Origin of the sequence: Rhodoblastus sp. (genome assembly GCF_019449565.1) — a bacterium.
Lineage (GTDB): Bacteria > Pseudomonadota > Alphaproteobacteria > Rhizobiales > Beijerinckiaceae > Rhodoblastus.
Map to the genome: position 1 here is coordinate 1 of NZ_JAGRPM010000065.1, position 56,908 is coordinate 56,908.

Here is a 56,908-nt window from a genome sequence, read left to right on the forward strand (position 1 = left end):
ATGTTCCGGATCGTCGGGCGACGCCTTGACCAGTCTTATTGCCTCTGCCGCACGCAGAGCTTGATCTTCTGACAGGGAAGGAAGATCCATGAACAATGTGGCGAACGCGGCTCGCGCGGGCTCCCCTTCGTTCAGCGCCGCTGCGACGCCCGTCAATCTTTCGACGAGATCGGAACAATCGACCGGGCTTTTCACGACATGGGCGAAAAGTCTGTTCAATTCATCGACGGGACGCGGCATGAAACCGCTCGCTGTCTTGGTCAGAAGTCGGATCGGGCCGATGGCAGGACCGTGCCGGTCGCATGAGACGCCGCTTGCGTCTCCGGCGGGCGCAAGACAACAACACGATGTTCCAGGAAAAGCTTCAGCAATCATCAAAACGAAATCCCGTTGCGGCAACTTACGGGCAAAAAAGAACATAGCACGAACATGATGTCAAGACCGCGAACCGTCAACGAGCATCTGTGGCCTTGATCGATGGGAGTCGTTCTTGTCAGGAGAACAATCGCTTCGGCCGCGCCACAAGCCAAACGCCGCCCATTATGGTCATCGCCAATCCCGCCAACGTAATTACACTCGTTGGATGAAAGGGAATCTCTCTCCAATGTGGACCGACGATGTCGGCCGTGTCGAAAGGCTCATCGGCATAGAGGCATAGAACCAGAGCCGCGTTGTTTTGCAGCATTTCCAGCTCGATTTTGTCTGCAAGCGCGCGAACGCGGGCGCGATCGCCCTCCATGGTCAGGAGATGCATGAGAAGCGCGCGCGTCCCCGCCAGATAAGCGTGGCTGCATTCATTGAACGGGCTGCTCTCGTCATTGACGCTGCCCGGAATCATGCCCCACATGCAGGCGAAAGATTGGAGATGGATATAGCCCTGCAAACGCCTCATCGTCGGGTCGGTCGGCGTCTGCTCGGAAGCCAGCTCAAGAATCTCCGATCGATGCGCGGCTATGACGGCCATCTGGCCATGGGTCAGGGCGCTGATTGACAGCCCCTTGACAGGGCCCTCATGTGTCAAGCCTCGATGATGCGCCGAAGCGGGAGAGATCGGCGGCGCCGCTAGGAACAATCCTGCCGCCGCCATGAAGAGCTTGAAAAGAAGCGACGTTTTCATCCCTTTAGCCGCGAGGGCGGGCCGACGGGGAGTCATTTCGGCTCGGACCCGGCTCGCATCGGGCCAATGGAGGACAAGGTCCAGCGCCCTCGGTCGCCGCTGAGCCGCGTCACCGACAAGGGCGACACGTCAATGCGCCAGAAGGAGCGCGGCCCGGCCTCGATGGCATGGACGATCGCGGCGCGTATGACGGAAGCATGGGTGACGGCGACGGTCAGACCCGACTCGCCGCTTTGCGCATCCAGCCATTGCGCGACGCGAGACAGAAGATCCTGAACGGCTTCGCCGCCATGAGGGGCGGCGTCGGGAGTCTTCAGCCATTCAGCGAGGGCTTGCGGTTCTTCCGCCTGCACTTCGGCCAGCGTGCGGCCGGCCCAGCGGCCGTAATCGCATTCGCGCAGCATGGGCTCCGGCGTCGCGTCGAGTTTCATGGCTTCCGCAGTCTGCCGCGCCCGAAGGCTGGGGCTGACGAAACAGCGATCCGCATGCTGAAGATTGTGACGAAGGCCAGACAGTTTTTGACGCGTGAGATCGTCGATCTGTTCGTCGCCCGGAAATCCGGCATTGCGGTTGGCTGAGGTCGGGGCGTGGCAAAGCAGTCTTAAACGAGTGGTCATGTTTCAACCGCTCGCCGCGCCCCAGGGTTCATTCGGCGGAACGCCCTGTTCATAAGGCCGCAGGTTTCAGCCGCAATCCATTTTCGGCGATCGCGGCGCGTTCCGTCCAGGCGCCAAAGGCAAGTCCAAGGATAGCCCACATGATCATTTGCGCCCCCAAAGACGCAATTCTGAACTGCCAGAGCAAGTCCGCCGGAAAAGCTTCCGGCACTTCATTGACGCCGGGAAGCGCCAATGACACTCCGGCCATGACGGCGATATAGCTGGCGGCGGCGATCAAGGCGGCGTTCCACGCGCCAAAGCGGGGATTGAGCCGCAGGCGCAGCATTCCCGCCGCGATCATCGCCGCAAGCGAGATCAGGATCATGACGAAATACAAGCTCGTGCGGATCGCGATCGTGTCGGCAAGGCCGACCGAAGGCGGGTTGGCGGGATATTTGAGGCTCGGAACGATATAGACGGCGACAAGCCCCGCCGCCGCCAGCAAAGCCGATGTGGCCCTTGGGCCGAAATCGCCCATCCGGCCATATGCCAGAGCGAAAACGAGCGCGAAAAGGCCGCCGAAGGCTGTGCTATAGACCATGACGCCGGTCAGGAGACCGAAGCTGGCTTGCACCTCTCGACTGACCAGTTCGGGTTCGGCCTCCTCTTTCGGCAGAGCGACGCCTTTGGCCTTGGCCTCGGCCGCTTTGGCCTGAGCCTTGGCCTCGTCCATGGCCGTTTCGAAGGCGATGGCGCGATCCACCTGCGGTTCGCCGACGATTTTCAAAAAACCGAAGGACAAAAGTCCGGCGAGGAGGCCGACCAGCATCCCGCGTGTGAGCAATTTTCCAACCATGATGGCGATCCCTTCAGGGCAGCGCAAATCCCGACCCGACCGCCAAGCGGTCTCGGGCCTTCCCATGGGCTTCAATTTTCAGATCAGAAAGACCGGCGACGATCTCTCAGACGCCCCTCTGCCTCAGTGGCAGGGGAAGCCAAGAAGATGACGGCCGTCATGCACGAATTCATGCACATACATGCCCTTGAACAAGGACGCGGCGCCCTGTTCGGCTCCGATGAAATAAATCGCCAGCATCAGCAGCAAGCCGCCGAAAATCGCCCAAGGCAGAACTTCGCGGAGCGGAAGGGCGACAGCATGGGCCTGCGGCGAATAGGTAAGGGTCGACATAAAAAAAACTCCTTGGATTTCGCGTCCAGTTCGAGGCTGCGTGATCGTGAGAGGGGTCTGACTACAGCCCGGCTTCGATTGCCGGGTCATTACAGTGGCGCGACCGTGCCGGAATCTCACCGGCTTCCGCACCTCACGAAGATGCAGCTTTCAGCTATACACTTATTTCAGTTCCGCGAGCAAGTCGCGGAGGGCGTTTCAGCCGCCGGCATCGCTCTAACGCCAAGCGGGGGATTCTGACCGCTGGACTCTGGCCAATCCTCCCTTGCCGTCCCATATTGCAGGCATGGCGAAAAAACCTTCTTCCCGCGGCAAGGCCTCAAAACCTGACGTGAAGCCGCTCGGCGATCATCTTGCCGCCTTGCTGAACCCGGCCCTCGTCGGCAAGGGTTTTGAAGAGGCCGCCTCGCCTTATCTCGCCGAGCCCCTTAGCGCGGAAGAAGCCGCACGATACGGACTCGGGCAGGAACCCGAGATCACGCGCGAAAAGCCGCGCCGCCGCGCTCCCGCCCGCGAAGAATTCCAGACCGCTTCCGGCGCCACGGCGGACGTTTTGCAAGACCTGCTGGAAAAGGGCGATCCCAATCTCCGCGACGCCAAGCCCTGGACTCCGCACCGCCCGGACCGGCCCGAAAAATCCGAGGGCGGCGTCAAATTCGAACTCGTGTCGGAATATCAGCCGGAGGGCGACCAGCCGCGCGCGATCGAGGAGCTGGTGGCAGGGCTGAACGCGCAGGAGCGCGATCAGGTGCTTCTCGGCGTCACCGGCTCCGGCAAGACCTTCACCATGGCTCAGGTGATCGCCCGCACGCAGCGGCCCGCGCTGATTCTTGCGCCCAACAAGACCCTCGCCGCCCAGCTTTACGGCGAGTTCAAGAGCTTCTTCCCCAATAATGCGGTGGAATATTTCGTTTCTTATTATGATTATTACCAGCCGGAAGCCTATGTGCCGCGCACGGACACCTTCATCGAGAAGGAAAGCTCGATCAACGAGCAGATCGACCGGATGCGCCATTCCGCCACCCGCGCCTTGCTCGAACGCGACGACGTAATCATCGTCGCCTCCGTGTCCTGCATCTACGGCATTGGCTCGGTCGAGACCTATACGGCCATGACCTTCTCGATCAAGACCGGCGAGAAGCTCGACCAGCGGCAATTGCTGCAAGACCTCGTGGCGCTGCAATACAAGCGCACGCCGGATTTCGCGCGCGGCAATTTCCGCGTGCGCGGCGATACGGTGGAAGTCTTTCCGGCCCATTACGAGGACCGCGCCTGGCGCATCACCTTCTTCGGCGACGAAGTGGAATCGCTGGCCGAATTCGATCCCCTGACCGGCAAGAAGATGCAGGACCTCGAACTGGTCAAGTTCTACGCCAATTCGCATTATGTCACGCCGCGCCCGACCCTGTTGCAGGCTGCGGATTCCATCAAGAAGGAGCTGCGGCAACGGCTCGACGAGTTGCACGCCTCGGGGCGCCTGGTCGAAGCGCAGAGGCTTGAACAGCGCTGCCTGTTCGATCTCGAAATGTTGCAAGCCACCGGCTCCTGCGCCGGCATCGAGAATTATTCGCGCTATCTCACCGGCCGCCGCCCCGGCGAGCCGCCGCCGACCCTGTTCGAATATCTGCCCGATAACGCCATCGTCTTCACCGATGAAAGCCATGTCACCGTGCCGCAGATCGGCGGCATGTATCGCGGCGACTTCCGCCGCAAGGCGACGCTGGCCGAATATGGCTTCCGCCTGCCCTCCTGCCTCGACAACAGGCCGCTGCGCTTCGAGGAATGGGACGCGATGCGCCCGCAGACGGTCAATGTCTCGGCGACGCCGGGCGATTGGGAAATGAACCAGACCGGCGGCGTCTTCGTCGAGCAGGTGATCCGCCCGACCGGCCTGATCGACCCTCCGGTCGAAGTGCGCTCGGCCCGCACCCAGGTCGACGACCTGCTCGGCGAGGCGCGCGACATGGCCCTGCGCGGCTTCCGCACCCTGGTCACCGTGCTGACCAAGCGCATGGCGGAAGACCTCACCGAATATCTGCACGAGCACGGCGTGCGCGTGCGCTACATGCATTCCGATATCGACACAATCGAGCGCATCGAGATCATCCGCGACCTGCGTCTCGGCGCCTTCGACGTGCTGGTCGGCATCAACCTGCTGCGCGAAGGCCTCGACATTCCGGAATGTGCGCTGGTCGCCATTCTCGACGCCGACAAGGAAGGCTTTTTGCGCAGCGAGACGTCGCTGGTGCAGACCATCGGGCGCGCGGCGCGCAATGTGGACGGCAAGGTCATTCTCTATGCCGATCGCGTCACCGGCTCGATGGAGCGCGCCATGGGCGAGACCACGCGCCGCCGCGAAAAGCAGCTCGCCTGGAACGCCGAGCACGGCATCACCCCGGCGACCATCAAGCGCGGCATCGCCGACATTCTCGGCTCGGTCTATGAGCAGGATCATGTCAGCGTGGATGTCGGCCTCGCGGCGCCGGCCATCGGCCATAATTTCGAGGCCACAATCGCCGATCTGGAAAAGAAGATGCGCGCGGCGGCGAGCGATCTGGATTTCGAGACCGCCGCGCGGCTGCGCGACGAGATCAAGCGCCTGCAGGCGGTGGAGCTGACCGTCTCCGACGATCCGCTGGCGCGCCAGAGCGACGTGGACGCCGGTGGCGGCGCCTTCCTCGGCGCGAGCAAATATGGCGCGGCCGCCAATCTGCCTCCGTCCCGCATCCACAAGCCCACCGACGAGGATATGGGGCCGCATAATTTCGGCGGCGGCGAGGCGCGGCCCAAAGCCTCCGCAAGCTGGAAGCACAAGGGCAAGCGGCGCTGAGCATCGCTTGCTTGCGAAGCTGCGCGGGCGGATAATCCCGGAAAAACACCGGGAGGACGCCATGCTTGGACTGATGCAGCGGCGCGAGCTGCTGATTTCGTCGCTGATCGCCCATGCAGCGCGGCATCATGGCGAGGCGGAAGTCGTCTCCCGCCGCGACGACGGCCGGATCGCCCGCACCACCTATGCCGAGCTCGAAACACGCGCCCGGAAGCTTGTAAGCGTGTTGCGCGACCTCGGCGTCGCGTTCAGCGACCGCGTCGCCACTTTGGCCATGAACAGCGACCGCCATCTTGAGCTTTATTACGCCATTTCCGGCATGGGGGCGGTCTGCCACACCATCAATCCGCGCCTGTCGCAGGACGACATCGCTTATATCGTCGACCATGCCGAGGATGGCTTCATTTTCACCGATCCCGCTTTCCTGCCCATCGTCGCCGCCGTCGCGCCAAGGGTCGCGCATGTCCTGCGCGGCGTGATCGCGCTGTGCGAACCGGACGAAATCCCGGCCTGCGAACTGCCGCCGGAGATCGCCCTCTATTGCTACGAAACGCTGCTGGACCAGGCCCGCGACGCGCCCGACTGGCCCATTTTCGCCGAAGAGACGGCCTCGGCGCTCTGCTATACGTCCGGCACGACCGGCAAGCCCAAGGGCGCGCTTTATTCGCATCGCTCGACCGTACTTTACGCCATGGCCACCAATGCGCCGGATGTATTCGGGCTGCGCGCGACGGATCGCGTGCTGCCTGCCGTGCCGATGTTCCATGTCAACGCCTGGGGCCTGCCCTATGTCGCGCCCATGGCCGGCGCGTCTCTCCTCATGCCGGGGCGCCATCTCGATCCGGTCTCGCTACTCGCCCTGCTGAACGACGAGCGCGCGACCTTCTCAGTGGGCGTGCCGACCGTCTGGCTCAATCTGATCGGCCACATGCGCCAGACCGAGGAAAGCTTCGAGACGCTGCAACGGATTCTCGCCGGCGGCGCGGCCTTCCCGCGCGCGCTGATTGCGGAATTCGAGCAGCGCGGCGTCAGCGTGAGGCATGGCTGGGGCATGACCGAAAGCAGCCCGATCGTGACCGCCAATGCGCCCAAGCCGACGACCGCCGCGCTCGATGCGGAGGCCCTGCTCGATCAGCAGGCCAAACAGGGACGCGTCGTCTATGGCGCGGACGTGCGCGCCGAGAATGAGGCCGGCGAAGTTCCGCGCGACGGCGTCACCCAAGGCAATCTGGCGCTTCGCGGCCATTGGGTGGCGAATGGCTATTACCTCCTGCCTGAGACCGAGATCGCTCCCGACGCCTGGTTCCCGACCGGCGACGTCGGCGTCGTCGACGCCGAAGGCTATGTCCTGCTCACCGACCGCACCAAGGACCTGATCAAATCCGGCGGCGAGTGGATCAGCTCCATTGCGCTGGAAAATATCGCCGTCGGCCATCCCGACGTCGCGGAAGCCGCGGCCATCGCCGAGCCGGACGAGAAATGGGGCGAGCGCCCGCTGCTGGTCGTGGTCCCGCGCACCGGCCACGAGCCACAGCCCGAGGACGTGCGCGCCTTTTTCAACGGCAAGGTGCCAAACTGGTCGATCCCCGACCGCGTCATCATCGCCGAGGAACTGCCCCACGGCGCGACCGGCAAGATACTCAAGTCCGAACTGCGGCGGATTTATACGCCGCGCGAGGGGTGAGCTTTACTTCGCCGCCGTCGCGACCGGAAAAACCGTTTCCCAGCCGCCGCCGAGCGCCTTGAACAATTGCACGAGGTCGAGCCCCAGATTGGTGGTGCTTTCGGCCAGCCTTTGTTCCGCAAGCAGCGCGGTGCGCTGGGCGTTCAGGACGTTGATATATTCGGTCACGCCCTGCTTGTAGCGCGTGCGGGCGATGTCCAGCGCCCGGCCCGCATGTTCGACTTGCGCCTTGAGGCGGGCGTTGCGCTCACGCTCAAGCCTGTGCGCTGTCAGGGCATTGATAACATCATGCCAGGCTTGCAGCACCGTGCGGTGATAGAGCAAAGCCGCCTCCTGCTGCTGCGCCGTCCGCAATTCCACCGTGTTCTGGAGACGACCGGCGTTGAAGATCGGCAGCGAGACGCTGGGGCCGAAATTATATTGCAGCGAATTTGCCTGCCACATTTTCGGCAGCGTGAGCGAATCGAAGCCGACCACGCCATTGAGTTGCACGGTCGGATAGAAAGCAGCGACGGCCACGCCGATATTGGCCGTGGCTTCGTGCAATTGCGCCTCGGCCGCGCGAATGTCCGGGCGCCGCCGCGCCAGTTCCGACGGCACGCCGACCGGCGCGACCGGCGGCGTCAGCGGCAATGCGCGCGGCGAGCCGAGCTTCGCCCGCAAGGCGCCCGGCGGCTCATCGAGCAGGAAGGAGAGCGCGTTGATCAGCTCGGATTCCTTCTGCTCCAGCGCGGGCAGCTCCGCCTTCACGGATTCGATCTGGGCGGCCGCGTTTTCGGTGTCGAGCGCGCTTTGCACGCCCGAGCGCTGGCGCTCCTGCGTCACCTGCAACACGTCTTCGCTGATCTTGAGATTGTCGCGCGCGATGCCGAGTTGCACCTGGGCGCCGCGCAGGGAGAAATAGTCGCGCGCCACCTCCGCCAGGGCCGAGACGAGCGCGCCGCGCCGCTGCTCGGCGCCCGCCTGCACGGTCGCGTCGGCGGATTCAACCTGACGGCGGACATGGCCCCACAGGTCCAGCTCCCATGAGGCGTCGAAGCCAGTATAGTAATCAGTTATCGGCTGGATCGAGAAATTCTGGCCGGCCGGAACGAGCGGCGCAAACAGGCTGACGAGGCCGTTTTGGCTGAAATTCTCGCGATTGACCTTGGCGTCGCCATTGACGCTCGGCAATTGCGCCGCGGCGGCGACATTGCGCTGGAACCGGCTTTCCGCCAGCCTGATCGTCGCCGCGCGGACGTCGAGATTGGCTGCTGCGACTTGAGATTCGAGATCTGTCAGGGTTCGGTCATGGAATATCGCCCACCAGTTTGGGTCGGGCGGCGCGGTCAGCGAGCCGCTGGCGTCCGGCGCGGCAAAGGACCTTGACGGCAGGCCGGTTTCGGGCGGCGCGAATTCCGGGCCGACCGAACAGGCGGCGAGCAGCGACAGGCCCGCCAGCGCACAAAACGGGCGCAAATGCCGAAACAGGGAGCGCTTGCCGATCAATGCGCCGCTCCCGGTTTGCCATCGGATTTGCGTCCCGTCATCAGGAAGCAGAAGGGCACGACGGCAAAAGCCACAAAAGCACAAGCAACGAATGTGTCGGAATAGGCCATGATCGCGGCCTGCGTCCGGATCAGGCGATAGATCTGCCCCATGGCCATGTCATGCGCCACTGTCGCGGAATGGCCCATCGCCTTGAGGGCATTGGCGTAAGTGGCGACCAACTCGTTGAAAGGCTGATTGAACACCGTGGCGTGTTCGGTCAAATCATGTTGATGGGTCTGGGCGCGTTGGGTGATATTGGAGGTCGAAAGCGCGATGCCGACCGATCCGGCCACATTGCGGAACATGGCGAACAGCGCCACGCCATCCGGCGTGAACTCCCGAGACAAGGTCATATAGGCGACGGTGCTGATCGGCACGAACAGAAAGGCCAGGGCCGCCGTCTGGAACAGGCGCATCCCGACCAATGTGCCGAAATTGACATTCGCCGCCAGATGGCTCGAATAAAGCATCGAGAAACCCATGATGGTGAAGCCGACCGCGATGAGATTGCGCGCCGGCGTCACCTTCAGCAACCGCCCGACGAAGGGAATGAGCGCCATCACCACGAAACCGCCCGGCGACAGGATCAGGCCCGCCCAGGTTGCGTTATAATTTAGATATTGCTGCGCCAATTGCGGAATCATCACGGCGCTGGAGTAAAGAATGCCGCCCGTCGCCGCGATCATCAGGCAGCCTGTGGCGAAATTGCGGTCCTTGAACACGTCGAGATGGACAATGGGCTTGCGCGCAACGAGCAGCCAGCCGATCGCGCCCAGGATTCCAAGAAAAGCCATCAGGGCCATGAGCTGGATGAAGGGCGAGTTGAACCAGTCGTCGTCGGAGCCGCGATCCATCATCACTTCGAGACAGCCGAGTCCAATGGTGATGAGCGACAGGCCGATGAAGTCCAGGCCCCGGCTTTTGCGCTCCTTGACCCAGGGCGGGTCCTCGACCAGCGCCATGACCAACACAACCGCGACAATGCCGACCGGGATGTTGAGAAAGAAGATCCAGCGCCACGAGGCCTGATCGGTGATGAAGCCGCCGAGCGTGGGGCCGAGCACCGGCGCGACAATGGTCGCCAGGGCCGCGACTCCGAAAGCCGCGCCGCGCCGCGCGGGCGGAAAGGTGTCGATGATGATCGATTGCTGATTGGGCTGCATGCCGCCGCCAAAAAAGCCTTGGGCGAGGCGGAAGACGATCAGCTGGCCGAGGCTCGTCGCCACGCCGCACAGGAATGAGCAGACAGTGAACATGGCGATGCAGATGACGAAATAGCGCTTGCGGCCCAGAAGATCGCCGAGCCAGCCCGAAATCGTCAGGACGATGCCATTGGCGACGAGATAGGACGTCAGCGCCCAGGTCGCCTCGTCGGCGCTGGCGGAAAGACTGCCGGCGATATGGGGCAGCGCGACATTGACGATGGTGGTGTCGAGCACCTCCATGAAGGTCGCGAGGGTCACCGCGACCGCGATCAGCCAGGGATTTCCGCGCGGCTTCCATTCGCCGTGCGTGGACGCCGCCGCGTCGCTCATTTCAACGCCACCGTGGGAACGACCGAAAGGCCAAGCGGCAGCGGCCGTTCAGGATCAAGCCCGCTGTCGATCGCGATCTTTACGGGCACGCGCTGCACCACTTTCACGAAATTGCCGGTGGCGTTTTCCGGCGGGAAGGCGGTGAATTTCGTTCCGGAGCCCTGCTGTATGCTGTCCACATGGCCTTCCAGCTTCAGATCGGGGAAGGCGTCCACCTCGATATTCACCTTCTGCCCGGGACGCATCCTCTTGAGCTGGCCTTCCTTGAAATTGGCGGTCACCCAGCGCTCCGGCCCGACAATGGCGAAAAGCTGCTGGCCGGGCGCGACATAATTGCCCAACTCGACATTGCGCTTGGTGATCCAGCCGTCCTGCGGCGCGCGAAGCTCGGTCCAGGAGAGATTGAGTTCGGCCTGATCCAGCCGCGCCTGCGCCTGCTGGACCGCGCCCTGAAGCTGGCCGATCTGCTTCTCGATCTCTCCGACGCGCTGCGGCACAGGCGACGCCTGCACCACCTGCGCCTCGGCCAGCGCCACCTGCGCTTTGGCCTGCTCCATCGCCGCCTTGGCCGCGTCCACGTCCTGCGCCGAGGTGGCGAGCTTGCTGAGCGAACGCTGGCGGTCGTAATCCGCCTGGGCCTTGGCCAAAGTCGCCTTGGCGGAGGCGAGCTGCGCCTGCGCCTGCGCCAGCAGCGCGGGGAAATTCTTCTGCGCGACCTCGAAGCCATTTTGCTGCGCGGCGAGTTGCGCCTTGGCCGAAGCCAGAGCGCCGGCGGCGAGATCGCGCTCGAACTGATATTGCCGCGGGTCGATCCGCAGCAGCTCCTGGCCCTGTTTGACGAATTGATTGTCCGCCGCGTCGAGCGAAACGACATTGCCCGAGACGCGCGGCGAAATCATCATCGCCCGGCCGTCGGTATAGGCGTCGTCGGTGGATTCGATATTGCGGCCCGAGTACCAGAGGTAGGATCCGCCCAGCGCCAATGCCAGAACCACGCCGAGCCCGACCGGCTTGAGCCGCGCGGCCCGCCGATTCCGCGCCTCGTCGCGGGGATCGATCGCCGCCGGCTCCAACGATTGCGTATTCGTCACCCCGATACTCCGGCCCGCTTGCCGTTTCGGCATAAACCAAATGGCGACGCTTGTCTTGAGCCTTCGAGCCGACTTGGCGCAAAGCGAAATTGCGCTCCCGCAACGGCGTCCAGAAAAGCCGAAGCCCGGCGCAGGCCGGGCTTCGATCTTGAGCTGGAGGCTCGGCGCGGATCAGGCGTCCGAGGCCGCCGCTTTCCGGCCGCGAGACGGCAGAAGCTTCTGGACGATCCCTTCGAGCGGGTCCCCGGCCGGGCCGGAGCCGACCAGCAGGGGCAGGCCAAGAATCGCGCGCATTTTTTCGAGCGTCTTGAGGGTCTGCGGATCCATCTCGTCAGGGGAGCCGGCGATGAATTCGACGGTGGCGATCGCCCGCTGGCGGTCCTCGAAATCCGTCAGCAGGTGCGGCAGCGTCGCGATGGCCCGCTCCGGCGCGAATTCGACCACGATCGTCTGTTCGCGGATCAGGGCGTTGCGCTTTTCGGCGCCGAGCGAGGCGAAAGGCTCGTCCCTGCTGAGCACCTTCGCGGAACGCTCGAGACGATCGCGCCGAACCGCGCCGCGCGATTCCGCCATCAGGATCAACATGCGGATCACCGCGACCTCGAAGCCGCCGCGATCGATCGCCAGCAGTATCTCCTCGACCTCCGGCAAATGCGCCAGTTCGCCCGGATCAAGCCGCTTGCGCTGATAGGCGTTGGGGGCGCCGAGGCGCAGCATGGCCGGCTGGCCGTAGATCCCGAAGAAGGTCATTTCATAGGCGGCGTCGCGAATGTCGCGCCAGAAGTCGAAGGTCTGGACGACGCTGTCGGCCCAGACTTTCTCAATACCGAGGAACGGATTGCCGCTTTCCGCCGGCTGGCGCGCTTTGGCGACGTTTTCCGCCGCCTGCGCGACGAATTTCATCACCGGGTTTTCGTCCGCGAAGATGCGCCGTTGCACGCGCGACGGATGGGTCTTGCGCAGGAATTCTGCGGTCTGCCCGTTGAAGCTGGCCTGGACCATCGGGCGCACGCCCATGTCATAGATTTCGCTGGCCATTTCCGACAGGCGCGACACGGTGGCGAACATTTTCTCGTCGTCGCGCGAATCGTCGAAGCCGGCCAGATCGCTCATCTTGCGCTCGCGGAAGCTGACGAGGAAATGCGCGTCGACGCCTTCGCCCGTCTGCTCGTCAATGACCATTTCGTAAAGGCCGGGCGCGAGCGCCTCGATGGTCTTCAAGGTGGAGGTCACTTCGGCATGTTCCTTCTTCGCAATGGAAGAGGAGACGAAAATGCCGAGATGGCCGACCTTGTCATGCAGCATGTAGATGATGCGCTGGCCCCGGATGCGGATTTCATGCTCGTCGACGAAGGTGTCCACGATCCAGTTCAGCGCCTGCTCGGGCGGGGTGATGTTGTCGCCCTTCGAGGCGAAGACGATGATCGGCGAGCGGATGCTGCGCAGATCGAGCCGGCGGCCGCGTTCGATGCGCGCCTCGCCGCGCGACAGACGGTTGCCGACGAAGATCTGCTCGACGATCCAGTGGATTTCGGACTCGTTGAGATAATGGAAGCCGCCCCACCAGCGCTCGAAATCGAGGAAGCTGTGGCGCGATTTCTCGACATTGGCGAAGAGGTCGTAATATTTGCCGAAGAAATTGCGGCCCGGATTGAGCTGCTCGAAATTCGAGACGAGATTGGCGCCGTCGAAGACGCCGCCGCCGATGTCGGACAGGATCAAGGCCGGCAGGATGCCGCCGAGCAGGCCGCCGTTGTAACGCATCGGATTTTCGCCCTTGCGTCCGGACCAGGCCGCGACCGGGGCGCCATTGATCACCAGCGGACCGGTAATGTCGGGATTGGCCGCCGCGAGCACCAGCGTCGCCCATCCGCCTTGGCAATTGCCGACGACGATCGGCTTGGGCGCCTCGGGATGGCGGCGGCGGATTTCGGCGACGAATTTGGCTTCAGCGCGCATCACGTCGGCGAGCGTCTGCTCGGGCTCGGGCATCGGCCGGAACACGGCGAAATAGACCGGATGGCCGCCATGAAGGGCGACGCCGACCTGGCTGTCCTGCTTGAAGCCGCCGATGCCCGCGCCATGGCCCGCGCGCGGGTCGATGATCAGATAGGGACGCTTCCAGTCGAAAACCTCGACGCCCTCCGGCGGCTTGATCTTCAGGAGCACGTAATTGACCGGCGGGGACAAGTCCTTGCCGTCGAGCGCGACCTCGTAATCATAGATCAGGACGGGCGGGGTGCCGGCGGCCTCATGCGCGATATCATTGTTGCCGCGCTCGCGCAGGACGTCGAGCGTCAGGACATAGCGCTCGCCCGCGTCGCGGGCGTAGGCGCGCGCCTCCTTGAGCAGTTCGCCATGATTGGCGGCGTCCTGCAAGCGGTTGAGCAGCGGATTCAGCTGCTCCCAAGCGCCGCGGAGGCGCTGGCCGTGGGTCCGGGTGATCTTCTGCACATGCGCGCTGAGGATCGCGCCAAGATTCTGCGCCTGCGCCGCCTGGGTCGAGCCGTCTTCAGCCTCGCGGCGGAAGATGTTTTCGGGGCTATAGGTCGAGGTCATGGGGCATTCCTTCAGGAAATGGCGGGAACGAGCGGCTGCTTCAGGCCGAGGAGTTCCGAGGTATGGGCGGCGATCATGCGTTCTTCGTCGGTCTTCAGGACCAGCGCGACGACGGGCGAGCCCTTTTCGGAGATGACGCGTTCATTGGCCGCATTGGCCTCCGCGTCGATCTGGATGCCGATCCACTCCATGTTTTCGAGAATGGACCGGCGGACGTGGACGGCGTTCTCGCCAATGCCGCCGGTGAACACGATACAATCCAGGCCGCCAAGCATTGCGCAGAGGCCGCCGATCTCGCGGCGCACGCGCCGAACGAAATAGGCGATCGCGTCCTTGGCGGATTGTTCGCTCGAAGCTTCGAGCACGCGCATGTCATGCGAAATGCCCGACATGCCCTTGAGGCCGGAGTTCTTGTAGAGCAGGTCGGTGATCTCGGCCGCGCTCATCTTTTTCTCGGCCATCAGATAGAGCACGACGCCGGGGTCGAGCTGGCCGCAACGTGTGCCCATGGGCAGGCCATCGAGCGCCGTGAAGCCCATGGTCGAGGCGACCGATTTTCCGGCGTGAATGGCGCAGAGCGAAGCGCCATTGCCAAGATGGGCGACAATCACTTTTCCGCGCGCCAGAACCGGCTCCTCATGACGCAGGATTCGATGGATGAATTCATAGGACAGGCCGTGAAAGCCGTAGCGGCGCACGCCCTCGTCATAATATTGGCGCGGCAAGGCGAATGTATCGGCAAGATAGGGATGCCTGCGATGGAAAGCGGTGTCGAAACAGGCTACCTGCGCAGCCTTGGGGAAAGCTTCGATCGCCGCCTCTATTCCCGCGAGATTATAGGGCTGGTGCAAGGGCGCCAGCGGCTCGAAGGTGTGAAGAATGCGGAAATTCTCGGCGTCGATGAGCAAAGGCTCGGAATAGATCGGCCCGCCATGGACGACGCGGTGGCCGACGCCGACGACATTGCCGCCGTGCTCTTCCTTCTCCATCCAGTCCAGCACCGCCGTCAGCGCCACCTTGTGATCGACCGCATGATGGGATTGATCGAGCGCGAACTGCGTCTTGTCGCCATTGCTCTTCTTCGCCGTGAAGGTCGCGTTGGCGCCGATGCCGTCGATGAGGCCGAGCGCGAGCGGGATCAGCTGGCCCTCCGCGATCTCATACACCGAGAATTTGACCGAGGAGGATCCGGCGTTGATGGTCAGAATAATGTCGGCCATTTTCTTCCTTTTTCCATGCCCCCGGGGCGGCCGAGGCGGCGCGCATGGGAGAGAGCGGCTCGCGTCCGGGGCGCCGCCGTCGAATGATTGTCGCGTCAGCGCGGCCTTACTCGGCCGCGAGCGCCTTGGACTCCACCGGGCCGGCATAAGCGCGGCCGTTCTGGCGCCAATAATTATAGAGCTGCGCCAGGGCGCAGGAAACGAGACGCGCCTTGTCATTGTCGGCGCGGCTGGTGAGCATGACCGGGGCGGAGGCGCCGACGACGAGGCCGGCGGCCTCGGCATGGGCGACGAAAGTCAGTTCCTTGGCCAACATGTTGCCCGATTCCAGATTGGGCGCGATCAGCACATTAGCGTGGCCGGCGACCAGCGAGGCGATGCCCTTGGTGCGCGCCGCATCCACGTCGATGGCGTTGTCCATGGCCAGCGGGCCGTCGACGACGCCGCCTTTAATCTGGCCGCGTTCGGCCATTTTCGACAGGATCGCGGCGTCGAGGCTCGACGGAATGGCGGGATTGACCGTCTCGACCGCCGAGAGCACGCCGACCTTCGGCTCGACGCCGCAGGCGAGCGCGAGATCGATGGCGTTCTGGACGATATCGACCTTGGTCAGGAGATCCGGCGCGATATTGATCGCGGCGTCGGAGACGAACAGCAGATCATCGAGGGTGAGCGTGTCGAGCACGAAGACATGGCTGATACGGCGCCCCGTGCGCAGGCCGCCATCTTTCTTGACGACGGCGGCGAGCAGATCGTCCGAATGCAGATCGCCCTTCATCACCGCGCCGGCCTCGCCCGCGCGCACCATGGCCACGGCCTTGTCGGCGGCGGCGCGATGGTTTTTCTCCTCGATGATCCTGAAGGGCGAAAGATCCGCCTCCAGCTCCAGCGCCGCCTCGGCGATGCGCTCCGGATCGCCGATGAAGATCGGCTCGATCAGGCCCTTCTCGAACGCCAGCAGCGGGCCATTGAGCGCATTATGGCTCTCGGGGCAGACGACGACGGTCTTCAGACGCGGCAATTGCGCGGCCAAAGCCAGCAGGTGGGAGAAATGATCCTTCTTATCCATGATGAGGGCCGGCAGCTCGCGCACCGGAGTCTCGACATTGCGGATCGGCGCGTCGATCAGGGCCGTTCCCTTGCAGACGAGTTCGCCCTTGCCATTGGCGATGACGGTCTCGAAAACCACAGTCGGCTCAGCGCGCTTTTCGCGGCAGGTTACCGTCACCCGCAGGCGGTCGCCGACATGAACGCGGTTGAGAAATTCGAAATTCTGCTCCCGATAGAGCGTGCCCGGGCCGGGCAGGATATTGCCGAGAACGGCCGAAATCAGCGACCCGACCCACATGGACGGCGCGATCGGCGCGTCCGCGACCGGCGCGTCCTCGTCGGAGGGCAGCATCAGCGGATTAACATTGCCGGAGACATGGGCGAAAAGAAACAGGTCGCGGTCGGCGCAGACGCGCTCAATCGTGGCCGTGTCGCCCACCTGCAGCTGGGCCCAGGTCTTGTTGGAAATGGTTTTGGCCGTCTTCATGAATAGCCTCGCAATGGAGAAAGGTTCGGAACGCTCGCCGTACCGCCGACGCCTTCGCCGGCTTTCGCGCTCAAGCAGCCCGAACGGTACGGACCGATGGGCCGCCCCTGCAATGATTGCTGGCGGCCGACGCGCCAATGCGTGCCGCGAATCCTGATTTGCTGCACCGCAATATAAGCCATAAATGATGACAAGCCAATGAACGAAAGTCGCACTTCATATGGCGGTTTATGAATTCAGACCACGACCGTGAGATTTTTCGCAGCGCGGGTCACCCCGGTATAAAGCCAGCGCTCGCGGTTTTCGCGAAAGGCCCAGCTCTCGTCGAACAGCACGACATTGTCCCATTGCGAGCCCTGCGCCTTGTGGACGGTGAGCGCATAGCCGTAATCGAATTCGTCCGACTCCCGGCGCTGGGCATAGGACAGGCTTTCCTCGGCCCCTTCGAAAAAGGCCGGCAGCACGCCGACGCGGATCGGCTTGCCGCTCGACGCCTCTTCCGGCGTCAGGCTCATGCGATAGCGCGCCCGACGCAGGCCCGCCGCCTTGTTGACGCGGAAAATCGCGCCATTGAGCAGGCCCTTGGTCTTGTCATTGCGCAGACAAACCAATTTCTCGCCGACCTCCGGCATAGGCTCCTTGAAGCCAAGCAGCTCGCGCAGCCTCTTGTTATAGGCGCGGCGCGTCTTGTTGAGCCCGACCAGAACCTGATCGGCCCCTTTCACCAGTTCCGCGTCGATCGCCGTGCGCGACACCACCCGCATGGCGCCGTGATCGCCCAGCGCCAGCCTTTCGCCGGCCCGGATCTGCATCGACAGCCGCACGATCGGGTTGCCCGCCGCCTGCCGATGCACTTCGGTCAGCATGACGTCCGGCTCCTGCTCGGTGAAATAGCCGCCGCCCTTGACCGGGGGCAATTGCGCCGGATCGCCGAGCACCAGAACCTTCTTGCCGAAAGAGAGCAGGTCGCGTCCGAGATCCTCGTCGACCATCGAGCATTCGTCGATGACGATCAGGCTGGCCTTTGAGGCCGGGCTGTCCTCGTTCAGCACGAAGCTCGGCTCTTCCGTATCGAGATCCTTGGGCCGGTAGATCATGGAATGAATGGTGCGCGCCTCGCCGCAGCCCTTTTCGCGCAATACGAGCGCGGCCTTGCCGGTGAAGGCGCCGAATTGCACCTCGCCCTCGACATTTTCCGCGACATGGCGCGCCAAAGTGGTTTTACCCGTGCCGGCATAGCCGAACAGCCGGAACACTTGTGGCGCGCGGGAATCGGAAATCCAGTCCGCGACGGTGGAAAGCGCCTTCTCCTGCTGCGCGGACCAGTCCATGGGCAATTTCCGTTTCGTTTCGCGCCAAATCCAAGGCGAATAATGAGAACCTTTACAGAACATTTTCAGGAAAGGCGAGAGCGGCGCCGGAAAATCGCTTCGGGGCGCAACCTAAGCGTTCCTGCGGGGTTGGTTGAGCGATAAGTCCTTTGACAGGAGAACCCGATGACCGCCTATACGATCAAGCCGCTCGAAACCGCCGTCGCCCATAATACCGGCGGACGCAACGGTCATTCCGAGACCGAGGACGGCTCGGTCAGCGTCGATCTGTCCGTACGCAAGGGCATGGGCGGTCCCGGCCTGCCCGGCACGACGACGCCAGAACATCTCTTTGCCGCTGGCTATGCCGCCTGTTTCGGCGGCGCGGTGGATTTCGTCGCCTCGCAGCACAAAGTGAAAATTCCGGACGCCAAGGTGACTTGCACAGTCTCGGTCGGCCCGCGCGAGGGCGGAGGCTTCGGCATCGCCGCCGAAATGAAAGTGACGTCGAAGAGCCTGCCGACGGCGGAATTGCGCAAGATCGTCGAGGAGGCTCATGAGAACATTTGCCCCTACAGCCACGCGACCCGGGGCAATATCGCGTTTCATCTGGAGGTCGAGGGAGCCTAGTCCAGCTCCGCCGCCAGCCGCGCCCGCGCCCGCAGCTTTTCCGTCTCGCTCTTGAGCTGGCCGCAGGCCGCGAGAATATCGCGGCCGCGCGGCGTGCGCACGGGGCTCGCGTAGCCGGCGTTGAAGACGATGTCGGAGAATTTCTCGATCGTCTCCCAGCTCGAACATTCGTAAGGCGCGCCCGGCCATGGGTTGAACGGAATGAGGTTGATCTTGGCCGGAATGCCCTTGAGCAGCCGCACCAGCTCGCGCGCCTCGGCGGGAGAATCATTGACCCCCTTCAGCATCACATATTCGAACGTGATGCGACGGGCGTTGGAGGCGCTGGGATAGTCGCGGCAGGCCTGCAACAACTCCTTGATCGGATATTTCTTGTTCAGCGGCACCAGCTTGTCGCGCAGATCGTCGCGCACGGCGTGCAGCGAGATCGCCAGGGCCGCGCCCGCCTCGGCGCCAAGCCGCTCAATTTCCGGCACGACGCCCGAAGTCGAGACCGTGATGCGGCGCTTCGAAAGCGAAAGCCCGTCGCCATCGGAGAGAATATCCACAGCGTCGCGGACGTTCTCGAAATTATAGAGCGGCTCGCCCATGCCCATGAAGACAATGTTCGACACCGCGCGCACGCCCTCACCTGAGGGGATAAGGCCATTGTCCGGCGGCGTCAGGCCGGGGAAATCGCCAAGCATCTCGCGCGCGACGATGAGCTGGGAGACGATTTCCTGCGTGGTCAGGTTGCGCACCAGCTTCTGCGTGCCGGTGTGGCAGAAGGTGCAATTCAACGTGCAGCCGACCTGGCTCGACACGCAGAGCGTGCCACGGTCGCTTTCCGGAATATAGACGCATTCCACTTCCGCGCCCTTGTCCAGCCGGTCGACCGGCGGCATGCGAATCAACCATTTGCGGGTGCCGTCGGTGGAAACCTGCTCCTCGACCACTTCCGGCCGCGCCAGCGTGAAATGCTCGGCGAGCTTCTGCCGCATGGCCTTCGAGACATTCAGCATGGCGTCGAATTCGCGCGCGCCCTGGAAATAGATCCAGTGCCACAATTGCGCGACGCGCATGCGGATCTCGCGCTCAGGCGTCCCGATCTCGCGCAAGGCTTCAGCCATCCCCGCGCGGGTCAGGCCCACCAGCGAAGGCTTTTGCGCAGGCGGAATGGAGGCAAGTTCGGCCGGGGTCTGAGGCGCGGCTTCGGCGGCCAGGGTCATGGCGTCCTTGGAAGTCAATGGAGACGGAAAGTAAGACTTTTATCATAAGACGCGGGCCGGGGAAACCGATTGCGCCCGACGCGGATTTTCGCCACACAGCGGCATGGTCTTCGCTGCTTTGCCCTTCCGCCGATTCCTGGCCCTCATCCTGCTGATCGCGGCGGGAATCGTCCTGCGTCGCTATGGCCCGGCGCATGGGCTGTCGCCCTTCATGATCCGCATGGGCGCGGGCGCGCTCTGGGCGGGCGCGATCTATTTTGTCATCGCTCTGCTGCTTCGCTCCCGCCCCCGCAAGCAGATCCTGATGGTCGCGGCCGTGATTTGCGCGGGGATAGAATTTTCCAAGCTGAGCCATACGCCCGCGCTCGATATCTTCCGGCTCACGACCGTCGGCGCCTGGGTGCTGGGCCGCCTGTTCGCCTGGAGCAATTTCCTGGCCTATGCGGCGGGCCTCGCCTCCGCGCTCGGACTCGACGCCCTGCTGGCGGGGGGCTTCCGCAACCCTTTCAAAAAGACCTCACGCGGCCGGCGGCGCTGACTTCTTCGCCGGTCGCCTCGGCGGGCGTCCCTTGCGCGCCGGCGCCTGCTCGACCACGGCGCCCGAGGCGAGCGCGGCGCGATATTTCGCCAGCATGGCCGCAAAACTCTTGCCCAGGGCGGTTTCGATCTCGGGACGGCGCTCCAGCCGGCTCAGCGTCAGTCCGGCCGCCTCAATGGTCGAAAGCGCCTCGCGGCGCGGCTCACGCCGCAATTTGCCGTAAAGGGAGGCGTGCTTCGGGTTTAGCGCCAGCCGCCGCGCCTTGAGAACCCAGGGATTGCGCCACCACAAGGTTTTGGCCTGCGCCCAGGAGCCGTCGAAGATCACGACGCCCTTCAGTCCCGCGAGCGCCCGGTCCTGATCGGGCAGCGGCAGCCCCTTCTTGTCCAGCGCGACCAATTCGCGATCGGGTGGAAAATCCTTCACATGGGCCGCGCCGAGGTGAAGGACCGCCCATTGCGCCGGATCGGCCTCGCGCCCCAGAATCTTGCTCAGGCTCGGCCAGGACAGGCCGATCTTGAGCTGCGCGTCCTTCAGCGCGCGCAGCGCCAGCCGGGCGGTGCCGAGCAGGCGGTCCTGTTCTTGCGGGTGCTGGAGAACGAGTAAAGAGACACGGTTGGCGACCGGCTCGATGGAATCGCAGACGCAGAGAAATTCCGGCTTGGCGCAAAGCGGACAGAGAATGGGCTCCTCCGCCGCGGGTGCGGCCGGCGCATTCAGGTCATGTTCCGCCACGCCAGTCTCCCCATGCCCAAGACTCTGCTCAGGCCTAAATCCGCTCAAGTTAACGAGGCGATCAGCGCGTCATAGCCGGCTTTGTCAAGCAGGCCGGACAATTCGCCCGCATCCGCGATCTTGATCTTGAAGAACCAACCCTTGCCGTGCGGGTCCTCATTCACCAGCGCCGGGTTGTCGGCCAGTTCGTCATTCACCGCGACGATTTCGCCAGCGACGGGCGCATAGACCTCGCTCGCGGCCTTGACGCTCTCGACCACCGCCGCCTGCTCGCCCTGTTTGCGCGCGACGCCAATCTCCGGCAGTTCGACAAAAACCACGTCGCCAAGCTGGCCCTGGGCGAAATCGGTGATCCCGACCAGGCCGGCGTCCCCTTCGACGACAATATATTCGTGATCCTTGGTGAAAAGCGTTTCGGACATGAAGGACTCCGGCGATCAGGCTTGAGCGGGACGATAATAGCGATTGGGGACGAAAGGCGTCGCAACGACCCGCGCCGGCAGCGGCTTTCCGCGCACGATCAGGTTCACGAGCGTCTTTTCCAGCGCGAAAGCGGGCGGCAGATAGCCCATGGCGATCGGGCGGCCGAGCGAAGGCGCGAAGCCGCCCGAGGTCACGCGGCCGATCACGACTCCGTCGGCATTGGCGATTTCGGCGCCTTCGCGCGCCGGCGCCCTGCCTTCGAGCAGCAATCCGACGCGCATGCGCGTCAGGCCGCCGGCCAATTCCTTCTTGATGCGGGCCGCGCCGGGAAAGCCGCCTTCCTCGCGGCGGCGCTTCGAAATCGACCAGGTGAGCCCAGCCTCGATCGGGCTGGTCGTCGTGTCGATGTCATGGCCGTAGAGGCAGAGCCCCGCTTCGAGCCGCAGCGAATCGCGCGCACCGAGGCCAACAGGCTCGACATCCTCCTCCAGCAGCAAGGCGTCGGCGAAGGGACGGGCGGCGTCGGCGGGGAGCGAAATCTCGAATCCGTCCTCGCCGGTATAGCCGGAGCGCGAGACATACAGTTCGAAGCCGCGCCAGACGAAAGCGCCCTGCGACATGAAGGCGAGCACGGACACGCCGGGAAGATAACGCTCAAGTACGGCGGCCGCCGCCGGACCCTGCAGGGCGAGCAGGGCGCGGTCTTCCAGAATGTCCAGGCGCAGCTCGGGCAGTTTGGTGCGCAAATGCGCAAAATCGGCGGCCTTGCAGGCCGCGTTGACGACGAGAAATAGCCGCTCGCCTTTCGCGTCCGGCGCCAGACGCGTGATCATCAGATCGTCGAGAATGCCGCCCTGTTCATTGGTGAACTGGCTGTAGCGGATGCGCCCCGCCTCGAGCGCGAGCAGGTCGCCCGGCACAAGGCTTTCCAGCTTCCGCGCGGCGTCGCGGCCCGAGAGGAAGGCCTGGCCCATATGCGACACGTCGAACAACCCCGCCTTGGCGCGGGTGAACAAATGCTCGGCCAGCACGCCCTTGCTATAGTTCACGGGCAAGGCGTAGCCGGCGAATTCCACCATGCGGCCGCCGAGCGCGATATGGCGGGCGTAGAGCGGCGTGCGGGCGGGGGCCTGTTCAAGTTCCGAATTCATGCGCCCTCCAGCAGATATCGCCGCGAGTCGAGGCCGGAGCGAAGGCGATTCGCCGCTCCGCGCGAAAACCCTGCCGATCAGGGCAGTTTTTCAAAAGCGTCCTTGAAGCCATTGAGCGCCAACGGAATGCCGATGCCTTCCTCCGGCGTCTGGAAGATGATGAAGGTCGCCGTTGTCCCGGCGCGCATCTGCTCCAGCAGCTTGTCTTCCATCACGACTTCGGCGATGCAGCCGGAGGGCAGGCAGCGCACGAAGCCGGCGCGACCGATATCGGCCTGGTCGATCTTCAGGCCGAGGCCGGAGGGAAGCAGCACGCCCAGCGGCGCGATGACGCGCAGCAGCTTGCTCTTGCCGTCAGCCGTCTTCAGCACGATCACGACCAGATTGACATTGGGCTTGTCCTCGGCGGCGACGCTCTGCATCAGCGCGCATTGTTCGCGCGCAGCGCCCGGCGGGGTCTCGCAGCGCATTTCCCAATCGCCATTTTTGGACTTGACCACGCCCTGCGCGGCGGCGGGCGCAACGCCGAAGCCGGCGCTCAGCAGAATGGCGAAAAGAATCGCGTAAAGAAACTTGCCGGCTGTTTTCGAGCCATTGCCGTGGGACGCCATAATTCCTCCGATTTGCCTCGGGGGGCGCCCGCGATACCGCTAAACCGCCGCTCTGGCCCCGATTTCGCCTGATTTTCCCACACGGCGCGAAATCCGTCCCGCGCGAGAAAATCGGGCAGGACAGGCCTATCAAAAGAGCCGCGCCTGTCAAGCGCGGAGCGCCAAACGACGCATCATTGCGGCGAAAGCTTGGCGGGAGGATGGAAGGCGTATTGATCTGCGTCAAACTTTGTGTTTCGCTGGGTCCAAATAAGAAGCCGTCCAGCGAGACGGGACAACGCTGATCGGGCGATCGCGTTCCTGGGAGTAAAAATAGACAATGCGCAAGGCGAATTTGCGGCCCGGCGACGCGCCGGCGGTATCAGCTCTTTGGCCCACGGGCCGCCTTTGGGCTTTCGGGCCCACGGCCCGCCGTGTGGCCTTCGCCCTTGGCTCCGCGCTCGCGGTTTTCCCGGGCGGCGCCTTCGCCGCGCAGGCCCCTGGCGACGGTTTTCCGGCCCCCGGCCAGATGGGCATGCAAGTGGCCAACACGCCGATCGCCGACGAGATTCACGCCTTCCACAACGACATTTTGCTCCCGATCACCATTGTCATCAGCCTCTTCGTGCTGGCCCTGCTGATCTATGTCGTATGGAAATTCAATGACAAGACCAATCCCAACCCCTCGCGCACCACGCATCACACCTTGCTGGAGGTCGCCTGGACGGTTCTTCCGGTGCTAATTCTGGTCTTCATCGCCATTCCATCGTTCCGCCTGCTCGCGCATCAGCTGATCATTCCGCAGCCCGACGTGACGATCAAGGTGACCGGCAATCAATGGTACTGGTCCTACGCCTATCCCAAGGATCAGGGCGGCGGCTTCAGTTTTGATTCGCTGCTGATCCCCGACGACCAGATCGATCCGTCCAAGGGCCAGATTCGCCTGCTCTCGGTGGACAATGAGGCCGTGGTGCCCGTTGGCAAGAAGATCCGCGTCCAGGTCACCGCCTCCGACGTGATCCACTCCTTCACGATCCCGTCCTTCGGCATCCGCATCGACGCCGTGCCGGGCCGTCTCAACGAGACCTGGTTCCAGGCCGAGCGCGTCGGCGTTTATTACGGCCAGTGCTCGAAGATCTGCGGCAAGGATCACGCCTTCATGCCGATCGCCTTCCGCGTGGTCAGCGAAAAGGACTATGCCGACTGGCTCGCGGGGGCGAAGAAGAAATTCGCAGCCGCCCCGGCGCATGACCAGTTCGCCGAGAATCAGGGCCCGAATCAAGGCCTGTGGAATCAAGCTGCGCAAGCCGCCCGCTGATTTTCGCGGGGCCGCGCCAGGCGGTCCGCCCGACGACTTTTTTCAAGGATCATGAGAATGTCCGCCAGCGACGCCCACTTTCACGCTTCCGACGCGCATGACGAGACGCACGGCATTCCGACCGGCTGGCGGCGCTATCTGTTCTCGACGAATCACAAAGACATCGGCACGCTCTACCTGATCTTCGCCATCATCGCCGGCGTGATCGGCGGCCTGATGTCGATGGCGATCCGCGCCGAGCTGATGTATCCCGGCATCCAGATCTTTCCCGGCCTCGCCCACTTGTTGCAGGGCGCCGATCCGGCGATGGGCCTCGACGCCGGCAAGAATCTCTACAATGTCTTCATCACCGCCCATGGCGTGATCATGATCTTCTTCATGGTCATGCCGGCGCTAATCGGCGGCTTCGGCAACTGGTTCGTTCCGATCATGATCGGCGCGCCGGACATGGCCTTCCCGCGCATGAACAATATTTCGTTCTGGCTGCTGCCGGCCTCGTTCACGCTGCTGTTCATGTCGCTGTTTTTCGAGGGTTCGCCCGGCATGAAGGGCTTTGGCGGCGGCTGGGTGCTCTATCCGCCCTTCTCCTCCAATACCGGAGCGCCCGGTCCGGCGATGGATTTCATCATCCTGTCGCTGCATCTCGCGGGCGCCTCGTCGATCCTCGGCGCGATCAATTTCATCACCACCATCTTCAACATGCGCGCGCCGGGCATGACGCTGCACAAGATGCCGCTGTTCGCCTGGTCCGTGCTGGTCACGGCCTTCCTGCTGGTGCTGTCGCTGCCCGTTCTTGCCGGCGCCATCACCATGCTGCTGACCGACCGCAATTTCGGCACGACCTTCTTCGATCCGGCCGGCGGCGGCGATCCGATCCTGTTCCAGCATCTGTTCTGGTTCTTCGGCCACCCGGAAGTCTATATTCTGATCCTGCCCGGCTTCGGCATCATCTCGCACATCATCTCGACCTTCTCGCGCAAGCCGATCTTTGGCTATCTCGGCATGGCCTATGCGATGGTGGCGATCGGCTTCGTCGGCTTCATCGTCTGGGCGCACCACATGTATACGGTGGGCCTGTCGCTCAACACCCAGCGCTATTTCGTCTTCGCCACCATGGTCATCGCGGTGCCGACCGGCGTGAAGATCTTCTCCTGGATCGCGACCATGTGGGGCGGGTCGATCTCGCTGCGCGCCCCGATGGTGTGGGCGATCGGCTTCATCTTCCTGTTCACGGTCGGCGGCGTCACCGGCGTCGTGCTGTCCAACGCGGGCGTCGACCGCGCGCTGCACGAAACCTATTATGTCGTGGCGCATTTCCACTACACGATGTCGCTTGGCGCGGTCTTCGCCATTTTCGCGGGCTTCTATTACTGGTTCCCGAAAATGTCGGGCTACATGTATAATGAGGGCATGGCCAAGCTGCATTTCTGGGTGATGTTCGTCGGCATCAACCTGACCTTCTTCCCGCAGCATTTCCTCGGCCTCGCCGGCATGCCGCGCCGCTATATCGACTATCCCGACGCCTTCCATCTGTGGAACGAGGTGTCGTCGATCGGCTCCTTCCTTTCCGGCGGCTCACTGCTGATCTTCTTCTACTGCGTCTATGACGCCTTCAAGCGCAAGGAAGCGGCTGGCGACAATCCCTGGGGCCCCGGCGCAACGACGCTGGAATGGACGCTCTCCTCGCCGCCGCCCTACCATCAGTTCAACGACTTGCCGCATTTCGCCGAGACGAACCATTGACCCGCGCGGGGCGCCCCAATGACCTTCCCGGGGCCTTCCCGAGAACCCGGAATGAAGTGAACAGCCGATGAGTCTCGTCAGCGAAAGCGATCTCGGTCAGCAGAGCGATTTTGGATCGGCGGCTTCGGACGCCAGCCCTTCCGATTATGTCGCGCTGCTCAAGCCGCGCGTCATGTCGCTGTCCATCTTCACGGCCTTCGCCGGCATGCTGATGGCGCCCCATCCTGTCCATCCGATGATCGGCGCGATCGCGCTGCTGGCGATCGCGGTTGGCGCCGGAGCCTCGGGCGCGCTCAACATGTGGTATGATTCCGACATCGATAGGTTGATGGCGCGTACCGCCAACCGGCCGATCCCCGCCGGACGCATGGCGCGCGGCGAGGCTCTGGCTTTTGGCCTCGTGCTCTCCGCCTTCGCTGTCCTCACGCTCGGCCTCGCCGCCAACTGGCTCGCCGGCGGGCTGCTGGCCTTCACCATCTTCTATTATGTCGTCGTCTATACGATGTGGCTCAAGCGTTCGACGCCGCAGAACATCGTCATTGGCGGCGCGGCGGGCGCCCTGCCCCCGATGGTCGGCTATGCCGCCGCCGCCGGCTCGCTCGACCTGTCGAGCCTGCTGCTGTTCACGCTGATTTTCGTTTGGACGCCGCCGCATTTTTGGTCGTTGGCCCTGGTCAAGGCCGGGGATTACGGTCGCGCCGGCGTGCCGATGGCGCCGAATGTCTGGGGCCCGGACGCCACCCGTCTGCAAATCCTGCTTTACTCGCTGCTGCTGGCGCCGATCGGCGCGCTGCCCTGGATTCTGGGCTACGCCGGCCCGGTCTATGGCGCGATCGCCTGCCTCGGCGGCTTAGGCATGATTCTTGGCGGATGGGCGGTGTTCTCACGCCGTGAGGGCGATCTGGCGCGAAAGACCGCAATGCGCAATTTCGGCTTCTCGATCCTCTATCTCTTCACGCTTTTCGCCGTCCTGGTGGTCGAGCGCCTGACGACGATCTGGCTGGGAGCCTAAGCCATGCCGACGCAAATCCTCTACAAGCCTCTCACGCCCGAGCAGGAAAAGCGCCGCCGCCAGCGCAACATCGCCATTGCGCTTTCCGTCGCGGCTCTGGTGGCGATCTTCTACGCCATCACCCTCGTGCGCCTCGGCTCCAATGTCTTCCTGCGGCCGGACTGAGCCATGAACGCGAAGCCGAGCCAGAACAAAGCGTCAGGCGCGCAGCGGAAAACCGCCGCGGCGCATAGAACTGCCGCGGCGCTTGCCGTTGTTGCGGGCCTGATGCTTGGCGCGAGTTTCGCCGCCGTGCCGCTTTATCGCTTGTTCTGCGCCGCGACCGGCTATGGCGGCACGACGCAATCGGCCTCCAGCGCCCCCAACGAGCGCGGCGCACGGAAAATCGCGGTGCGCTTCGACGCTAATGTCGCGCCCGGCCTCGCCTGGCGCTTCGAGCCGGAAACGCCGGAAATTCTGCTGCGCCCGGGGGAGACCGCCACGGTCTTTTTCCGCGCCGTGAACCTGTCCGACCGCGCCACCGAAGGCGTGGCGCGCTTCAATGTCGCGCCGGATCAGGCCGGCGCCTGGTTCGACAAGCTGAAATGCTTCTGCTTCGACGGACAGAAGCTCGGGCCGCATGAAACCGCCGAATGGCCGGTGGTCTTTTTCCTGGATCCGAAACTGGAGCAGGACGAGACCATGGCGGCCGTCGACGCGATCACTTTGTCCTACACATTTTTCGCGCCTCCGGGCGCCAAGAAAAACGCAGAGACCACCGGGGCGGCCGACATCGCGGTCATTCCCGGCAAGAGCTGATCAAGAGCTGATCCGCCGGGGAGACCGGCGCAGAACAAGGCCCGGCCAAGCCGGGCGCGAGGAGGAAATGCACATGGCCGACGGTCACGCCAAGCCAAATCACGACTACCATCTCGTGGCGCCGAGCCCATGGCCGCTGCTCGCTTCGATCTTTGCCTTCCTGACCGCAGTCGGCCTCATCTTCTGGATGAAACATCTCGAATTGGGCGGGCTCAAGCTCGGCAGCATGATGTTCGGCGCCGGCATGATCGGCCTGCTCGCCGTTGTCGCCTTCTGGTGGACCGATGTGGTCAAGGAGGCCGAGAGCGGCGACCATACCTTGGTAGTCCAGCTCAGCCACCGCTACGGCATGACCCTGTTCATCGCCTCGGAAGTGATGTTCTTCGTCGCCTGGTTCTGGGCCTTTTTCGACGCCAGCCTCTTCACCAACGAGGCTATTCAATATGCCCGCGTCGCCTTCACCGGCGGGCATTGGCCGCCCAAGGGCATCGAAGCGATCGACCCCTGGCACCTGCCGCTGATCAACACGCTGATCCTGTTGACCTCCGGCACCACGGTGACCTGGGCCCATCACGCCTTGCTGGAAAACGACCGCGAGGGGCTGAAAAAGGGCCTCGCCGCGACCATCCTGCTCGGCCTGCTGTTCACCTCGATCCAAGCCTATGAATATATCCACGCGCCCTTCGGCTTCAAAGACTCGATCTATGGCGCGACCTTCTTCATGGCCACCGGATTCCACGGCTTCCATGTGATCGTCGGCACGATCTTCCTGATCGTCTGCCTCATCCGCGCGACCGCCGGGCAGTTCACGCCGAAGCAGCATCTCGGCTTCGAATTCGCCGCCTGGTACTGGCATTTCGTGGACGTGGTCTGGCTGTTCCTGTTCTCCGCCATCTATGTCTGGGGCTCCTGGGGCGCGGTGATGGAAGCCAGTCCGGGCTGAACACGCCCCCTCGGATTTCCACCGGCCCGAACCTGTTTCGGGCCGGTTTGTTTTTATAAGGCGCCATTGTGCTAGACTGGCGCGCTCGCCGCCGCAGGACGCCATGCCCCAGACAGCTTTTCCGGCCAAGGCCGCCCTCACCAGCAAATGCCCGCGTTGCGGAAAGGGCAAATTATTCGACGGCTTCCTGACGCTGGCCCCCCGCTGCGAGTCCTGCGGCCTCGACTATTCCTTCGCCGATGCAGGCGACGGCCCTGCCGTTTTCGTCACCTTGCTCGCGGGCTTTGTGGTGCTGGGCCTCGCTCTATGGGTCGAGCTGACCTATGAGCCGCCATTCTGGCTCCATCTGGTCATTTTTTTCCCGCTGACGATCATTGTCTGCCTCGGCATGTTGCGCCCCCTGAAAAGCTTCATGGTCGCCGCGCAATATCATCACAAGGCCGAGGAAGGCCGGCTGAAGGACTGAAGCGCCAATATGGGCCTGCTGCGCCGCCACTTCGTTCTGCTGCTCTGCGTGGTTCTGGGCGTCGGCCTATGCTCTGGCCTCGGGTTCTGGCAATTGCATCGCCTCGCCTGGAAAGAGGGCCTGCTGGCGCAGATCGCCGCGCGCCGCGACGCCCCGCCCGCGCCGCCGCCGCCCCGCGCCGACTGGGCCGGCCTCAATCCTGACGATTATGACTACCGCCCCGTGACCCTTCGCGGACTGTTCGATCACGCGAAGGAATCCTATCTCTTCCGCGCCAGCGCCACCGGCGCGGCAGGCGGCGGCCCTGGCTATGAGGTCGTCACGCCGCTGCGTCTCGATGGCGGCGGCGTCGTTTTCGTCAATCGCGGCTTCGTCCCGGCCGAACTGAAAGATCCCGCAGCGCGCGCGATGGGGCAGATCGCCGGGGAGACGCTGGTGACCGGCCTGATGCGGCGACCCGAGAGCCGCAACTCATTCACCCCGCCCGACGAGCCGGCGAAAAATCTGTGGTTCACCCGAGACCCTTCGGCTGTCGCCGCGCATTGGGGCCTGACCGACGCCGCCCCCTTCACCGTCGACGCCGATTCGACGCCCAATCCCGGCGGCTGGCCGAAAGGCGGCGCGACGGTAATGACGATTCCCAACAACCATTTGTCCTATGCGCTGACCTGGTTCGCGCTCGCCGCCACGCTCGGCGCCGTCGCTGGAGTCTATGTCTGGCGGCGAGAAACGACAGGGCGCGAGGCGAGCTGAGCGGCGTCAGAAGGCCGAGCCACTTTGCGCCAGCGCGGCTCATGCTGCGCAACAACATCAATCCTGTTGCGGCGCTCGATGACACCTCATCCGCCTGCGGATAGTGTCCTCCAAACCAAAAATTGGGGTCGCCATGCCGCTGTTCTCGTTTGAGATTGCTGAAGCTGGAAAGCCGCCTTTTGTCGCGCGGACTCAATCCTTGCCCGATATTCGCGCGGCCTGGTGCAAGGTCGAGGCTCTGGCGCTCACTGTCGGGAATCGCAGCGGCGCCTCCATTCGGGTCAAGAACGCCGAGGGCGGCATCGTCATTCTTACCGGCGTCGCCACAGCGCTCGCCATGATTGAAAAATGCAGCCGCCCGGACTGCCCTCTGAAGCGCAGAAAGGGTGCGTCGGCGAAACTCTCCCCGATGCGCACGCAGCCCGCATATTGGCGCCGCCCCGATCAGAAAGCGCCGACGCTCTGACGAAAGTGCGACGCCCAAAAGAAGCAATGAAAAAGCAGCTCTTCCTGCTCCGGCACGCCAAGTCATCGTGGAAGGATCTATCACTCGCGGATCACGACCGCCCGTTGAACAAGCGCGGGCGCAAGGCCGCCGCAGCGATCCGGCGGCTGATTCGATCCGAGCGGATAAGCCCGGAACTCATATGCGTGTCCAGCGCACTGCGAACCCTGCAGACGCTTGAGGCGCTCCAGCCGTGGGATGAACAGCCAGAGGTGGAGGTCACGGACGCGCTCTATCTGGCGCCGGCGCCGCAAATTCTGGAGCGGTTGCGCAAAATACCGGAATCGACGCGCGCCGTTCTCGTGATCGGACATAATCCCGGCCTGCAGGAGTTGGCCGTCCTCCTCGTCGGCGGGGATGACCATGTGGCCGAGGATGCGCTCCCACGGCGCCTGGCCGACTCGTTTCCGACCGGGGCTTTGGCGGAATTCGCCCTGGATTGTTCGTGGTCGCGAATTAGTCGCGGATCGGGACGGCTGACGCTCTTCGTCACGCCCCGAGAGCTGGAATAGGCGTCCTCCAGCCGCAAGTTTTAATATGCGATCCTGCCTGTCCGGTTGACGCAGACACACACTATTTGACGCAGATGCTTGCAATATAAAGAGGGGCTGACGCGCTCGATGCGATGACGGCCTTCGGCTCGAAGCCGACCTTCGTGATCGGGCCGTGGTCGTTGTATCGTGAGCCAAATTTCGTTCGACAATTTTTTCCGGCGGCGATGCGCTTGGTTTCTCCACTCGCTTTAGCGTACGGTAAGCACCGAGCCTAGCTCTCGCGAAATCTATCATTTGCGCGTGCGCGAAAGGGGTATGTAGCGATGAAGTTTTTATCGGCTTCGCATTTACAGGAATCTTGCGGTTCGAGCGCAGCAGGCCGCAGCAGAGTCGCCGGGCCGCCCCCAATCGTTTAAAATGGAGCCTCCTACATGGGCTTTGTTATCGATATCGCCAACAACATCAGCGGCCTGCCCAGCGGCTATAAGCAAGCTATCAACACCGCGATCAATTTTTTCGAAAACAATATTACGACTAATATGACGGTCCATCTGACCTTCGACTGGAGTTCGCTCGGCGGCGGAGTTGTTGCACAAACTAACATTTATTATTACGGATATACTTACTCGCAAGTTTACAACGCCATCCAAAGTGTCGACGGCGCTTCCAGCGCATCATCGGTGCAGCGGGCGGCCGCCGCGTCGCTCAAGGCAAATTTTCCGCTAGATCCGACAAATGGCGGCCAGTTTCTCATCACCACCGCTGACGCCCGCGCGTTGGGCCTGAATTCAACCGCCATCCCATCAGACGCGACCATAACCCTTAACCAAAACGACCGATTCACCTGGTCGCAGTCAGGCGGCATAGCAGCCAATACATATGACGTCGTCGGAACAATCGAACATGAAATTTCAGAAGTGCTCGGCCGCACCGCTTTTCTAGGGGTCCCGGAGGTCAATCTGCTCAATGGTTCGGGCGGCAAGTTGCCGTCGTACAATATCCTTGACATGTTCCATTATTCCGCAGCCGGAAACTCGAGCGGAGCGGCTTATGGCTCCGCCGCCGGCGCGCTCGATGAGCCTTTCGTCACCGGCTACGATGCCAACGTCCAGGGGTATTTTTCTTTCAACGGTTTGACCGTCACACTGCCGTTCGGTTCGCCGTCGGAAATCGCCGCGGGCGACGACGTCGCTGACTGGAACAGCTCGGTCGTTGGCGACTCGTTCGGCTTCGCCAACGCCGGAGTTGTTGACGCCGTCTCACCCACCGACCTCCAAACACTTAACGTCCTTGGCTATTCCGAAACTTCGGCATCCTGCTTTTGCGCCGGCACGATGATCACCACGCCGAATGGCGAGGTCGCTGTCGAAGCGCTCCGGCGCGGCGATTTCGTCACAACCCACGACGGGCGCGCGGTCCCCATGTCGTGGCTCGGCATTCAGACGGTATCGCGCCGCTTCGCCGACCCCCTGCGCGTGCTGCCGATCCGCATAAAGGCCGGCGCACTCGGTGACAACGTTCCCAGCCGCGACCTGCTGCTCTCGCCCGATCACGCGCTGTATGTCGATGGCGGTCTGATCCAGGCAGGCGCGCTCGTCAATGGTACGTCCATCACCCGCGAAACGGCGACGCCGGAGGTCTTTGTCTATTATCACGTCGAGACCGACGACCACTCGCTTATCCTCGCCGAGAACACGCCAGCGGAAACTTTTGTGGATAATGTCAACCGCATGAACTTCGACAATTGGGCCGAGCATGAGGCGCATTACCCGGACGGCAAGCCGATCGAGGAATTGCCCTATCCACGCGCCAAAGCGCGCCGTCAGGTTCCAATGAGCCTTCGGGCGGCGCTTGACGGGCGCGCGCTAAAAATCGTCGCGGCGGTCGCGTGACCAATTGAAGGCCTTTCGGGGGGCGTCGGCGTCGCCGCCTTTATCCCGGTTCGCCGACGAAGGCGGCGTGGAGCCGCCCACGGCTTTGACCTTGTCGCGGCGACCCGCATGCTCGATGAAGGCATGGCGGGGAGTTTCACGTCGCCATTCTGGAGCCGCCCCTCATATAATCCGATCGTCAAAACCGATTGACCGCAGTCCGCTTTCTGCCGATCACGCAGTTTCGATTTGGCTCTCCGCCAAATCCATATGTAGCGGGTGTCTGCGTTAACCGGATAGGTACGGTGCGATCGATGGCCAAGGCTCAGGCGAATCGCGCAAGGGCCGCGCCGATCCAGATCGCGCCCGCCATGAAAAGCGCGCAGAACACGGCGGCCGAGCCCATGTCCTTGACGATCTTGATGACGGGATCGATTTGCGGCGTGGTTCGATCGCAGAGTTTTTCGATGCTCGTATTGAGCAATTCGACCGCCAGCACGGCGAGCAGACAGGCGATGAGCTCCGCGCGGCGAAAGAAATCCGGCGTCAGCAGGAAGGCGACAGGGATGGCGGCGGCCAGCACCGCCGCTTCCAGGCGGAAGGCGCGCTCGGTCCGCCATGCGCTGGCGAGCCCCGCGAGAGAGGCCGTCAAGGCCCTGGAAATTTGATGCTTGCTCAAGATGGGCCGCGATTTCGACAGATGGAGCGCCATTTGATGGCGCGTCGGACGGTCGCATAAAATTGTTTCCTTTCTCTCTCCGCCGGAACAGGTTCGGACGCAAAGCGCGCCCGCACATGACAGCGGGGCGACAAGGCGCTAAAAGGCGGCTCGTCTCATCGGAAAGAACCTGTGGCCTATATTTCCACGCGCGGCGAAGCGCCCAAACTCTCCTTTACCGAAGCCCTGCTCGCCGGCCTCGCGCCCGACGGCGGCCTTTACGTGCCGGAGTCCATGCCGCGTCTCTCGGCCGAGACCTTGCGCGGCTTCGCGGGCAAGCCCTATGTCGATGTGGCGCAGGCGGTCATCTCGCCTTTCCTCGACGCCAATCTGCCGGCCGATGAGTTCAAACTCATGCTGGAGGCCGCCTATGCGAGCTTCCGCCACAAGGCCGTGACGCCGCTGGCCCAGATCGACGACAATCTCTTCGTGCTGGAGCTGTTCCACGGCCCGACGCTCGCCTTCAAGGACGTGGCGATGCAATTGCTCGGGCGGCTGATGGACAGGGCGCTGAAAGCGCGCGGCAAGCGCGCCACGATCGTCGGCGCGACGTCGGGCGACACCGGAGCCGCCGCGATCGAGGCCTTTCGTGGCCTCGATCAGGTCGATGTCTTCATTCTCTATCCGCACGGCCGCGTCTCCGACGTGCAGCGCCGCCAGATGACCACGGTGGCGGCGGACAATATCCACGCCATCGCGCTCGAAGGCACATTCGATGACGCCCAGGCCATCCTGAAACGCTTCTTCCGCAACCCCGTTTTGCGCGAGGAACTGGGCCTGTCGGGCGTGAATTCGATCAATTTCGCCCGCGTCGTGGCGCAGATGGTCTATTATTTCACCTCCGCCGCCGTGCTCGGCGGACCGCTGCGCAAGGTCTCCTTCACGGTGCCGACCGGCAATTTCGGCGACATTCTCGCCGGCCATATGGCGCGGCAGATGGGGCTTCCGATCGAAAATCTCGTCGTCGCCACCAATTCCAACGACATTCTCGCCCGCGCGCTGGATACGGGCCGCTATGAGGTGCGCGGCGTCCATGCGACGCAATCGCCCTCCATGGACATTCAGGTCTCGTCCAATTTCGAGCGCCTGCTGTTCGACGCCGTCACCCGCGACGCGGCTGAGGTCCGGCGCCTGATGGCGAGCCTAGACCAGTCCGGCGCTTTTGAAATTCCCTCCGCCGCGCTGGAAAAAATCCGCGAGGAATTCGCCGCCGGAGCGGCCGGCGAGGCGGAAACCGCAGGCGAAATCGCGCGGACCTGGCGCGAGTGCGAATATATTCTCGATCCCCACACCGCCGTCGCGGTCCATGTCGCGCGCAAAAATCTGGCGCGCGATCCCGCGACCCCGATGGTGGCGCTAGGCACGGCCCACCCGGCCAAATTCCCCGACGCGGTGCGCGCGGCGACCGGCGTGTCCGCGCCGTTGCCGGCACATCTCGCGGATCTGTTCGAGCGCAAGGAGCGTTTCGACGTGCTGCCGAATGACGAACAGGCCATCGCCGCCTTCATCCGCGCCCGCGCCCGCGCCGTCACTCTGGCCGGGGAGTGAAACGACCCGGCATGGCGGTTGAAATCAGCGAACTGCCCTCCGGATTGCGAATCGTCACCGATTCCATGCCCGGGCTGGAGACCGCCTCGCTCGGCGTTTTCGTCGCCGCCGGCTCACGCAACGAGGACGAGTCGGAACAGGGCCTGTCGCATCTGCTCGAACATATGGCCTTCAAGGGCACGCGGCGGCGCGACGCCCGCGCCATAGCGGAAGACATCGAAAGGGCGGGCGGCGATCTCAACGCGGCGACCGGCGTGGAAAGCACCGCCTATTACGCCCGCGTGCTGCGCGAGGATTGCGAACTGGCACTGGACGTGCTCGCCGATATTCTAATCGCAAGCCTGTTCGACCCGGCGGAGCTGGAGCGCGAAAAGGATGTGATCCTGCAGGAAATCGCAGCCCTGCAAGACACGCCCGACGATTTCGTGGTCGACCTGTTCAACGCCGCCGCTTTTCCCGACCAGCCGGTGGGTCGCGCCATCCTCGGAACGCCGGAGCGGGTGCGCGGCTTTGACCGCGAGTCGATCTCGCTTTATCTCCAGCGCCATTATGGCGCGCGGGCCTGCGTGATCGCGGGCGCCGGGGCGGTCGATCATGCGCAGATCCGCGACGCCTCGGAACGGCTGTTTGCGTCCTTGCCCGCCGCGCCGCCTGTCGCTTTGGAGCCCGCGAGATATGTCGGCGGCGAAAAGCTGGTCGCGAAAAAGCTGGAGCAGACCCAGGTCGTGATCGGCTTCGAAGGCCGCGCCTATGCCGATCTGGAAAATTACGCCGCGCATCTGTTCGCGAACGCCATCGGCGGCGGCATGGCCAGCCCACTCTTTCAGGAGGTGCGGGAAAAGCGCGGCCTCGCTTATTCCATATCCTCGTTCCACTGGCCCTTCTTGGACACCGGCCTGTTCGGCTTCGAGGCCGCGACCTCGGGCCGCAGCGTGCGCGAATTGGTCGATGTCAGCCTGTCCTGCCTCGCCGAGGCCGCGCATTCGCTGGGAGAGGCCGATCTCGTCCGGGCGAAGGCTCAGACCAAGGTCGGGCTGTTGACGGCGCTGGAAAGTTCGTCGGCGCGCGCGGAGCAGATCGCCCGCCAGATCACGATTTTCGGCCAGGTGCTGACACGGACGGAAATGATTGAAAAGATCGACGCCCTCACTCTCTCCGATGTGCGGACGGTGGGCGCCGCCATGCTGCGCACGGCCCCGACCGTCGCCATTCTCGGCGCCGTCCGCAAGGCCCCCGGCGCGGCCGAGGTTGCGGCGCTGCTCGGCGGCATTTAGCAGGGAGACTGTCATAAATTTCGCGCTTTATGCTAACCTGACGCAAGACACGCCGCGATGACCATGAATTTTTTCGGACTTCAGCGCAAAAAGCCCGCCCCCGGCCGCCTCGACGGCGAGGGCGTCTATCTGCGCGCCGCCCTCCCCGGCGATTTCGAGCCATGGCGGCAATTGCGCAGCGCGAGCCGCGCTTTTCTGACGCCCTGGGAGCCGATCTGGCCAGTCGACGACCTGACCAGGCCCGCCTTCCAGCGCCGCATCCAGCGTCAGGACCGCGAGCGCGCCGAGGACGAAGCCCATGGCTTCCTGATTTTTCGCACCCGGGACGACGCCCTGCTCGGGGGAATCACGCTCGGCAATGTGCGGCGCGGCGTCGCCCAATGTGCGACGCTCGGCTATTGGATGGGCGAGAAATACGCCGGCCAGGGCTTTATGGCCAAGGCCGTTCGCGCCTTGCTGCGCCACGCCTTTCTCGAAATGCGCCTGCACCGCGTCGAAGCGGCCTGCGCGCCGGAAAACGAACGTTCGCGCCGATTGCTCGAACATCTCGGGTTCCAGCGCGAGGGCTACGCCCGAGCTTATCTGCTGATCGACGGCGCCTGGCAGGACCATCTTCTTTTCGCCATGCTGGAGGGCGATTTCCTGCGCGGGGAAGGGGCCGCCGCGCATCCGTCGCTTCCGGGCTGAGGAGCCGCCTTCGTCACAGTTTCGACACTAAGCTGCGGCACGGCAGCCCCTTCGCCAAGATCGCATCTGAGATCGCATCGGAGATCGCGCCGGAAATCCCACCTTGAGAGCCTAGGCAATCGCGGCGAGATTTGCGAAAACCCCCTGCGGCCTGTCGTTTCGCCGCGTTACGCCCTTTCACGCCCAAAGGTCACGTGAGCCTGTCCCGCTTCGCCTTCCTGCTGCTGCTGCCCCTTTTTGCCGCGCTCGCCGGGCTCTCTCCCGCCGCTGCCGTGGAATCGGTGCGCGTGCCGCCGGACGCGCAGGCCATCGACCTGACGCATTGGGTCGAGAATTATTCCAACCAGGGCGACCGCATTCAGGTCTCCACCGCGCCCGGTCCGGACGGCATCGTCCGCCGAATCGAGGTTCACGCCCGCGAGGCCGGCGCGCATCCGTCCTGGATCGTTTTCGCGCTCACCAATGACACCGACGAGCAGATGGAGCGGCTGATCGTCGCGCCGCATTTCCGCCTCGTCGGCTCGGGCGTGATCTGGCCCGATCTCGGCTCCGAGCGCATTTCCGAAATCACCGCGAGCCAGGGCATTGCTCCCGAAAAGGAGGATACGTCCGACGCCGATGTTTTCCGCGTGACGCTCGACCCCGGCGCCACCGTGACCTATGTGGCCGAGCTGAAGACCCCGAAACTGCCGCAGCTCTATCTTTGGGAGCCCGAGGCCTTCAAGGACAAGACCACCGGCCTGACGCTCTACAAGGGCATCGTCATCGGCATCGCCGGCCTGCTGGCTTTGTTCCTGACCATCGTTTTCGTCGTCAAGGGCGCGGTGATCTTCCCGGCGGCGGCGGCGCTGGCCTGGGCCGTTCTCGCCTATATCTCCATCGATTTCGGCTTCTGGGCCAAGATCTTCGGCACGGAAGCCAATGCCGACCGCATTTGGCGCGCCGGCGCCGAAACCGTGCTCTCGGCTACGCTGGTGGTCTTCCTGTTCGCCTATCTCAACCTCAGCCGCTGGCATGTCCGCGCCTCCCATATCGCGGGCGTCTGGCTCGCCTTCCTGCTCGCCCTGGTCGGCCTCGCCGTCTACGACCCATCCGTCGCGGCAGGCGTGGCGCGCATTTCGCTCGCCACCGTGGCCGCCGTCGGCCTGATCCTGGTGATTTACCTCGCCACCCATGGCGTCGAGCGCGCGGTGATGCTCATCCCGACCTGGCTGCTGCTGGTGGTCTGGGTCTGCGCCGCGGCCTTCACCGTGAACGGCTCCATCGCCAACGACCTCGCCTCCCCCGCGCTGCTGGGCGGCCTCGTTCTGCTGGTCATGCTGATCGGCTTCACCATCATGCAGAGCGCCTTCGCGGCCGGCGGCGTCGCCCATGGCGCGATCAGCGACGTCGAGCGCAAGGCGCTGGCGTTGACTGGCGCCAATGACATCATTTTCGACTGGGACGTCATCAACGACCAGATCTATGTCAGCCCGGAAATCGAGGACCAGCTTGGCCTACGCCGCAGCGATCTCGAAGGGCCGGCGTCGTCCTGGATGAGCCTGCTGCATCCGCTGGAGCGCGACCGTTATCGCGCCTGTCTCGACACGGTGCTGGAGCAGCGCCGCGGCCGGGTGAGCCAGGACTTCCGCCTTCATGCGAGCGATGGCCATTATTTCTGGTTCCGCCTGCGCGCGCGCCCGGTCGTCGGGCCGGATGGCGACGTGGTGCGGCTGGTCGGCACGCTGACCGACGTGACCGAGCAGAAAAACGCCTTCGAGCGCCTGCTACACGACGCCGTCCATGACAATCTGACCGGCCTGCCCAATCGCGAAATCTTCTTCGACCGTCTCGAGCTGGCGCTGATCCAGGCCGAAACGCCTCCGCACCACCGTCCGACCGTTCTTTGCGTCGATATCGACCGGTTCAGCAAGATTGTCGAAAACGTCGGCGTCTCGGCCGGCGATTCGATCCTGCTGACCGTCGCGCGGCGGCTGGGCCGCCTGTTGCAGCCCCGCGACACGCTGGCGCGCATTTCGGGCGATATGTTCGCAGTGATTCTGGCTTCAGAAGCCGCGACGGAGCAGATCGTCAATCTGGCCGACCGCATTCGCCGCACCGTCTCCGCTCCGGTCACCTTCGCCAACAAGGAGATTCCGCTCGGCGTTTCGGTCGGCATCGCCTTGTTCGACCCGCAATGGCATCCCAAGCGCGAGGACATGCTCAAGGACGCAGAAATTGCGATGCGCCACGCCAAGCGCGACGGCGGCGGGCGGATCGAGGTATTCCGGCCCTCCATGCGGTCGCAAGGCTCCAATCGGCAGGCGCTGGAAAGCGAATTGCGCCATGCGCTGGAGCGCGACGAGATCAAGTTGTTCTTCCAGCCCATCGTCCGGCTGGACGACCGCACAGTGGCCGGCTTCGAGGCGCTGTTGCGCTGGCAACATCCGCGACTGGGCCGTGTCGAGCCGAGCGAATTCCTGCCGCTCGCCGAGGAAACCGGGCTCATCATCGATCTCGCCCGGTTCATGATGCAACGGGCGGCGCGCGAACTCGCGGCCTGGCAAAAGGCGCTGGACGTCAATCCGCCGATCTTCGCCAGCGTGAACATCTCCTCAGGGCGGCTGCTGCGCCATGACTTGCTGCCCGACGTGAAAAATGTCCTGACGCGAGTTGGCGTCGCCCCCGGCTCGCTGAAGCTGGAATTCAGCGAAGCTCTGGTGATGGCGAATCCCGAATATGCGGCGCAGATTCTCGGCCGTCTCCGCGAGCTGGGCGCCGGCCTCGCCCTTTCCGGTTTCGGTTCGGGCTATTCCTCGCTGGCCTATCTCCAGCGTTTTCCCTTCGACATGATCCGGATCGACCGCGCCTTCGCGCGGCAGGACGCGCTGACCAATCGCGCCGCCATGCTGCGCTCCGTCGTCACGCTCGCCCATGATTTCGGCATGGAAGCGATCGCCGAGGGCGCCGAGAGCGAATCGGATGTGATCGAATTTTCCCAGATCGGCTGCGAATATGCCGTCGGCTTCGCCTTTGGCCATCCGCTGAGCGCGACCGACGCCCGCAAGCTGGTGGGCGCGGCGGCCGAGCCCGCGCTTTAATTAGAGCGGGCGGTCAAGCGTGGCCGGCTTCGTCGGCGAGGAAGCGCAGATCGACGCCGATCGCGCCCAGGGCGCGCTCATATTTCGTCTCATGCTCAGGATCGAACAGAAGGAACGAATCGGCCGGGCAGATCATCCAGCTATTGGCCAGAATTTCCTTTTCGAGCTGACCGGGCGACCAACCGGCATAGCCCAGCGCCAGAACGGCCTTTTCCGGCCCATCGCCCTGCGCGATGGCGCGCAGAACATCGAGCGTCGCCGTCATGGAAACGCTTTCGTCGATCGTCAGCGTCGCCTCCTCGGCGCGGTAATCCGGCGAATGCAGCACGAACCCCCGGCTGGCGTCCACTGGCCCGCCGGCGAGAACGCGATGCCGCCCGATGGTCTCGGCGAAACCCGGCGTGTCCTGCGAGCCGATCACCTTGAGTTGAAGCAGAAGATCGACGAAATTGACGCCCTGGGCGGGATGATTGACGATAATGCCCATGGCCCCTTCCTCGGAATGGGCGCAGATATAGACGACCGACCGCACGAAATAATCGTCTTGCAGGCTTGGCATGGCCACAAGACATTTGCCTTCGAGAAATGGTCCTGGCCCGGCTTTGTTCACTTTCGCAACCTTCCCGCTGCCCCCCTGCGTCCAAACGCGGACGCCGGCGCAGCACGCAGACTGAGGAGACATGCTAAAGGATGGGCGCGCAAAGGGAAGTCAAAACGTTTCGCACTTTCCGGTCAGGTCGTGCGGCTTCTGTCGCCCTCGCGGCCGCGGCTGTCGTCCTCGCCAGCGGTTTTTACGCGCCAACTCTTGCCGCAGGCTGGGTTTCAGGGCCGAAATCCGAGGCGCGGCTGATCGATGGCGGCTTGCATGATGGCGCCCGCTATGCCGGAGCGCAAATCCGCCTTTCCGGCGACGCCGTGACCTATTGGCGCGATCCGGGCGAGGCCGGCGTTCCGCCGACCTTCGATTTCGCGGGATCGGACAATGTCGCCGAGGCCGATGTGGTCTATCCGCAGCCGGAGCGGATCGACGAGGACGGCAATCAGGTCTTCGGCTATCGCGGCGAGGTTGTCTTTCCCATACGGGTTGCGCCGGTCGACCCCAAAAAGCCGATGACTCTGGCGCTGAAGCTCGATTACGCCGCCTGCGAGAAGATCTGCATTCCCGCCCATGCGCAGCTGAACTTGTCCCTGCCGCCGCAGCCGCGCGAGGCCGAAAGCCAGCTGCTCGATGATTCGCTGCGGCAGATTCCGAAAATTCTCGAAGGCGAGGCGGCTGCGAGCTTCGCGGTCGCGTCCCCGGCGCCGCCAGCAAGCGGCAAGCCGCAATGGCGGGTGAAGATCAGCGGAGAGGCGCGTGACCTGTTCATCGAGCCGCCGACGGGCTTCTATTTCGACGTACGGCCGGATAAGGAGAAAAACGCGTTCCTGCTGACCCTCGCCCAGCACCCGGGCAAGAAGAAGCGGCCCGAACTGCCGCTGCGGGTGACGGTTTCAGGCCCCGCCCCCGCCGAATTCGACCTTACCCTGCCCCCCGGCGGCAACTGAACCACACGGAAACGGACTCATTTATGTCGCGACTGGATTTCACCAGCCATCGCCTTTGCGTCGCCGCGCCGCTCGAAGCGGGCGCGACGGTCGAGCTGACGCGCGAACAGACCAATTATCTGGTCAATGTGCTGCGGCTCGGCGAAGGCGCGCGGCTGCTCGTCTTCAACGGGAGCGATGGCGAATGGCGCGCGGCGCTGGAGCCCCATGGCAAGAAATCCGCATCCCTGCGCATTGAAGAGCAGAGCCGCGCGCAGGAAAACCTGCCCGATCTCGATTATATTTTCGCGCCGCTGAAACACGCCCGGCTCGATTACATGGCGCAGAAGGCGGTGGAAATGGGCGCCCGGCGGCTGCGCCCGGCGCTGACCCGGCGCACCCAGGCCAGCCGAATCAATCTCGAACGCATGCGCGCCAATGTCGTCGAAGCCGCCGAGCAATGCGGGCTGCTGGCGCTGGCCGAAGTGCTGGAGGAGCAAAAGCTCGACTCCATTCTGCACAATTGGCCGGAAGACCGGCTGCTGATCTTCTGCGACGAGGCGGCGGAGATCGCCGATCCGCTCGCCGCCCTGCGCCAGGCCGGCGCGGGCTTCCAGAAATTTGCGGTGCTGATCGGCCCCGAGGGCGGCTTCGACGAGGCCGAGAGGGCCGCGCTCGCGCGGATCTCGCCGGTCGCCCGCCTGTCGCTCGGGCCGCGCGTCCTGCGCGCCGATACGGCTGCGGTCGCCGCCTTGGCCTTGGTCCAGGCCGCGCTGGGCGACTGGCGCGGCTGAAGGGCGCTCGGCCAGCCGGGCGACATGATCTCGCCATCATATTGGGGTCAAAAAGGCGACCCTTTCCAGAGAGATTCGGGATGCCCGCCAAAAAGCAAGAACAGTCGGCCCCATTTCACCTGATCGCCTGCGCTGTGCTCGCTCTGAGTCCTTTTCTAAGTGCGGCGGCCTCCGTGGCGGCCGAGAATCAACTCCGCCTCAGTGCGCCGCTCGCGCTTCCGCCGCCGATCATCGCCGGTGAAACGCGCGTTCCCGCCGCCCGTCCCGCCGCCTCGGCGCCCGCGCAGATGAATTATATGGCGGGCGACGCCCAGATCACCGAGCCGCGCGGCCGCCTGCGCCTGCGGCCTATGAATCTTGGCGGCATGTAAGCGCTCGCGCCGCGCGCCCGATCAGTACACGCAGCTTTCGAAGGCCCGCGCGACGTCGCCCTTCCAGGCCCCGTGAAACAGGGCCAGCCGCTTCCGCGCGAGATTCTCCCCGGTCGTCGCGATTTCGTCCAGCACATCGAGATAGATCGTTTCGTCGCGCCCCTCGGCGTCGAATCGGCGGCGGCGCGCGAGGCCCGACCGCGCCAGCGGGAGAATGTCGCGCGCGAGGTCCAGCAGGCTGCGCCCGCCGACGCGCGTTGAAAGCCCCTCGCGCGGGACCGCCGCGCGCAGGGCGGAGCGGTCCCTGGCGCTAAAACCCTTCACCAGATCCCAGGCCGCCGCGCTGGCTTCCTTGTCATAGAAGAGGCCGGCGCATAGCGCGGTGAAGGCGAGAATATGGGCGCGCGGGCCGACGTCGGCGCCCCGCATCTCCATGTAACGCTTGAGCCGCACTTCCGGGAAAATGGTCGAGAGATGGTTCGCCCAGTCGGAGATGGTGGCGAATTCGCCCGGCAACTGCGGCAGGCGGCCGGCCAGAAGATCACGGAACGAGGCCCCCGCGACATCGTGATAGACGTCGCCGCGCTTGACGAAATAGAGCGGCACGTCGAGCGCGTAATCGACATAGCGCTCGAAGCCCATGCCCGGCTCGAAGGCGAAGGGCAGCATTCCCGTGCGGTCGGCGTCCGTATCGGTCCAGATTTGCGAGCGCATCGACTGGAAGCCGTTGGGCTTGCCGTCCGTGAAGGGCGAATTGGCGAAGAGCGCGGTGAACAGCGGCTGCAGGCTCAGGGCCAGCCGCAATTTCGCGACCATGTCCTCTTCCGAGGCGAAATCCATGTTGGTCTGCACGGTCGAGGTGCGGAACATCATGTCGAGGCCCAGCGTCCCGACCTTGGGCATGTAGCGCGCCATGATCCGATAGCGCTGCTTGGGCATGACCGGCGTCTCCTCGCGGCGCCAAAGCGGGCTCATGCCGAGATCGAGAAAGGCGAGGCCAAGCTTTTCGCAGATCGGAGCGAGGGCGGCGAAATGCGCCTCCAATTCGGCGCCCGTCTGATGCGCATCGTCGAGCGGCGCGCCCGACAATTCGAATTGCCCGCCCGGCTCAAGCGAAATAGCGGCGCCGCCTTGCGGGTCGAACAGCCCGATCAGCGCGTCGGCGTCCTCGATCGGCTCCCAGCCGCTCGACGCGCGCAAGCCTTCCAGCAAAGCGCGAATGCCGCCGCGTCCATCGGGACGGCCCTCATAGGGCGCCGGCGCATGATCCGCGCGATAGAATGGAATCTTCTCATGTTCCGTCCCGATGCGGAACGGTCCCTGTGGCTTGCACCCAGCCTCGAACCATCCCACCAGTTCGTCGCGCGACGAGATGCGGTTTTCATCGACTAGGTCACGGGCCATGTGCGGCTTTCAAACGGGGTCTCAAGGTCGGTGAGGGTCGGGATCTGACGCGAAAACGGGCGGACGGGCGCCGGGCGGCGTCGTCCACTTCCATTCCGATCGAGCGCGTTCCTCATCGGGGCGGTCAACGCCCCAGGATGCGGCCGCGCGGCGTCGCCTTTCCCCCTCCGACGAAGCACTAGATAGGCCGATGCCGCGCAAGCTGCAATCGCAGCCTGTCCGCGTTCCGGAAAATTGGCTTTGCATTTCGGGAGGGAGCAGCAGGCCAGCCGGGCGTTCGACCCTTCCGGCGCGGGAATGCGCCGGAAGCCGCTCGATACAAGCAGGTTTCGCGCCAGACAAGAGCCAAACTCGCTTCCTGATATAATTAAGAAGCCGTCTTCTCACGCTGGCGTCAGTCGGAGACCTGATCGACGATGGTCTGGCTTTCCGGCGTCAGCCCCTTGGACTTGCTCGCCGGCTTGACCAGCGGCTCGGGATTGAAGCGCGGCTGGTCGGGTGCGAAGAAGGGTGGTGGCGGCGCGCCGCCCGCCTTCTGGATCGCCAGCCGGTCGAGATCGCGCTGGCGCACCGCGTCCACGGCTTCGCGGGCGGCGTCGGGGTCGCCGCGCAATTCCGCGATCGCCGCCCCGCCGAAGGCCAGCGCCGATTCGAGCGTTTCGCGGATCTGGTAATCCACGCCTTTATCGAGCAGATCGATGGCGTGAATGCGGTCATAGGCGCGCACGAAAATCTTGGCAGTCGGGAAATTGTCGCGCGCCAGGGCGACGATGGCGTTGGCGATGTCGCGGTTTCCGACACAAATGGCGATGATCCGCGCTTCGCCGGCGCCAGCCGCGCGCAGCACGTCGAGCCGGCAGCCGTCGCCGAAATAGACCTTGAAGCCGAACTTGCCCGCGTCGCGGATGCGCTTGACCGAGGAATCGATCACCGTCACATCAATGCGCTCGGCGAGCAGAGGCTGCACCGAGATCTGCCCGAAGCGGCCAAAGCCGACCACCAGCACCTTTCCGCGCTTCTCCTTGGGAACGGAGGGCGGCGGCTCGACGGCGCCCTCCGGCTCGGGCGCGCGGCGGCTTTCCAACCGGACGGCGATATATTCCGCGCCCTTGGCGAAAAAAGGCCCGGCGACCATGGTGATTGCCGCGAGGGCCGACAACAGGCTGGAATCCGCCTGCGGCATCAGATGGGCCGCCGCCGCGAGCGGAAAGATGGCGAAGGAAAATTCGCCCGCCGGCGTCAATATCCCGGCGGCGCTGAGCGATTCGCGCGAGGTCGAGCCCGTCAGCCGAAATAGGACGAAAACGATGGCCATTTTCGCGCAGAGAATGGCCAGCGCCGCGCCCGCGAGCAAGCCGAGCCGCGCCCCCACGAGATGGGCGTCCACCGACATGCCGACCGACATGAAGAACAGGCCCATTAGCAGGCCGCGAAAGGGTTCGATATCGGCTTCGAGCTGATGGCGGAAATTGGATTCCGACAGCAGCAGGCCGGCGAGAAAGGCGCCCAGCGCCATGGACATGCCGACCGCCTGCATCAGCACCGCCGCGCCGAGCACGATAAACAGGGCCGCCGCCGTGAGAATTTCACGCGCGCCGGCCCGCGCAAGCAGGCGGAATAGCGGGTTGAGGGCGTAATGGCCGGAAAGAATGACGAAAGCCAGAGCCGCGAAAGCCTGCGACAGATTGATCAGCGCGTCGTGCATGGAGCCGGCCAGCGAGGACGCGGCGCCCCCTGCTCCTCCGCCGAGCAGCGGAATCAGGGCCAAGGCGGGCGCGACGGCGATATCCTGCGCCAGCAGGACCGCGAAGGCGCGCCGTCCATAGGCGGTTTGGGCGTCGCCGCGCTCCTCCAGCAATTGCATGGCGATGGCGGTGGCGGAAAAGGCGAGCGCCAGACCCGCCGCAAGCGCGCCGAACAGGCCGAGATGCAGGAATTTATGCGCGGCATAGGCCAGAGGCCCGGCGGTCAGGACCATCTGGCTGACGCCGATCAGACCGATGTCGCGGCGCAAGGCATAGAGCCGCTGCGGCTTGAGCGACAGGCCTATCAGGAAGAGCAGCAGCACGACGCCGAGTTGGGAAATATTGAGCGTCATCTTCGGCTCGGCGATCAGCCCGAGGCCAGAAGGGCCGATGGCGATGCCCGCGACGAGATAGCCGATAACGGAGCCGAGCCCCGCAAAGCGGAAAGACGCCGCAAACACGATCGAGGCGGCGAGAAGAATCAGGATCGGGACGAGAAAGCTCGTCTCGCTGCTCATTTCCGGCATGTGGTCCGCAGGAGGTTCAGATCAGGCGGCGATTCGCCGCGCGCCGGCGATGCCTTAGGCAAGGATAGAGGCGAAAGCGCGGCGCGGGAAGCCGTTTCGCCCACCGGCCCGCGCTTGACATCGCCGCGCCCCGCGCCCACAAGATTTTTGAGCCAAGACCCGTCCTTAGAGGTCCCAGACCTGTCCCTAGAGGTCCCCGGATGAGCGCCACGCCCACTCTGAAGCCCCGTCTGAACGTTTTTCTTTGCGCGCCGCGCGGCTTTTGCGCCGGCGTGGTGCGCGCTATCGACATCGTCGAACACGCCTTGCGCAAATTTGGCGCGCCCGTCTATGTGCGCCACGAAATCGTGCACAACCGCTATGTCGTCGAGGGCCTCAAGCGCAAGGGCGCGATCTTCGTCGAAGAACTGGACGAAGTGCCCGACAATGGCGCTCCCGTCGTGTTTTCGGCCCATGGCGTGCCGAAGGCCGTGCCGGTCGAGGCCGAAGACCGCAAGCTGCTGGCGATCGACGCCACCTGCCCGCTGGTGACCAAGGTCCATCGCGAGGCAGAAATTCATTATCGGCGCGGCCGCAAGGTCGTCCTTGTCGGCCACAAGGGCCACACGGAAGTCATCGGCACCATGGGCCAGCTGCCCGAGGGCGCCGTTGTGCTCGTGGAGAGCCCGAGCGACGTCGGCTCCCTAACCTTCGCCACGGACGAGCCGATCGCCTATGTCACCCAGACCACTCTGTCCGTGGACGACATGGCCGAGGTGGTCAATGCGCTCAAGGACAAATATCCCCATATCGTCGGGCCGCATAAGCAGGACATCTGCTACGCGACCACCAACCGCCAGGAAGCGGTCAAGGAAATCGCCCACAAGGTGGACGCCTTCATCGTGGTCGGCTCGCCCAATTCCTCCAATTCGCAGCGCCTCAAGGAAGTGGCCGAGCGCAACGGCTGCCGCCGCGCCCAGCTCGTCCTGCGCGCGACCGACATCGACTGGAGCCAGCTGGAAGGGATCGCCTCGCTAGGCGTCACCGCCGGCGCCTCGGCGCCCGAGGTGCTGGTCGAGGAAATTCTCGACGCCGTCGGCGAGAAATTCGAGCTGGTGATCGACACCATCACCACTGCCACGGAAGACGTTTCCTTCCCGCTGCCGCGCACCCTGCGCGAAAAAGTCGCCTGACCGGGCCAAAGCCGGTTCAGCCGGAATGTGACAAGGCGGCGCAATGGTCACCGACCGCGCCGCCCTTTTACGTTTCGGCATAATGCTCCATGACCGCGCGGCGCCCCCGGCGCGGCGCAAGACTCCGCGAAAGACCATGCAGACGAACGCTTCCGCCGAACATCCTTTCGACGCCTTCCGCGCCCTGCTCGCGCAAATGCCCGTCGCCTCCGCCGAAGCCGTCGCCGCCGTGCGCGCCCGTGACGCGCAGCTGACCAAGCCGCCGGGCGCTCTCGGCCGGCTTGAAGAGATCGTCGAATGGCTCGCCGCCTGGCAGGACCGCGCCAAGCCGACCGCCGAGCGGCCGACCGTGGTGGTGTTCGCCGCCAATCACGGCGTCGTCGCGCAGGGCGTCTCGCCCTATCCCGCCAGCGTCACCGCCCAGATGCTGAAGAATTTCTCGGCGGGCGGCGCGGCCGTGAACCAGATCTGCGCCGTCAATGGCGCGGGGCTGAAAGTGTTCGAGCTCGCGCTCAACCTGCCGACCAAGGACATCACCGAGGCCCCGGCGATGGAGGCGCGCGAATGCGCCGCGACCATCGCCTATGGCATGGAGGCGATTGCGGGCGGCGCGGATGTGCTGGCGCTCGGCGAAATGGGCATCGGCAATACCACTATCGCCGCAGCCATCTATTACGCGCTCTATGGCGGCGAGGCGGAGGATTGGGTCGGGCGCGGCACCGGCGTCAATGATGAAGGCCTGGCGCGCAAGGCCAACGCCGTGCGGCGCGCGGTCGCCCTGCACCGCGACCATCTCGACGATCCGTTCGAACTGCTGCGCCGCCTTGGCGGGCGCGAGGTCGCGGCCATGGCCGGCGCCATTCTCGCGGCGCGCATGGAGCGCACGCCGGTCCTGCTCGACGGCTATGTCGTCTGCGCGGCGGCGGCCGTTCTGCACGCGCTCGATCCGGCGAGCATCGACCATTGCCTCGCCGGCCATGTCTCGGCGGAAGGCGCCCATGCGGAAGTGCTGAAAAGGCTCGGCAAGAAGCCGCTGCTCGATCTCGGCATGAGGCTCGGCGAAGGCTCCGGCGCGGCGCTCGCCATCGGCCTCGTCAAGGCGGCGCTGGCTTGCCATCAGGACATGGCGACATTCTCGTCGGCGGGCGTCGACAACAAGGCGTGACGCGCGGTTCTTGGTCACAATCTCCGACCCGGCGCCCCTCGCCGGATGGCCGCATTCGGCTCGCAGACGAAACGCAGATCGCCCTTACTGCCAGCCCTCGACGCCTTTCATGTCGGGAAGCTTATGGGCAATGCCCTTGTGGCAATCGATGCAGGTTTTCTGGCCGGTGAAGAGGAAACGTTCATGCGCTTCCGCCGCGCGTGGCGACTGTTTCGTCGTATCCATCGATTGCGCGCTATGACAGTTGCGGCACTCCAGCGAGTCATTCGCCTTCATCCGCGCCCATTCGTGGCTGGCGAGGGCGAAACGGTGATCGAGAAACTTTTCGCGGGTGCCGATCGTGCCGAACAGATGACCCCAGACTTCCTTTGACGCCTGCATCTTGCGCGCGATCTTGTCTGTCCAGTTATGCGGCACATGACAATCGGGGCAGCTCGCGCGAACGCCGGACCGGTTCGAGAAATGGATCGTGCTTTTCAGCTCCTCGAAAACATTCGAGTGCATTTCGTGGCAGCTGGTGCAGAATTTCTCGGTATTCGTCGCCTCGAGCGCCGTGTTGAACGCGCCCCAGAAAACGATCCCGGCGACGAAGCCTCCGAGAACCAGCGCGCCGAAGGAGAAATAGACGCTCGGCCGCGAGATCGTCGTCCATATTGGCCGGGCCCATGCGAAGCGATTGGCGAGCGCGCCAAGGAGGCTCATTTGGCAGAGCCTCCCGCTTTGAGATGGGTGATCAAACTATCGATATCGATGAAACTATTGGCGACCGGTGGCTTCGCGTCGGTTTGCGAGACGTGGCATTCGGTACAGAAGAAGCGGCGCGGCGAGACGGTGGCGAGGAACTGGCCCTCGCGATCCATGAAATGGGTGATTGAAATCATTGGCGCCTGGCTTTCGCGGATCCGTGAGCGCGCATGGCAGGACAGGCATTTATTGCCATTGAGATCGATCTGGTAACCCTCGATCGTGTGCGGAATGACTGGCGGCTGCTCGGGATAATTTCGCGTTTCGCGGGCCGCCGTGTTGCGGATGGGCTGAATGCGCGGCGCCGGCGCTGGATCGGCGACCGGCGTCGGGCCCCGCAAGGGCAGAGAGAGGCCGCCGTCCGGACCCGCCGATTGCGACATGGCGACCGGCGCGGCGAGCCCGAGCGACGAGGCCAGGGCGACCCGGAGCAGGGAGCGGAGGAGGCGGCTCATCTCGCTTCTCCCACCAGCGCCAGGCGTACGGCGCATTTCTTGAAATCGGTCTGCAACGAAATGGGATCGGTCGCGTCCAGCGTCACCTTGTTGATCAGCTGGCCCTCGTCGAACCAGGGCACAAAGACCACGCCCGGCGGCATCGTGTTGCGTCCCTTGGTTTCGACTCGCGTGCGGATATAGCCGCGCCGCGACTCGACCTTGATTTCGTCGCCGCGCCGGAGCTTCAGCGCCGCGGCGTCGTCGGGGTTCATGAAGCAGACGGCCTCGGGGAAGGCGCTGTAAAGCTCGGGCACGCGGCGCGTCATGCTGCCGGAGTGCCAGTGCTCCAGCACGCGGCCGGTTACGAGCCAGAAGGGAAAAGTTTCATCGGGGCTCTCGGCGGGCGGCTCGTAGGGCAAGGCGAAGATCCGCGCCTTGCCGTCCGGATAGCCATAGAAACGCACGCCTTCCCCCGCCTTCACATAGGGGTCCGAGCCTTCGCGGAAGCGCCAGCGGGTCTCCTTGCCGTCGACCACCGGCCAGCGCAATCCGCGCTCCTCATGATAGCGATCGTAAGGCGCGAGGTCGTGGCCGTGGCCCCGCCCGAAAGTCGCGTATTCCTCGAACAGTCCCTTGTGGACATAGAAGCCGAAGGCTTCCGATTCCTGATTGGCGAAGCCGGGCGCGAGCTCGGACACGGGGAACTTGTCCACCTGGCCATTGCGGAAAAGGACTTCGAAAAGCGTCTTGCCGCGATATTCGGGCTTCTTGGCGAGCAGTTCGTCGGTCCAGACGTCCTCGATCTTGAATCGTTTCGAAAACTCCATCAATTGCCAAAGGTCGGAGCGCGCTTCGCCCGGGGCCGTGACGAGCTGCCGCCAGACCTGGGTGCGGCGTTCGGCATTGCCATAGGCGCCTTCCTTTTCGACCCACATGGCGGTGGGCAGGATCAGGTCGGCGCAAACCGTCGTAACCGTCGGATAGGCGTCCGATACGACGATGAAATTGTCCGGGTTGCGATAGCCGGGGATGCCCTCCTCAAGGGCGTTGGCCGCCGCCTGTATATTGTTGTTGACCTGCACCCAATAGGCGTTGATCAGCCCGTCCTTCAGCATGCGGTTCTGCAATACGGCATGTGCGCCGTTCTTGTCGGAAATCGTGCCCTCGGGCAGTTTCCAGATTTCCTCCGCGCGGTCGCGATGCGCCTTGTTGGTCACCAGCATGTCGGCGGGCAAGCGGTGGGAAAAGGTTCCAACCTCGCGCGCCGTGCCGCAGGCGGACGGCTGGCCGGTGAGCGAAAATGGGCTGTTGCCGGGCTCCGAAATCTTTCCCGTCAGCAGGTGCAGATTGTAAGCGAGATTATTCGCCCAGACGCCGCGCGTGTGTTGGTTGAAGCCCATCGTCCAAAAACTCACGACCTTGGTCTTCGGGTCGGCGTAGATTTCGGCGAGGGCCTCGATCCGGTTGGCGGGTACGCCAGTTAGCTCCGCCGCTTTCGGGATCGTGTATTCGGAGACGAAGGCGGCATATTCCTCGAAGCTCATGTCGGTCGCGTCATTGGGCTTCGCCGCGCCGGCCGCCTTCTTCTGCAGGGGATGCTCCGGACGCAGGCCATAGCCGATGTCGGTCTGCCCGCGTTTGAAGACCGTATGGGCCGCGACGAACTCCTTGTTCACGCGGCCGGTCTTGATGATGTGGTTGGCGATAGCATTAAGAAGGATCAGGTCCGTCTGCGGCTTGAACACCATTCCTATGTCGGCGAGATCAAACGAGCGATGCTCGAAGGTCGAGAGCACGGCGACCTTGACATGGGGCGCGGAAAGCCTGCGGTCGGCGACGCGCGTCCACAGGATCGGATGCATCTCCGCCATGTTCGAGCCCCAGAGCACGAAGGCGTCCGTCGCTTCGATATCGTCGTAACAACCCATCGGCTCGTCGATGCCGAAGCTGCGCATGAAGCCCGCCACCGCCGACGCCATGCAGTGGCGCGCGTTGGGGTCGATGTTATTGGTGCGGAAGCCGGCCTTGAACAATTTGACCGCGGCGTAGCCTTCGAAAATGGTCCACTGGCCCGAACCGAACATGGCCACGCCATTCGGCCCGCGCTTCTTCAGCGCCGCCTTGAACTTGTCCGCCATGACGTCGAAGGCTTCATCCCAGGAAACGGGAACGAAATCCCCATTCTTGTCGTAGACGCCGTTCTTTTTGCGAAGAAGCGGTTTGGTCAGGCGGTCCTCGCCATACATCATCTTGGAGAGGAAGTAGCCCTTGACGCAATTGAGGCCGCGATTGACCTCGGCCTTGATATCGCCATGCGTGGCCACAACCCGGCCTTCCTTGACGCCAACCATGACGCTGCATCCGGTGCCGCAGAAGCGGCACGCGGCCTTGTTCCAGTCGAGCGTCGCCGTGTCCTTGTCGGTCGCGAGGTTGGCGGCTTGCGCGGAGGGCGCCATTCCTGCGGCGGCGACCGCCATCGCGGCCGCTTCCAGCTTGAGGAAGTCGCGCCGGTCGAATTTTGCGCCAGTCATGTCAAGCCGCCCCCTCGATTGAAGAGTCTTGTGTCGCAGTGGCGTGATAGACCAGCGTGGCCGAGATCACGTTTGGCATAACGGAAAGCTCGGTCAAACGCTCGCCGAGCCGATCTCCGGGACCGGCTTCGACTGTCACGACGATCTTTCCGCGCGGATCGCTTGCGGCGATCTCCGTACCAGGCAGCGCGCCAATGGCTTCGCGAACCTCTTCGAAGCGTTCCGGGCGGACATGAATCACGAGGCTCGCGATTTCCATCTCTCCTTCCGGCGTCGGAAGGCGGGCTATCCCCCGCAACCAGGCTCCGCGGACGAATTGTCTGCGATCGTTGCTCATCGGATCATCCCTTGTGTGGCGGACCGGGCGGGCCCGCGATCATTTGCCAGGTCCAAACCGCGAAGCCGTAACCGCCGACGACTCCAATCGCGAGAAGCGGCATCAGCACCGCCGTCACCAGCAGAAAAGCGGCGATCTCACTTTTCTTTGCCGAGGGAGCCGGGTTTCCTGTGGCCATGTCGCAACCTCAACCGACAATTTCTGGAGACAGCGCCTGCGCCCGTCGGAAAACGGGATCCAAGTCTTGATCGACAAAATGAGTTGTGGCCCCGAAGTCGAGGTCCGTCGCATTCCTGCGTTTTTTTGACTGAACCGAATTGCTGGTTCTTAGCTGTGGAACAAGGAGCCTGCGTTTTTGTTCCGCAGCCAACAATCGCGGCCGCATTTTGTTTGATTATACTTTCGTTCGCGGGCGGTCGTTGTCCGAGGCGACCGCAGCGGTCCACCTCCTGCCTCGAAGGCGATATTGCGAGCGCCTTCGCTCTTGACCCCAGGCGGCCAGCCGCGCCCCGAGAGCCCTTTCAATGGGCCGGCTCTTGCAGCGAAAACGGCCCTTGAATATGCTCCGCTCCACCTCAACCTTTGCGGTCGCCAAATGGAGCAAACGCCCATCCCAGCTGCGGCCCGGGCCAATCATCAACACGAGGGGGAATGACTTATGAAGCGTGTTCTAGGAAAGGGATTGAGGCGAGCCAGTCTATGCTTCGCCCTGAGCGTCGGCTCAGTCCTAGCCGCCGGCGCGGAACAGGCGCAGCCGCCCGAAAGGTCCGATCCGGACAACCAGCTCGCCTATCAGCGCGCCATTGAGGCGGTCATCTGGTCGATGCCGGCGATTAGCATCCGCGAGTTCTGGGAGTCCCAATTCAAGGACTACGGCGCATCCTGGAACGACATTGTCTTGTGGAGCAAGCCTGCGACGCCTCGGCATGAACTGCTGACCGCGAATAATCAGGTGCCCTATATGTTGACGGCCCTGAACCTGCGACAGGGGCCGGTCGTGGTGGAGATCCCGGCCGCCGGCGCGAAGGCGAATCTCTTCGGCAGTTTTGTCGACAACTGGCAGGCTCCAATTGTCGATGTCGGCCCGTCGGGAACAGACGAGGGGCGCGGCGGCAAATACCTGTTCCTGCCGCCCGGATATACCGACCCCATTCCCGAGGGCTACCTGCCGGTGCGCTCGGAAGGCTATGTGGTGGTCGGTGGTCTGCGCCCCGTGCCCGCGAATGGCGGCACGGCCGAGGAAGCCCACGCCTACGCCCAGCAGATGAAAGTCTATCCGCTGGCGGACGCCGCCGCGCCAAAACCGACACGATTTATCGACGGCTACCCGAAACCTTTCCATTCGCTCCCCACCTATGACGCAAGTTGGTTCCGCGAATTGGCCGCGATGGTCAATGAGGAGCCCGTGCGGGAACGCGACAAGGTCATGCTGGGCATGCTGGCCTCGATCGGCATCGAGCGCGGCAAGAAATTCGAACCCGACGCAAAGATGCAAAAGACGCTGGATGCAGCGATCGTCGATGCGCGGAAGATAATGCAGAAATTCTTCGAGACTCCAGGCAAGGCGCTCGCCCCTTGGTGGCAAGGCAGCCAGTGGTCGGCGTTCTCGCCGAAAACGATGGGCCTGGCGAATGAGTTCACCTATGAAACCGCCGATGGCCTTTGGCTGGATGCGCGCGCGGGCGGCTTGTTTTATTGGGCGACCTTCGTGCCGAAGAAGCTTGGCGGCGGCACATTCTACCTGATGGGCCTGCGCGATTCCTCCGGACAATTATTTGACGGACAAGCGACCTATCGGCTTCGCGTCCCCGCCGATGTGCCGGCAAAGGATTTTTGGTCGGCCATCGTCTATGACATGGAAACGAAGGCGTTCGTCTGCGCCGGTCCCTGCGATACGGCGGACAATGGCGTCGGGCTGTCATCCTTCGACAAGCCCAACATGAAGCAGAACGCTGACGGGTCCGTGGACGTCTATTTCGGTCCGAAGGCGCCGGCGGGGTTCGAGAAAAACTGGGTCCCGACGGCGGGCAGGAATTTCTTCCTGATCTTCCGCCTTTACGGTCCCGAGAAGGCGTTCTTTGAAAAGACGTGGAAGCTTCCCGAGGTCGAGAAGGTTCAGTAAACGGCGCCTTCCAAGAGGGCGGTTCCGGGTCCACCGAAACCGCCCTGCATTCACGCGGCCTGCGGAATCCGGCCGATCCCGAACAGCCGCTTCAATTTCTTGACCCGATTCGACATGCGGTGGCGCGCCAACTCCTGGTTGCGCGACTGTTCGTCCGTGCAATAATTCAGCATGACGTAGCGGCGCGGACCGACGAATGGCTTGTGGCCGTGCCAGGAATTGGGCTGGACCCTGAAGCAGAAGGCTAGGCCGCCTTCCGGCGCCACTTCGGCGGCGTAATCCTCGATATCCACGCCCGAGCGCAGCACGCGCAGCTTGCCGCCCTGATCGACCCAGTCCTCGTTGAGATAAAGCAGCAAGGTCGCCAGCTTGAATTTGGAATCGGCGTGGATGCGGCCGTCGCGCGCCTGGCAATTGCTGCGCAGGGTAACCATCGTCGGGCGCCCCGAGAGGTCGATTTCGAGCTTTTCCTCCACGATTCTGCGCACCAGCGGCCCCTCCAGCTCCTTGAGCAGCAACTCGAACGCCGGCCCATAGGGCGCGAACTCCGGCAGAAAGAGCCCGCCCATGTCGATCTTCGGAAAATCGGCTATGGCCCTGGCCACTTCGGCGGGCGGCAGGAAGCCCCGGGTCACGAAATGGGGAAAGGGGGCGTTTTCGACGGTCGCCGTCCGGAAGGATTCATAATTGATCATGTGAGCGCCCAAGTGGATTTTCTTGCGGATTCCCTTGGATTTAATTTCGCGCGCGGATTTTCCTCATTGATCCGCATCAAGCGCAGGAAGCTGGCGTCGCCGGGCGCTCCCGGTCAGGCGGCGCCCCGCGTCCCACGATGGCCCTGCGTTTCCGGCGGCTCCGCGCCCTGATTGAACTGCGGCAGCGCCGACATGACGCGCTCCGGCGGGAAAACGACGATGACTTCCGTGCCCTCGCGCAATTTCGAACGCAAAGTGAAGGTTCCGCCATGCAGCTCGACCAGCCCCTTGACGATCGGCAGGCCGAGGCCGGTGCCCTCGTCGGCGTTTTTCTGCGCCGTCGAGCCGCGCCCGAATGAGGACATGATGATCGGGATTTCCTCTTCGGGAATGCCCGGGCCGGTGTCCTTGACCGAGAAATATTGCCCGCCCGCCATGGTCCAGCCAGCCTTGATCGTGACCTGGCCGCCCTGCGGCGTGAATTTGATGGCGTTCGTCAGCAGGTTGAGCGCGATCTGGCGCACGGCGCGCTCGTCGGCCCAGATGCGCGGCATGTTCGGCTCGATGATCTCGCTCATCGTCACGCCGCGCTTCCGGGCGCGCAGGGTCAGAAGGTGACGGCAATCCTCGATCACGCCGGCGATGAGCACGGCC

Annotated in this window: 53 protein-coding genes and 1 riboswitch (1 of these 54 cut by a window edge); of the genes, 25 read left to right on the top strand and 28 right to left on the bottom strand. The window is 63.8% G+C overall.

Features of this window, described 5'->3' with window-relative positions:
• The 5 genes from QZ409_RS14855 to QZ409_RS14875 all read right to left on the bottom strand — a co-directional run.
• Positions 1-240 (bottom strand): hypothetical protein (locus tag QZ409_RS14855; protein WP_296712856.1); only part of this gene is annotated, 240 nt, incomplete at its 3' end.
• Between the two features lie 253 nt (positions 241-493).
• The gene (locus QZ409_RS14860; protein ID WP_296712858.1) at positions 494-1,117 is read right to left on the bottom strand and encodes a hypothetical protein; all 624 of its coding nucleotides are present in this window, start codon (positions 1,115-1,117) and stop codon (positions 494-496) included.
• Between the two features lie 32 nt (positions 1,118-1,149).
• On the bottom strand, positions 1,150-1,734 hold the full coding sequence (locus QZ409_RS14865; protein ID WP_296712860.1) for a histidine phosphatase family protein: 585 nt from the start codon (positions 1,732-1,734) through the stop codon (positions 1,150-1,152).
• Positions 1,735-1,783: 49 nt separating this feature from the next.
• Positions 1,784-2,572 carry a CbtA family protein gene (locus QZ409_RS14870; RefSeq protein WP_296712862.1) on the bottom strand — a complete coding sequence of 263 codons (789 nt, stop codon included), beginning with the start codon at positions 2,570-2,572 and terminating at the stop codon, positions 1,784-1,786.
• A gap of 123 nt (positions 2,573-2,695) precedes the next feature.
• Positions 2,696-2,905: a CbtB-domain containing protein gene (locus QZ409_RS14875; protein ID WP_296712864.1), complete on the bottom strand. Its 210-nt coding sequence runs from the start codon at positions 2,903-2,905 to the stop codon at positions 2,696-2,698.
• A gap of 47 nt (positions 2,906-2,952) precedes the next feature.
• Positions 2,953-3,072: riboswitch (cobalamin riboswitch) on the bottom strand.
• A 119-nt stretch (positions 3,073-3,191) separates the two neighbouring features.
• Here QZ409_RS14875 and uvrB point away from each other — a divergent pair.
• On the top strand, positions 3,192-5,735 hold the full coding sequence (gene uvrB / locus QZ409_RS14880; protein WP_296713063.1) for an excinuclease ABC subunit UvrB: 2,544 nt from the start codon (positions 3,192-3,194) through the stop codon (positions 5,733-5,735).
• Between the two features lie 61 nt (positions 5,736-5,796).
• Positions 5,797-7,419, top strand: coding sequence for a long-chain fatty acid--CoA ligase (locus QZ409_RS14885; protein ID WP_296712866.1), 1,623 nt, complete (start codon positions 5,797-5,799; stop codon positions 7,417-7,419).
• A gap of 3 nt (positions 7,420-7,422) precedes the next feature.
• Here QZ409_RS14885 and QZ409_RS14890 read toward each other — a convergent pair whose 3' ends face one another.
• From QZ409_RS14890 to QZ409_RS14920, 7 genes are all read right to left on the bottom strand, one after another.
• A complete protein-coding gene (locus QZ409_RS14890) occupies positions 7,423-8,907 on the bottom strand; it encodes an efflux transporter outer membrane subunit (RefSeq protein WP_296712868.1) in 1,485 nt (494 codons plus the stop codon).
• Positions 8,904-10,484 carry a DHA2 family efflux MFS transporter permease subunit gene (locus tag QZ409_RS14895; protein WP_296712870.1) on the bottom strand — a complete coding sequence of 527 codons (1,581 nt, stop codon included), beginning with the start codon at positions 10,482-10,484 and terminating at the stop codon, positions 8,904-8,906. Before QZ409_RS14895 ends, QZ409_RS14890 begins: the two co-directional genes overlap by 4 nt.
• Positions 10,481-11,575, bottom strand: a complete 1,095-nt coding sequence (locus QZ409_RS14900; RefSeq protein ID WP_296712875.1) for an HlyD family secretion protein — start codon at positions 11,573-11,575, stop codon at positions 10,481-10,483. Before QZ409_RS14900 ends, QZ409_RS14895 begins: the two co-directional genes overlap by 4 nt.
• 171 nt (positions 11,576-11,746) lie before the next feature.
• On the bottom strand, positions 11,747-14,134 hold the full coding sequence (locus QZ409_RS14905) for a DUF3141 domain-containing protein (protein ID WP_296712878.1): 2,388 nt from the start codon (positions 14,132-14,134) through the stop codon (positions 11,747-11,749).
• A gap of 11 nt (positions 14,135-14,145) precedes the next feature.
• On the bottom strand, positions 14,146-15,354 hold the full coding sequence (locus QZ409_RS14910; protein ID WP_296712881.1) for an acetate/propionate family kinase: 1,209 nt from the start codon (positions 15,352-15,354) through the stop codon (positions 14,146-14,148).
• Between the two features lie 106 nt (positions 15,355-15,460).
• The gene (locus QZ409_RS14915; RefSeq protein ID WP_296712885.1) at positions 15,461-16,891 is read right to left on the bottom strand and encodes a bifunctional enoyl-CoA hydratase/phosphate acetyltransferase; all 1,431 of its coding nucleotides are present in this window, start codon (positions 16,889-16,891) and stop codon (positions 15,461-15,463) included.
• 236 nt (positions 16,892-17,127) lie between these two features.
• Positions 17,128-18,222 (bottom strand): AAA family ATPase, encoded by a 1,095-nt coding sequence (locus QZ409_RS14920; protein ID WP_296712887.1) that lies wholly within the window; start codon positions 18,220-18,222, stop codon positions 17,128-17,130.
• Between the two features lie 165 nt (positions 18,223-18,387).
• Here QZ409_RS14920 and QZ409_RS14925 point away from each other — a divergent pair, with 165 nt between their 5' ends.
• Positions 18,388-18,831, top strand: coding sequence for an organic hydroperoxide resistance protein (locus tag QZ409_RS14925; protein WP_283366278.1), 444 nt, complete (start codon positions 18,388-18,390; stop codon positions 18,829-18,831).
• Here the strand turns inward: QZ409_RS14925 and rlmN are convergent.
• The gene (gene rlmN / locus QZ409_RS14930; RefSeq protein WP_296712889.1) at positions 18,828-20,039 is read right to left on the bottom strand and encodes a 23S rRNA (adenine(2503)-C(2))-methyltransferase RlmN; all 1,212 of its coding nucleotides are present in this window, start codon (positions 20,037-20,039) and stop codon (positions 18,828-18,830) included. The genes QZ409_RS14925 and rlmN overlap by 4 nt on opposite strands.
• A gap of 103 nt (positions 20,040-20,142) precedes the next feature.
• Between rlmN and QZ409_RS14935 the strand changes: the two genes are divergently transcribed.
• On the top strand, positions 20,143-20,577 hold the full coding sequence (locus tag QZ409_RS14935; RefSeq protein ID WP_296712891.1) for a DUF2809 domain-containing protein: 435 nt from the start codon (positions 20,143-20,145) through the stop codon (positions 20,575-20,577).
• Here the strand turns inward: QZ409_RS14935 and QZ409_RS14940 are convergent.
• From QZ409_RS14940 to QZ409_RS14955, 4 genes are all read right to left on the bottom strand, one after another.
• Positions 20,557-21,312: a tRNA-uridine aminocarboxypropyltransferase gene (locus QZ409_RS14940; RefSeq protein ID WP_296712893.1), complete on the bottom strand. Its 756-nt coding sequence runs from the start codon at positions 21,310-21,312 to the stop codon at positions 20,557-20,559. The two genes, QZ409_RS14935 and QZ409_RS14940, sit on opposite strands and share 21 nt — an antisense overlap.
• Positions 21,313-21,356: 44 nt before the next feature.
• Positions 21,357-21,734 (bottom strand): glycine cleavage system protein GcvH, encoded by a 378-nt coding sequence (gene gcvH / locus QZ409_RS14945; RefSeq protein ID WP_296712896.1) that lies wholly within the window; start codon positions 21,732-21,734, stop codon positions 21,357-21,359.
• 15 nt (positions 21,735-21,749) lie between these two features.
• A complete protein-coding gene (gcvT, locus tag QZ409_RS14950; protein ID WP_296712899.1) occupies positions 21,750-22,886 on the bottom strand; it encodes a glycine cleavage system aminomethyltransferase GcvT in 1,137 nt (378 codons plus the stop codon).
• Positions 22,887-22,963: 77 nt separating this feature from the next.
• Positions 22,964-23,497, bottom strand: coding sequence for an invasion associated locus B family protein (locus QZ409_RS14955; protein WP_296712901.1), 534 nt, complete (start codon positions 23,495-23,497; stop codon positions 22,964-22,966).
• Between the two features lie 319 nt (positions 23,498-23,816).
• On the opposite strand from QZ409_RS14955, the gene coxB reads away from it, so the two are divergent.
• The 11 genes from coxB to QZ409_RS15010 all read left to right on the top strand — a co-directional run bounded on the left by coxB (position 23,817) and on the right by QZ409_RS15010 (position 33,400).
• Positions 23,817-24,794 carry a cytochrome c oxidase subunit II gene (coxB, locus tag QZ409_RS14960; protein WP_296712903.1) on the top strand — a complete coding sequence of 326 codons (978 nt, stop codon included), beginning with the start codon at positions 23,817-23,819 and terminating at the stop codon, positions 24,792-24,794.
• 57 nt (positions 24,795-24,851) lie between these two features.
• Complete coding sequence (gene ctaD, locus QZ409_RS14965; RefSeq protein WP_296712905.1) at positions 24,852-26,537, top strand: cytochrome c oxidase subunit I; 1,686 nt, start codon at positions 24,852-24,854, stop codon at positions 26,535-26,537.
• A 67-nt stretch (positions 26,538-26,604) separates the two neighbouring features.
• Positions 26,605-27,549: a heme o synthase gene (locus tag QZ409_RS14970; RefSeq protein ID WP_296712907.1), complete on the top strand. Its 945-nt coding sequence runs from the start codon at positions 26,605-26,607 to the stop codon at positions 27,547-27,549.
• 3 nt (positions 27,550-27,552) lie between these two features.
• On the top strand, positions 27,553-27,714 hold the full coding sequence (locus QZ409_RS14975; RefSeq protein ID WP_296712909.1) for a hypothetical protein: 162 nt from the start codon (positions 27,553-27,555) through the stop codon (positions 27,712-27,714).
• Positions 27,715-27,717: 3 nt separating this feature from the next.
• Positions 27,718-28,347, top strand: coding sequence for a cytochrome c oxidase assembly protein (locus QZ409_RS14980; protein WP_296712911.1), 630 nt, complete (start codon positions 27,718-27,720; stop codon positions 28,345-28,347).
• 73 nt (positions 28,348-28,420) lie between these two features.
• Positions 28,421-29,290 (top strand): cytochrome c oxidase subunit 3, encoded by an 870-nt coding sequence (locus QZ409_RS14985; RefSeq protein WP_296712913.1) that lies wholly within the window; start codon positions 28,421-28,423, stop codon positions 29,288-29,290.
• A 103-nt stretch (positions 29,291-29,393) separates the two neighbouring features.
• A complete protein-coding gene (locus QZ409_RS14990) occupies positions 29,394-29,756 on the top strand; it encodes a DUF983 domain-containing protein (RefSeq protein ID WP_296712915.1) in 363 nt (120 codons plus the stop codon).
• Between the two features lie 9 nt (positions 29,757-29,765).
• A complete protein-coding gene (locus tag QZ409_RS14995; RefSeq protein WP_296712917.1) occupies positions 29,766-30,509 on the top strand; it encodes an SURF1 family protein in 744 nt (247 codons plus the stop codon).
• Between the two features lie 199 nt (positions 30,510-30,708).
• Positions 30,709-30,975 (top strand): hypothetical protein, encoded by a 267-nt coding sequence (locus QZ409_RS15000; protein WP_296712918.1) that lies wholly within the window; start codon positions 30,709-30,711, stop codon positions 30,973-30,975.
• A 26-nt stretch (positions 30,976-31,001) separates the two neighbouring features.
• Positions 31,002-31,526 carry a histidine phosphatase family protein gene (locus tag QZ409_RS15005; protein ID WP_296712920.1) on the top strand — a complete coding sequence of 175 codons (525 nt, stop codon included), beginning with the start codon at positions 31,002-31,004 and terminating at the stop codon, positions 31,524-31,526.
• A gap of 413 nt (positions 31,527-31,939) precedes the next feature.
• Entirely contained in the window at positions 31,940-33,400 is a 1,461-nt protein-coding gene (locus QZ409_RS15010) for an NF038122 family metalloprotease (RefSeq protein ID WP_296712921.1), read from the top strand.
• 304 nt (positions 33,401-33,704) lie between these two features.
• Here the strand turns inward: QZ409_RS15010 and QZ409_RS15015 are convergent, their stop codons facing one another.
• Positions 33,705-34,058 carry a diacylglycerol kinase gene (locus QZ409_RS15015; protein ID WP_296712923.1) on the bottom strand — a complete coding sequence of 118 codons (354 nt, stop codon included), beginning with the start codon at positions 34,056-34,058 and terminating at the stop codon, positions 33,705-33,707.
• 171 nt (positions 34,059-34,229) lie between these two features.
• Here QZ409_RS15015 and thrC point away from each other — a divergent pair, with 171 nt between their 5' ends.
• The 4 genes from thrC to QZ409_RS15035 all read left to right on the top strand — a co-directional run bounded on the left by thrC (position 34,230) and on the right by QZ409_RS15035 (position 40,686).
• On the top strand, positions 34,230-35,645 hold the full coding sequence (gene thrC / locus QZ409_RS15020; RefSeq protein WP_296712926.1) for a threonine synthase: 1,416 nt from the start codon (positions 34,230-34,232) through the stop codon (positions 35,643-35,645).
• Positions 35,646-35,656: 11 nt separating this feature from the next.
• Positions 35,657-36,919, top strand: a complete 1,263-nt coding sequence (locus QZ409_RS15025) for a pitrilysin family protein (protein WP_296712927.1) — start codon at positions 35,657-35,659, stop codon at positions 36,917-36,919.
• A gap of 63 nt (positions 36,920-36,982) precedes the next feature.
• Positions 36,983-37,606 carry a GNAT family protein gene (locus QZ409_RS15030; protein ID WP_296713065.1) on the top strand — a complete coding sequence of 208 codons (624 nt, stop codon included), beginning with the start codon at positions 36,983-36,985 and terminating at the stop codon, positions 37,604-37,606.
• Positions 37,607-37,800: 194 nt separating this feature from the next.
• On the top strand, positions 37,801-40,686 hold the full coding sequence (locus tag QZ409_RS15035; RefSeq protein ID WP_296712929.1) for an EAL domain-containing protein: 2,886 nt from the start codon (positions 37,801-37,803) through the stop codon (positions 40,684-40,686).
• A gap of 13 nt (positions 40,687-40,699) precedes the next feature.
• Here QZ409_RS15035 and QZ409_RS15040 read toward each other — a convergent pair whose 3' ends face one another.
• Positions 40,700-41,296, bottom strand: a complete 597-nt coding sequence (locus QZ409_RS15040; RefSeq protein WP_296712930.1) for a YqgE/AlgH family protein — start codon at positions 41,294-41,296, stop codon at positions 40,700-40,702.
• 80 nt (positions 41,297-41,376) lie between these two features.
• Between QZ409_RS15040 and QZ409_RS15045 the strand changes: the two genes are divergently transcribed.
• From QZ409_RS15045 to QZ409_RS15055, 3 genes are all read left to right on the top strand, one after another.
• Positions 41,377-42,231 (top strand): protein-disulfide reductase DsbD domain-containing protein, encoded by an 855-nt coding sequence (locus tag QZ409_RS15045; RefSeq protein WP_296712933.1) that lies wholly within the window; start codon positions 41,377-41,379, stop codon positions 42,229-42,231.
• A gap of 23 nt (positions 42,232-42,254) precedes the next feature.
• Positions 42,255-43,004, top strand: coding sequence for a 16S rRNA (uracil(1498)-N(3))-methyltransferase (locus tag QZ409_RS15050; RefSeq protein ID WP_296712936.1), 750 nt, complete (start codon positions 42,255-42,257; stop codon positions 43,002-43,004).
• A gap of 173 nt (positions 43,005-43,177) precedes the next feature.
• The gene (locus tag QZ409_RS15055; protein ID WP_296712937.1) at positions 43,178-43,375 is read left to right on the top strand and encodes a hypothetical protein; all 198 of its coding nucleotides are present in this window, start codon (positions 43,178-43,180) and stop codon (positions 43,373-43,375) included.
• Positions 43,376-43,396: 21 nt separating this feature from the next.
• On the opposite strand, the gene QZ409_RS15060 is transcribed toward QZ409_RS15055, so the two are convergent.
• Together QZ409_RS15060 and QZ409_RS15065 are read right to left on the bottom strand one after the other, a co-directional pair.
• Positions 43,397-44,779: a glutamate--cysteine ligase gene (locus QZ409_RS15060; protein ID WP_296712938.1), complete on the bottom strand. Its 1,383-nt coding sequence runs from the start codon at positions 44,777-44,779 to the stop codon at positions 43,397-43,399.
• A 394-nt stretch (positions 44,780-45,173) separates the two neighbouring features.
• The gene (locus QZ409_RS15065) at positions 45,174-47,042 is read right to left on the bottom strand and encodes a monovalent cation:proton antiporter-2 (CPA2) family protein (protein ID WP_296712939.1); all 1,869 of its coding nucleotides are present in this window, start codon (positions 47,040-47,042) and stop codon (positions 45,174-45,176) included.
• Positions 47,043-47,251: 209 nt separating this feature from the next.
• Between QZ409_RS15065 and ispH the strand changes: the two genes are divergently transcribed.
• Together ispH and cobT are read left to right on the top strand one after the other, a co-directional pair.
• The gene (gene ispH, locus QZ409_RS15070) at positions 47,252-48,223 is read left to right on the top strand and encodes a 4-hydroxy-3-methylbut-2-enyl diphosphate reductase (RefSeq protein ID WP_296712941.1); all 972 of its coding nucleotides are present in this window, start codon (positions 47,252-47,254) and stop codon (positions 48,221-48,223) included.
• Positions 48,224-48,359: 136 nt separating this feature from the next.
• Positions 48,360-49,388 (top strand): nicotinate-nucleotide--dimethylbenzimidazole phosphoribosyltransferase, encoded by a 1,029-nt coding sequence (gene cobT / locus QZ409_RS15075; RefSeq protein ID WP_296713067.1) that lies wholly within the window; start codon positions 48,360-48,362, stop codon positions 49,386-49,388.
• Positions 49,389-49,472: 84 nt separating this feature from the next.
• Here cobT and QZ409_RS15080 read toward each other — a convergent pair whose 3' ends face one another.
• The 5 genes from QZ409_RS15080 to napE all read right to left on the bottom strand — a co-directional run bounded on the left by QZ409_RS15080 (position 49,473) and on the right by napE (position 53,615).
• On the bottom strand, positions 49,473-50,090 hold the full coding sequence (locus tag QZ409_RS15080) for a NapC/NirT family cytochrome c (RefSeq protein ID WP_296712943.1): 618 nt from the start codon (positions 50,088-50,090) through the stop codon (positions 49,473-49,475).
• The gene (locus tag QZ409_RS15085) at positions 50,087-50,587 is read right to left on the bottom strand and encodes a nitrate reductase cytochrome c-type subunit (protein ID WP_296712945.1); all 501 of its coding nucleotides are present in this window, start codon (positions 50,585-50,587) and stop codon (positions 50,087-50,089) included. The genes QZ409_RS15080 and QZ409_RS15085 overlap by 4 nt, the downstream gene beginning before the upstream one ends.
• Positions 50,584-53,100, bottom strand: coding sequence for a nitrate reductase catalytic subunit NapA (napA, locus tag QZ409_RS15090; RefSeq protein WP_296712946.1), 2,517 nt, complete (start codon positions 53,098-53,100; stop codon positions 50,584-50,586). Before napA ends, QZ409_RS15085 begins: the two co-directional genes overlap by 4 nt.
• Before the next feature lies 1 nt (position 53,101).
• A complete protein-coding gene (locus tag QZ409_RS15095) occupies positions 53,102-53,359 on the bottom strand; it encodes a chaperone NapD (protein WP_296712949.1) in 258 nt (85 codons plus the stop codon).
• A gap of 82 nt (positions 53,360-53,441) precedes the next feature.
• A complete protein-coding gene (gene napE / locus QZ409_RS15100; RefSeq protein WP_296712951.1) occupies positions 53,442-53,615 on the bottom strand; it encodes a periplasmic nitrate reductase, NapE protein in 174 nt (57 codons plus the stop codon).
• 504 nt (positions 53,616-54,119) lie between these two features.
• Between napE and QZ409_RS15105 the strand changes: the two genes are divergently transcribed.
• Positions 54,120-55,559, top strand: coding sequence for a DUF1254 domain-containing protein (locus tag QZ409_RS15105; RefSeq protein WP_296712953.1), 1,440 nt, complete (start codon positions 54,120-54,122; stop codon positions 55,557-55,559).
• Between the two features lie 50 nt (positions 55,560-55,609).
• Here QZ409_RS15105 and QZ409_RS15110 read toward each other — a convergent pair whose 3' ends face one another.
• The gene (locus QZ409_RS15110) at positions 55,610-56,254 is read right to left on the bottom strand and encodes a 2OG-Fe(II) oxygenase (RefSeq protein WP_296712955.1); all 645 of its coding nucleotides are present in this window, start codon (positions 56,252-56,254) and stop codon (positions 55,610-55,612) included.
• A 113-nt stretch (positions 56,255-56,367) separates the two neighbouring features.
• Positions 56,368-56,908: the 3' portion of a HAMP domain-containing histidine kinase gene (locus QZ409_RS15115; RefSeq protein ID WP_342394848.1), read on the bottom strand. Its footprint extends 938 nt past the window's final position; 541 of the gene's 1,479 nt are visible here — the last part of the coding sequence; its start codon lies off the right edge, out of view — the gene reads right to left on this strand; its stop codon occupies positions 56,368-56,370.

Excerpts from the sequence above, each read along its gene's own strand:
- QZ409_RS15025 (WP_296712927.1), top strand. The coding sequence starts at position 35,657 with ATGGCGGTTGAAATCAGCGAACTGCCCTCCGGATTGCGAATCGTCACC.
- QZ409_RS15080 (WP_296712943.1), bottom strand. The coding sequence starts at position 50,090 with ATGAGCCTCCTTGGCGCGCTCGCCAATCGCTTCGCATGGGCCCGGCCA.
- uvrB (WP_296713063.1), top strand. The coding sequence starts at position 3,192 with ATGGCGAAAAAACCTTCTTCCCGCGGCAAGGCCTCAAAACCTGACGTG.
- QZ409_RS14870 (WP_296712862.1), bottom strand. The coding sequence starts at position 2,572 with ATGGTTGGAAAATTGCTCACACGCGGGATGCTGGTCGGCCTCCTCGCC.
- cobT (WP_296713067.1), top strand. The coding sequence starts at position 48,360 with ATGCAGACGAACGCTTCCGCCGAACATCCTTTCGACGCCTTCCGCGCC.
- QZ409_RS14985 (WP_296712913.1), top strand. The coding sequence starts at position 28,421 with ATGGCCGACGGTCACGCCAAGCCAAATCACGACTACCATCTCGTGGCG.
- napA (WP_296712946.1), bottom strand. The coding sequence starts at position 53,100 with ATGACTGGCGCAAAATTCGACCGGCGCGACTTCCTCAAGCTGGAAGCG.
- QZ409_RS14975 (WP_296712909.1), top strand. The coding sequence starts at position 27,553 with ATGCCGACGCAAATCCTCTACAAGCCTCTCACGCCCGAGCAGGAAAAG.
- QZ409_RS15060 (WP_296712938.1), bottom strand. The coding sequence starts at position 44,779 with ATGGCCCGTGACCTAGTCGATGAAAACCGCATCTCGTCGCGCGACGAA.
- QZ409_RS14895 (WP_296712870.1), bottom strand. The coding sequence starts at position 10,484 with ATGAGCGACGCGGCGGCGTCCACGCACGGCGAATGGAAGCCGCGCGGA.
- QZ409_RS14925 (WP_283366278.1), top strand. The coding sequence starts at position 18,388 with ATGACCGCCTATACGATCAAGCCGCTCGAAACCGCCGTCGCCCATAAT.
- QZ409_RS14955 (WP_296712901.1), bottom strand. The coding sequence starts at position 23,497 with ATGGCGTCCCACGGCAATGGCTCGAAAACAGCCGGCAAGTTTCTTTAC.
- QZ409_RS14910 (WP_296712881.1), bottom strand. The coding sequence starts at position 15,354 with ATGGCCGACATTATTCTGACCATCAACGCCGGATCCTCCTCGGTCAAA.
- gcvT (WP_296712899.1), bottom strand. The coding sequence starts at position 22,886 with ATGAATTCGGAACTTGAACAGGCCCCCGCCCGCACGCCGCTCTACGCC.
- QZ409_RS14865 (WP_296712860.1), bottom strand. The coding sequence starts at position 1,734 with ATGACCACTCGTTTAAGACTGCTTTGCCACGCCCCGACCTCAGCCAAC.
- QZ409_RS14990 (WP_296712915.1), top strand. The coding sequence starts at position 29,394 with ATGCCCCAGACAGCTTTTCCGGCCAAGGCCGCCCTCACCAGCAAATGC.
- QZ409_RS15030 (WP_296713065.1), top strand. The coding sequence starts at position 36,983 with ATGAATTTTTTCGGACTTCAGCGCAAAAAGCCCGCCCCCGGCCGCCTC.
- QZ409_RS14885 (WP_296712866.1), top strand. The coding sequence starts at position 5,797 with ATGCTTGGACTGATGCAGCGGCGCGAGCTGCTGATTTCGTCGCTGATC.
- ispH (WP_296712941.1), top strand. The coding sequence starts at position 47,252 with ATGAGCGCCACGCCCACTCTGAAGCCCCGTCTGAACGTTTTTCTTTGC.
- QZ409_RS14970 (WP_296712907.1), top strand. The coding sequence starts at position 26,605 with ATGAGTCTCGTCAGCGAAAGCGATCTCGGTCAGCAGAGCGATTTTGGA.
- QZ409_RS15110 (WP_296712955.1), bottom strand. The coding sequence starts at position 56,254 with ATGATCAATTATGAATCCTTCCGGACGGCGACCGTCGAAAACGCCCCC.
- QZ409_RS15095 (WP_296712949.1), bottom strand. The coding sequence starts at position 53,359 with ATGGAAATCGCGAGCCTCGTGATTCATGTCCGCCCGGAACGCTTCGAA.
- QZ409_RS15045 (WP_296712933.1), top strand. The coding sequence starts at position 41,377 with ATGGGCGCGCAAAGGGAAGTCAAAACGTTTCGCACTTTCCGGTCAGGT.
- QZ409_RS15050 (WP_296712936.1), top strand. The coding sequence starts at position 42,255 with ATGTCGCGACTGGATTTCACCAGCCATCGCCTTTGCGTCGCCGCGCCG.
- QZ409_RS15065 (WP_296712939.1), bottom strand. The coding sequence starts at position 47,042 with ATGAGCAGCGAGACGAGCTTTCTCGTCCCGATCCTGATTCTTCTCGCC.
- QZ409_RS14915 (WP_296712885.1), bottom strand. The coding sequence starts at position 16,891 with ATGAAGACGGCCAAAACCATTTCCAACAAGACCTGGGCCCAGCTGCAG.
- QZ409_RS15005 (WP_296712920.1), top strand. The coding sequence starts at position 31,002 with ATGAAAAAGCAGCTCTTCCTGCTCCGGCACGCCAAGTCATCGTGGAAG.
- ctaD (WP_296712905.1), top strand. The coding sequence starts at position 24,852 with ATGTCCGCCAGCGACGCCCACTTTCACGCTTCCGACGCGCATGACGAG.
- QZ409_RS14995 (WP_296712917.1), top strand. The coding sequence starts at position 29,766 with ATGGGCCTGCTGCGCCGCCACTTCGTTCTGCTGCTCTGCGTGGTTCTG.
- QZ409_RS14935 (WP_296712891.1), top strand. The coding sequence starts at position 20,143 with ATGGTCTTCGCTGCTTTGCCCTTCCGCCGATTCCTGGCCCTCATCCTG.
- QZ409_RS15085 (WP_296712945.1), bottom strand. The coding sequence starts at position 50,587 with ATGAGCCGCCTCCTCCGCTCCCTGCTCCGGGTCGCCCTGGCCTCGTCG.
- rlmN (WP_296712889.1), bottom strand. The coding sequence starts at position 20,039 with ATGACCCTGGCCGCCGAAGCCGCGCCTCAGACCCCGGCCGAACTTGCC.
- QZ409_RS14980 (WP_296712911.1), top strand. The coding sequence starts at position 27,718 with ATGAACGCGAAGCCGAGCCAGAACAAAGCGTCAGGCGCGCAGCGGAAA.
- coxB (WP_296712903.1), top strand. The coding sequence starts at position 23,817 with ATGCGCAAGGCGAATTTGCGGCCCGGCGACGCGCCGGCGGTATCAGCT.
- QZ409_RS14905 (WP_296712878.1), bottom strand. The coding sequence starts at position 14,134 with ATGACCTCGACCTATAGCCCCGAAAACATCTTCCGCCGCGAGGCTGAA.
- QZ409_RS14920 (WP_296712887.1), bottom strand. The coding sequence starts at position 18,222 with ATGGACTGGTCCGCGCAGCAGGAGAAGGCGCTTTCCACCGTCGCGGAC.
- QZ409_RS14875 (WP_296712864.1), bottom strand. The coding sequence starts at position 2,905 with ATGTCGACCCTTACCTATTCGCCGCAGGCCCATGCTGTCGCCCTTCCG.
- napE (WP_296712951.1), bottom strand. The coding sequence starts at position 53,615 with ATGGCCACAGGAAACCCGGCTCCCTCGGCAAAGAAAAGTGAGATCGCC.
- gcvH (WP_296712896.1), bottom strand. The coding sequence starts at position 21,734 with ATGTCCGAAACGCTTTTCACCAAGGATCACGAATATATTGTCGTCGAA.
- QZ409_RS14860 (WP_296712858.1), bottom strand. The coding sequence starts at position 1,117 with ATGAAAACGTCGCTTCTTTTCAAGCTCTTCATGGCGGCGGCAGGATTG.
- QZ409_RS15010 (WP_296712921.1), top strand. The coding sequence starts at position 31,940 with ATGGGCTTTGTTATCGATATCGCCAACAACATCAGCGGCCTGCCCAGC.